The organism is Rhodobium orientis (assembly GCF_003258835.1).
In the GTDB taxonomy this organism is placed as follows: Bacteria; Pseudomonadota; Alphaproteobacteria; order Rhizobiales; family Rhodobiaceae; genus Rhodobium; species Rhodobium orientis.
In genome coordinates this window covers 1-55,924 of the sequence record NZ_NPEV01000036.1, presented here as the reverse complement: position 1 = coordinate 55,924, position 55,924 = coordinate 1, and the positions used below count along the sequence as shown (strand labels likewise).

Here is a 55,924-nt window from a genome sequence, read left to right as displayed (position 1 = left end):
GGAGACCTTACCGCCCGACCCCTTGAAGAGCTGCAGCACCTGCTGGCCGTCATGGAGCGCGACCAGGGTGTTGGCGACGCCGTTCTCGCGCGCGGTCTCGGCCGTCGCGGTCTCGAAGCCCGGCAGTTTCGCCTGCAGCTCCCGGCTCGAATAGGCGGGATCGGTGCCGAGCGGGCCGGCGGTCGTTGCCGTGAACTGCATGATCGGCGTCGGCAGCGGCGTGTCGTAGGCCGCACCGGTATAGGGGTTGGTTTCCGAAAAGGCGTTTTCCGGAACGTCGCCGCCGATCGGGCCGATGCCTTCCGGCGGGGTGGCGCCGCTGCAGGCGGCAAGGCTGAGGGCGAAGCTAAGGGAAAGGATGAACCGGCCGCGCACGCGAACCATTTGCTGAAGACTCCTGACTGCTGCGGCACCGGCCGCAAGGCCCCCGAAGGCCCTGACGCCTAGTCGGATAGGCGAGATCGGCGCCAAGGGCAAGCGTCGGCATCGCCGCCGGGTCGTGCCGTCGCGATCTCCGCCTGCGCGGCGAAAAACCGGGATCGCGGCGCGCGCGGCCGACAGCACTCGCGACGAGATGCTGCTAACAATTTGACAACATTGTGATATCGGCGAGGGAGGGACTTGCCACGTCGCGTTTTAATGGGGCACGCTTTGAGCCGAGTTGGTGGCAAGGGGAGCCTCGCATGCGCCCAACGGATCTGGAACGCCAGCTAAAGGGCTACGGCCTGACCACCGCCCACATCCTCTACCGGATGCCGGACTACCCGGCGCTGCTGCAGAGCTATGTCTGGCAGGACTACGACCTGGCGCCGGACTTCCCGGAGATGCATGGCTTCCTGGAGTTCTGGCGCACCAGCCTGGAGGGCGCGCTGCATTCCGTGCGCTATGCCCACAAGCGCCTGATCGCGCCGGGAAGCTGGCACTGCGTCGACGGCCAGATCGTCCTCAATTGAGTCGCGTCTGGTGCCGGGCGCGCCGCGCCGTTTGACCGCACATCTGCGTAAGGCCGTCGCAGCCGGTCCGGCGTAACCGGAACGTCATCGACCTGACACGGCTCCGTTACCGGGCTCTGGTTTCATCCCGCCGCCCCATAGATGCCACTTCAGGCCCAACACGCCACTTCAGGGATGAACCCCGATGACCAAGACCTGGAAGACCCTTCTGATGACCGCCGCGGCGGCGACGCTGGCCTCTGCTGCCCCCGCCAGCTTCGTTGGCGCCCAGCCGGTCGAACTCGGCCCGCGCCCCTTCTTCCTCATCGACCAGATGCAGGACGGCGCGCTGAAGGACAAGCTCGCCGCCTGCGCCGACAAGGAAATGGCCCCGAGCGCCTTTTCGATCGGCCACCGCGGCGCCGCCATGATGTTCCCCGAGCACACCCGCGAGTCCTACGTCGCCGCGGCCCGCATGGGCGCCGGCATCGTCGAATGCGACGTGACCTTCACCAAGGACAAGGAGCTCGTCTGCCGCCACGCCCAGAACGACCTCCACACCACCACCAACATCCTCGGCACCGACCTCGCCGCCAACTGCACCAAGCCGTTCGCTCCGGCCGAAGGCGAGACCGCAGCGAGCGCCGAATGCCGCACCAGCGACATCACGCTCGCCGAGTTCAAGAGCCTGAAGGGCAAGATGGACGCCGCCGACAAGACCGCGACGACGGCGGAAGCCTACATGGACGGCACCGCCAACTGGCGCACCGACCTCTATGCGGAATCCGCCGGCACGGTCATGACCCACGCGGAATCGATCGCGCTCTTCAAGGAACTCGGCGTCAAGTTCACGCCGGAGCTGAAGTCGCCCTCCGTGGAGATGCCGTTCGACGGGCTCTCGCAGGAAGACTACGCCCAGAAGATGATCGACGAGTACAAGGCGGCCGGCGTCGACCCGTCCGACGTCTTTGCCCAGTCCTTCAACCTCGACGACGTCCTCTACTGGATCAAGGCCGAGCCGGACTTCGGCAAGCAGGCGGTCTATCTGGTCGAATGGGGCGACGGCTTTAACGAGCAGGACGAAAAGACCTGGAAGGAAGACTTCAAGGCTCTGAAAGCTGAGGGCGTCAACTACCTCGCCCCCTCCATGAACATGCTGGTCACCGCCGACGGCAACAAAATCGCCGCCTCCGCCTACGCCAAGGCGGCCAAGGACGCCGGCCTCAAGATCATCACCTGGACCCTGGAGCGCTCCGGCCCCCTGAAGACCGGCGGCGGCTGGTACTACACGCCGATCAACGACATCACCAAGTCGGACGGCCGCATGTACGAGCTGCTGAACGTCCTCGACGAAGACGTCGGCATAGAAGGCATTTTTTCGGATTGGCCGGCGACGGTGACGTACTACGCGAATTGCATGGGGAAGTAGGCTGAGCCTTCATCTAGCAGGTTGAAACGACGGCGGGCGGCGCGAGTGTGCCGCCCGTCTTGCATTGGCACGAACGCATGGTGCTCTTGCTCTTCGCGAACTGTTCGCAACCGAACAAGAGCCGTTTCCGCGCCTTGATGTATTGCCGCTTTGTGGACGAAGCAGACTCCGCGCAATCATTGGCGTACAGTGTTATACAGCTTTGGGAAGAGCAGCGTGCGGGGAAAGGTTTAGAGATGCGTCCTGATGAATATTGGAAGAATTTCAATCTTGGTACAGAATTAGATATTGCCGGTAGATTTCTGTTCAATGGGCTGCAAGCATTCCATGAAATGAGAAACTTCGCAGCCGAGGAGGATGCCTTTGAGTTCCTCTATGGCGTCGCTGTAGGAATCGAACGATTGCTAAAAATCGCAGTTATCTTGACCGAACACGATAAGGTCAAGGATCAAAGTGAGTTTGAGCAGGGGCTCATCACCCACAGCCACCAAGAATTAGTCAAGCGTGTTAAAGAGAGACATGAATTCAATCTCGCTGGCGTGCACAACGAGTTCATTGGTATTCTTTCCAGATTCTACAAATCCCACCGTTACGGCCGTTACAACTTGGCATCGGTGTATGGTCCGGCGCGCGAGCGGGACGACCTCAATGCCTTTTTGGAAAAGCATCTGAGTATCAAGATCGACATTGAGGGCATGTTCACTGTCACGCCCAATGAGCGTCGCCACAAGAAGTTCATTGGTAACGTGATCTCGAAAATCGTGCTTCCGATTTTCAAGATCGTTAGGAGCGAGGCAGGTAGACTCAACCTCTATACATATGAAGTCGAATATGGCTCAAAAGCCTCGAAGATTTTTATCGGAGAAAAGTTCGATTTTGAGAACGAAGATATCCTGCAAGTCGAGTTGATCGCTTACTTCTCTTCCAGAGAGGCAGCTGGCCCCAACGTTAGATTCATACGTGACCTCATTAAGCCCCTGCCATTCGATCCGGCATTAGAAGCCGACTACATCGCAGCGTTGAGATCAGATCGTAAGAAGCAGGGAGTGCTCGACGAGTTGGAGGCGCACTACGAGGATGTCGAAGACTTCAAAGAAAGGCGCGAGATGCTGGAGGTAGCGACTTCTGACCACTTGAGTTACGGCGAAGTTGAAGAGGACAGTGAGGACGACCTTGGTCAATGGCGTTGAGAATGTCCTAAAAGGGCTCGGAGCTGCCATTGGTGCAGAGCCGCGTCACAACACCCGAACCCGCAAGGGTTCGCAAGGCCGACCGGCCGCCGGCGCTTATGCGCCGCCCCCGCGGAGCCGCGAGCGCAGCGAGCCTGGCGTGAGCGCTAACCCTTAAGCCTTATACCCCATCCGCACCCCGCCCCAGTGCCGGCCCGCAATGTGCACGGGCGCCGAGATATCCTTCATCAGCACGAATTTGCCGCCGCCCATGTCGCGGCGGTAGGTCTGGAGGAGGAATTTCTTGGTGTTCTGGCCGGCGGCAAGGCCGACGCGGTCGTTGAAGATGCGCCGGTTGCGGCAGTTGGCGGCGTTCCAGACGGGGTCGTCGCCCTGGGGCTTTGAGAACTTCTTGTTGTGGGTCGGCAGGTAGCCGTTGATGTCGATGGCGGCGCAAAAGACGATGTTCTTGTCCCGCTCCAGGATCGCCTCCTGCAGGTCCGGCAGGACGCGGTCGGTGAGGGGGGTGAAGGGCGCCATCACCTGCTCAGGGTCGGTGCCGGGGATCGGCTTGTAAGAATAGTCGAACAGCTCGGCCTCGCGGATCTGGCTGTTGGCGATCGCCTCCTCGAAGCGCCGGGTCACTTCGTCGGCCATCTCCAGGATGATCTTCACGAACTTGGTGTCGCCGGTCTCGATGCCGCTGGTGGCGGCAAGGCCGACCATCTTGTCGGTGGAATAGAGCGCACCGAACATCTCGCCGGCGCAGGTGCCGAGCTGTGAGACATTGGCGTCGAGCGCGGCGTGCATGGCATCGATCCGCTCGCCGAAATGGGAAAGCCGCTCCTCGTTGCCGGCAACGTTTTCCTCGATCGCGCGGGACGAGACCTCGATCTCCTCGATGGAGCGCTCGATCTCGGCCATGGAGGCGCCGAGCGACCCGGCGCTCTCGTTGACCTCGCCGGTGTATTCGATGGCCTGGTTGCCGAGCAGCACCAGCTTGTCGGCCTCGCTGTCGAGTTCCGACAGGGTCGAGGCGATCTGCTCGGTCGCCGAGCTGGTCTCACCGGCGAGCGCCTTGACCTCCGAGGCAACGACGGCAAAGCCCTTGCCGGCCTCGCCCGCCCGCGCCGCTTCGATGGTGGCGTTGAGGGCGAGGAGGTTGGTCTGGCGGGCGATGGCGTCGATGGCGTCGGCCACCTCGCGCACGCTGCCGAGCGCCGACTGCAGGCCCTGGAGCTGCTCGTTGATGTTGCCGACCGCGCCGATCAGGCCCTCGATGCGCGTGAGCGCCGTCTCCAGCGTCTGCCGCGAGCCGCTGACGGCCTCGCCGGCCGTCGCCGTTGCCGCGACGGTCTCGCTGCAGGACTGCGAGATGGACTCGTTGGTGGCGCGCACCTCGCTCGCCGCGGCGGAAAGCTCGTCGAAGGTGTCGGAAAGCTGGTGCGCCGACGAGCTGCTTTCCTCCACGACGCCGGTGGCATCGGCAATGACAAGGCCGAGCGCGCCGAGGTCGCGGGCGATCTCCGACAGCGCCTTGCGCATCTCGTTGACCGCCTCGGTCTCGGCGAGCGCGGCAACCGCCTCGGCGGCGTCTGGCTCGTCGGTCGCCTCGGGCGCAGGGGTGTCGGGGAAACGCTGTTTCAGCAGCTTCAGCATCAGGTACGCACCTTCCCATGACTAACTTGATTGGGTCTGTAGTCTTTTGCGGGATCGTCGCCGATGAAGATTAAGGTTTGGTGTGTTCGGACGTTGAAACTGCGCCAGAAGGCTTACTATTGCGAGTGACGTGATCCTGCTGATCGGGAAAATGCGCTCGGCCGGACCTTTGTGCGCCGGCGAAAGCTCGAAAGAGCATTGCTGCAAACGGGAAATACCGGCGCCGCGCGGCGCGGCACCGGTGTTCCGGTTCCGGGGAACGGGACCTGGCGGGAAGGGCCTACTCCGCCGCTTCCTTCTCGTAGCCGAGATTGACGTTGATCTTGTGGATGAGGTCGCTGGCGGCCTCCGCGATCACCGTGCCCGGCGGGAAGATGGCCGAGGCGCCGGCGGCATAGAGCGCCTCATAGTCCTGCGGCGGCACAACGCCGCCGACGACGATGAGGATGTCGGGCCGGCCGGCCTCGGCAAGCGCATCGCGCAGGGCCGGGACGAGGGTCAGGTGGCCGGCAGCGAGCGAGGAGACGCCGACCGCGTGGACGTCGTTCTCCACCGCCTGGCGCGCGGCCTCGTCGGGCGTTGCGAACAGCGGGCCGATATCGACGTCGAAGCCGAGGTCGGCGAACGCCGAGGCGATCACCTTCTGGCCGCGGTCGTGGCCGTCCTGGCCCATCTTGGCAACGAGGATGCGCGGCCGGCGGCCGTCATTGGCCTCGAACGCCTCGACCAGCTTCTGCACCGTGTTGACTGCGTCCGACATGGTTCCGACTTCCCGCTTGTAGACGCCCGAGATCGCCTTGATCTCCGCCGTGTGGCGGCCATAGACCTTCTCAAGGGCCTCGGTGATCTCGCCGACCGTCGCCTTGGCCCGCGCCGCCTTGACGGCCAGGTCGAGGAGGTTGCCGTCGTTCCGCTCGGCCGCCGTCGTCAGGTCGGAAAGGGCGCTTGCAAGGGCCGTGTCGTCGCGCTCGGCGCGCAGCCGTTGCAGCTTCTCGATCTGCGCCCCGCGCACCGCCGAATTATCGACCTTCAGGACCTCGATCTCGTCCTCGGTGTCGGGCTTGTAGCGGTTGACGCCGACGACGATCTGGTTGCCGGAATCGATCCGCGCCTGGGTCTTGGCCGCGGCCTCCTCGATGCGCAGCTTCGGCAGGCCCTTCTCGATGGCCTTGGCCATGCCGCCGAGGCCTTCCACCTCGTTGATGTGGGCGAGCGCGCGATTGGCAAGGTCGTGGGTCAGCCGCTCCACATAGTAGGAGCCGCCCCAGGGATCGATCACCCGGTTGTTGCCTGTTTCCTGGGCCAGGAAGAGCTGGGTGTTGCGGGCGATGCGGGCGGAAAAGTCCGTCGGCAGGGCGAGCGCCTCGTCGAGCGAGTTGGTGTGCAGCGACTGGGTATGCCCTTGCGTGGCCGCCATCGCTTCCACGGCCGTGCGCACCGCGTTGTTGTAGACGTCCTGGGCCGTCAGCGACCAGCCGGAGGTCTGCGAATGGGTCCTGAGCGAGCACGAGCGCGGATCCTGCGGGTCGAACGCCTCGCGCATGAGCTTGGCCCACAACAGCCGGCCGGCGCGCATCTTGGCGACTTCCATGAAGAAGTTCATGCCAATCGCCCAGAAGAAGGAAAGCCGCGGCGCGAACTTGTCGATGTCGAGCCCTGCCGCAACGCCGGCCCGGGCGTATTCGATGCCGTCGGCGAGCGTATAGGCGAGCTCCAGATCCGCCGTCGCTCCCGCCTCCTGCATGTGGTAGCCGGAGATCGAGATGGAGTTGTACCGCGGCATGTTCTGGGAGGTGTAGGCGAAGATGTCGGAGATGATCCGCATGGAGGGCAGCGGCGGATAGATATAGGTGTTGCGGACCATGAACTCCTTGAGGATGTCGTTCTGGATCGTGCCCGAGAGCTTTTCGGGCGAAACGCCCTGTTCTTCCGCGGCGACGATATAGAGCGCCATCACCGGCAGGACGGCGCCGTTCATGGTCATCGACACGCTCATATGGTCGAGCGGGATGCCCGAGAAGAGCGTGCGCATGTCGTAGATGGAATCGATGGCGACACCGGCCATGCCGACGTCGCCGGCGACCCGCGGATGGTCGGAATCGTAGCCGCGGTGGGTGGCCAGGTCGAAGGCGACGGAAAGGCCCTTCTGGCCGGCGGCAAGGTTGCGCCGGTAAAAGGCGTTGGAGTCCTCGGCGGTCGAAAAGCCCGCATATTGCCGGATCGTCCAGGGGCGTTGCACGTACATGGTCGGATAGGGCCCGCGCAGGAACGGCGGCAGCCCCGGCCAGGTATCGGCGAAGGAGATGTCGGCGACGTCGTCCGGGCCGTAGACGGGCTTGACCGGGATTTCCTCCGGCGTCTGCCAGGGATCGGGCCCGGCCCCGGCCGGCTCGGCGGCAAAGGAGAACGGCACTGCGGAAAAATCGGGAATTCGGCTCATGGCATTTCGGTCGCCGTTTGCGGCGGTCTCCAGTCCGGTGGGGTGTCGTGGTCGGGGTGCTGGAACGAGGTGATCCGGCGCTTCTGAGCTGCCGGAAGGGAGGTCTCCTCGCCGGGAAGGGCGGCAAGGCCGGCGAACCAGGAAAGCCGGCCCTCGATGCCGTACTGGTTCGCAGGCGGGACCTCTTCCGGGTTGTCGAGGCTGCCGATGGTAACGTCGATCCAGTCGCTGTTGACATAGTGGAAGGTCAGCGGCGTGCCGCAGTCGCGGCAGAAATGGCGCTCGGCTATGGTCGAGGAATAGAACGCCGCGGGCGAGCCGCGGGTCCACAGGAAGTCGCCCTTCCTCACCGGTGCCAGCGGCGCGAACGGCCCGCCCACCGCCTTCTGGCACATCCGGCAATGGCAGATATGGACGTCCTCGGGCGGCTCAAAGAGCGCGTAGCGTACCGCGCCGCACTGGCAGCCGCCGGTCAGCACCGGGGTCCTGTCCTCGCTCATTGCACCGTGCCTTTCGCCTCGAGCGCCCGGTAGGCGTCCTCGAGCTCCTGAACGATGTCCGAGCCGGCATAGACGAAGCTGTCGACGCCGGCATTGGTCAGGGCATCTTCCATCCCTTTCGCCTTGCCGGCAAGGCAGACCCGCGTCGCGCCGGCAAACTTCAGCGCGTCGGCCGCGGCCGGTCCGAGCTCGGCATAGAGCTCGTCGGAGGACGCAATGCAGGCGATCGCCGCGCCGCTCTCCTTGAACGCTGTCTCGATATCGGCCGGGTCGTCGAAGCCGTCATTGACGGTGGTTGCAAAGCCGCCGGCCTCAAAGACGTTCTTCACCCAGCCGGAACGCGTGGTGAAATCGGCGATCTTGCCGAGATTGGCCAGGAACACCTTCGGCCGCGATCCGGTCTCGGCCTCGATGGTGTCGGCGCGGTCGCGCAGCGCCTCGAAGGGTTCGGCAAGCCGCATCGGCTTCAGCGCCTCGATCTTCAGCGCGGAATCCTCGCCGGAGACCGGCAGCGGCAGGGCCGGTACCGCCAGCACCTTGACCTTCTTTTCCGATACGTTCGGGAATTCGCTGGTGCCGGTGATCGCCCGCTTGCGGGTCTCGATCGCCTTCCTGCGAACGGCGTTCGCCTCCCGGACCTGCTTTTGCGGGAGGCCGGCCGTCAGCGCCGCGACGATGCCGCCGGCCGCCTCGAACTCCTGGAACAGCGCCCAGGCCTTTTCGGCAAGCTCGCTCGTCAGCGTCTCGACATAGCCGGAACCGGCGCCGGGATCGGTCACCTTGTAGAGGTTGGATTCGTCGAGCAGGACGTTCTGCGTGTTGCGCGCGACCCGGCGGGCAAAACCGTCGGCAAGGCCGAGGGGCGCGGTGAAGGGCAGCACCGTGACGCTGTCCGCGCCGCCGACGCCGGCGGCAAAGGTGGCAACGGTCGCGCGCAGCATGTTCACCCAGGGGTCGCGCTCCGTCATCATCCGCCAGGAGGTCTCCGCATGGACCCGCATCGGCACCGTATCGAGGCCGCAGGCCGCGGTCACGTTGCGCCACAGCGCCCGCAGCGCCCGCAGCTTGGCGATGCCGAGGAACTGGTCGGCATCGGCGGCGACGGTGAAACCGATCGCGCCGGCGGCCCGGGCAAGGTCGACGCCGGAGGCTTCCAGCATCTTCAGATAGGCAACCCCGGTGGCGATGACGGCGGCAAGCTCCAGCGCTTCCGTTGCCCCGGCATTGTGGTAAGGCCGGCCGTCGGCGGCCAGGAACGGGCCGGCAAAGCCCTTGTCGCGCAGTGCCGAAATGGCGTTGGCGGTATGCGTCTGCACGGCGTCCCACGGCTCCGGCAATGCGCCGCTGAGGGCAAGGGCGCCGATCGGATCGAGGCCGAAATCGACGTCGAGTTCGCCGGGCGCGATGCCGAGCTTCTCGGCCGCCTGCGCCATCGCCAGGGCAAGCCGCGCGCCGTGCGGGCCGGGCGACAGCCTGAGGCGGATGCCGTGGAGATAGACGTCCTTGAAGACGGCGGCGAGGTCGTCGGCGGCAAGGGCTGTGAGCCCGTAGCCATAGGCATTGGGGCTGCTTGCCGCGACCAGTTCCAGGGCGTCGGCGCCGCCGGCGAGGTCGGCCAGCGCCAGCCGGTTGGCGTCGGTCGGCTCGGGATGGTCGATGCGCTGCATGACCTTCCAGCGTCCGCCCGCCGGGCGGGCCGCCTGCGCCGTGCCGTCCTTGAGCCTGCCGTAAAGCGGATCGATGGCGATCCCGTCCTCGGTCCTGGAGGAGAGCCTGTCCGGGGAGGCGCCCTTCAGCGCCTTTTCGACCGCGGTCCGCCAGGCCTCCTCGCTGAGGTCTCCGGTCGGCTGGAACAGGTCGGGCGCGAATGAGGTCATCGATACCAATTCCTTCTCGGCGGTCCCCCGAAAGGGGCGCTCAACTCCAACGGACGGCCCAGTCTGGCTTTGCGAGGTCATCTGGCCTTGTCAGGTTATTAGGAGAAGCGGCAAGGCCCCGCAAGTTAGGCAAAAGGCGGGCTGGCACCGTTACGAACCGCAAACCACGTTCCGATCCGGGCTCTTTTTTTGCCATTTTTCAATGACTATCAACTTTGAGGACGTGGCATATACGCAATCTGACTGACAGAATGTCGATATTGTAGCAACTTGCCGGCGAAAAGGGGCCGCTTCTGCAAGGAAGTGTGCCGGCTAAAAATGACAATGGACGATATCAAGCATCGGGTGGCGTCCATCCGGGACGCGACCGATCCAGCCGCTGTGTTTGGTGCCTTGGGCGACGCGGTTCGCGCGCTTGGAGGATCGCGGATGTTCCTCACCGGGCTGCCGATGCCCGGACGAACCCTGGAAATGCTGATCCTTTATTCCGATTGGCCGGGCCTTGCCGAGCCGTCGATGCCGCTTCCGCAGGTGCGGCCGGACGACCCGGCGCTGGAGCTGGCGCTGATCGCCCACTGGCCCTTCGTCATCGCCCCCGAGCAGGCCTGTTACGACGAGCTGAAGGGGAGCCGCTTCTGCGAGGCGGAATCTCCCGAAGGCGCTGTAATCGTTGCTCCTTTTCAGTCCCACAATCCCTATCAGGGGGTCCTGATCGCCGGCGGCCTCGACCACCGTCCGGGCGGTCCGGAACTTGGCGCCATGAATGATCTGACAATGGCTGCCTTTAGCCGGCTTCTGGGCATGGACGAAATGATGGCGGAGCGGGCCGGCGGCCTGTCGCCGCGCGAACGCCGCGTCGTGGAGCTGACGGCCTTCGGCAAGACCGCCAGCGAGATCGCCGAGATGCTGCAGATTTCCCACCGCACGGTGCATGCCCATCTGCAGAACGCATCGGGCAAGCTGGACGCCCGCAACAAGACCCAGACCGTGGTCGAGGCGATCCGCTACGGCCAGATTTCGCTCGCCGCATCGCTGGCCAAGGCACCGCCCAGAACCGGATTCCAGTACAGCTAGGGTCGCCCGCGGACGCGCCGGATCTCGCCCGGCGATGCGATATCCACCGACCCAATGGGTCAATTATGCATACTTTTGGTTGCAAGGCCCCGCGTGCGAGGCCGCGAATCGGTGTCGCGGCATGCGGGAAATGGCAAAAAAAGCCCGCGTCGGATTCGCTCCGGGCACGGCTCGGGCCGGAGCGGACGGCCGTCACAAGCGCACGCCGGCAAGGGGGACCGCGGCGCGGCCCCCGCTCGATCAGCCGTTCGATATCAGGAGTGAAACGCTCTAGTACGTCATCATCAGTACGTCATCATCGGATCGAGCGTCTTTGCTTCCTCGATCCATTTGGTGACGTTCTTTTCGCTCGGCAGCAGGCGCACAAGCTTCTTGGTTCCGTTCACCTCGGCCATCTTGGCGGTGAGGTTGGCGGCGTTGCGGTGCTTCAGTTCCTTCACCGTGTCGACGCCGGCCGCTTCCAGGAGTTCGGAATATTCTTCCGCAACGCCCTTGATGCGCATGAGGTCGGCCATGTTGGCCCATTTCAGGATCAGGGTCTCGTCGATGCCGCTGTCTTCGGCGAGCTGCTTGCGGCCTTTCGGATCCTTTGCGCGATCGAGCAGCTTGCCGGTGGTGCGAATGCCCACGGCCTTCAGCTTCTCGGCGAATTTCGGACCGATTCCCTCAATATCCAGAATTGGATAGGACGACATTGACCTGTAACCTCCACGCTGCTGTGTCACCCCGCCACCGCGGCGGGACCCCCGGGAACGGACCGCCTTCCGATCGACGTCTGTCCGTCCTGTCTCTGTATTCTCATGCACGCCGTTGTCCCGAGGCCGGCGACGGGCCAGGGGCGGCGCGCTCTAGATGGCGATCTGGCTGAGGCCAGGGATCGACGAGATCGCTGCGTCGACCTGTTGCGGATCGGTCTTTTCCTTGGCGAAACCGACGATCTCGTGGGCGGTTCCCTTGACCTGGTCGATGTCGAGCCCGGCGCTGGTGAGCTGGTTCAGCGCGGCCATCGCGCCCATGGCGCCGCCGAGGCCGCCGAGCATGTTGCCGAGGCCGCCGAACAGCCCGCTCTTCTGCTCTTCCTCCGGCGCGTGCTCGGCAAGGAACTGCCGCGAGCCCGGAATGGCATCGATCAGCGGCGCCACTTTCTCCGTGTCGCCATCTTTCTCGATAAATCGCAGGATAATGGCGACGGCCTGGCGGGCCGTTGCTTCGTCTATGCCGACTTTTGCGACGATGCGAGCGATCAGCTCGTCCATGGGCGGGCGCTCCTTGTCCGGCGAGTGGCCGACACTGTGACACCAGCAAACCGTCAAAAACAAGCGCTGCCGGGCGTTTTTGGCCGTGCCGTGTTACTGAAGCCACGTATACAATCCGGTTTCCATATTCCTTGTTCCATTTCGGGATCATCGGCTTTGTTGTCGCCCGGCGAACAGGCTCCTATAAGGGACGATCCCCATCGGAGACCTGCCAATGCTCAGCGACACCGCGGTCTATCTCGGAACCAGCGTCAAGCCGGAATACATCGCGCTCAGATACGCCAACCGCCACGGCCTCGTCACCGGCGCCACCGGCACCGGCAAGACCGTTTCTCTGCAGATCCTGGCGGAGGGGTTCTGCGCCGCCGGCGTGCCGGTCTTCTGCGCCGACATCAAGGGCGACCTCTCCGGCATCGCGGTCGCCGGCACGGAAAAGGACTTCCTGAAAAAGCGCGCCGAGACCATCGGCTTTGCGGACTACCGCTACGAGGCGTTCCCGACGGTGTTCTGGGACCTCTTCGGCGAAAAGGGCCATCCGATCCGCACCACGGTCTCCGAGATGGGTCCGCTCCTCCTGTCGCGCCTCCTGGAACTCACCGACGTGCAGGAGGGCGTTCTCAACATCGCCTTCGCGCTCGCCGACGACGAGCGGCTGCTGCTGCTCGATCTGAAGGATCTGCGCTCGCTGCTGACCCATCTCGACGAGCGCCGCAAGGAGATCTCGGTCCGTTACGGCCGCGTCTCGACCGCCTCGATCGGCGCCATCCAGCGCCGCCTCCTGGTGCTGGAAGAGCAGGGCGGCGAGGCCTTCTTCGGCGAGCCTGCGCTCAGCATCGCCGACCTCATGCGCACCGACGCCAACGGCAGGGGCACGATCAATGTGCTCGCCGCCGACCGGTTGATGGCGAGCCCGCGGCTCTACGCGACCTTCCTCCTGTGGCTGATGTCGGAGCTGTTCGAGGAACTGCCGGAGGTCGGCGACCCGGAAAAGCCGAAGCTCGTCTTCTTCTTCGACGAGGCCCATCTCCTCTTCGACGAGGCGCCGAAGGCGCTTCTCGACAAGGTCGAGCAGGTGGTGCGATTGATCCGCTCCAAGGGCGTCGGCGTCTATTTCGTCACCCAGAACCCGCTCGACGTCCCGGACGAGGTGCTCGGCCAGCTCGGCAACCGGGTCCAGCACGCCCTTCGCGCCTACACCCCGCGCGACCAGCGGGCCGTGCGCGCCGCGGCGGAAACCTTCCGGCCCAATCCCGAGCTGGATACGGAACGCGCGATCACCGAACTCGGCGTCGGCGAGGCGCTCGTCTCGACCCTTGCGGAAAAAGGCGTGCCCTCCATCGTCCAGCAGACGCTGATCCGCCCGCCGTCCTCGCGGCTCGGGCCGATCACCGATGCCGAGCGCGAAGAGCTGATCGCAAGGAGCCCGCTCCTTGGCCGCTACGACGAGGCCATCGACCGCAACTCGGCCTATGAGGTCCTGCAGCGCAAGGCCGAGGAAAAGGCGCGCCAGGAAGAGGAGCAGCGGCGCCAGGAGGAAGAGGACCGCGAACTGGAACGCATCCGCCGGGAATACGGCTCGGCCAAGCGCACGCGCTCGACACGCACCCGCCGCACCGCGCAGCCAGATTCCCTGACCGAGAGGGCCGTCAAGTCGGTCGTCGACGGCGTCACGGACGCGCTTCGAAAACGCGTCGACCGCTTGCCGGATACGATCGGCCGCGACATCTTCCGCGGTATCCTCGGCAGCCTGAAGCGCGGCTTCTGACGTGCCGCCTGCCGCAGTTATTTGAACCCGTCGACCGACGCTCCCCGCCGGCCGTATCACTCCGGAGCCCCGTTTCCATGTCGCTGAATGCCGTCCTTTCCCGCATCGATGCCAATCTCAATGACAGCCTGGAGCGGCTTTTCGAGCTGATCCGGATCAAGTCGATTTCCACCGATGCCGCCTTTGACGCCGACTGCCGCGCCGCCGCCGACTGGTGCGCCGCCCAGTTGAGCGCCATCGGCATCGCCGCCGAGCCCCGCAAGACCATCGGCAAGCCGATGGTCGTCGGCCACCGCAAGGACGCCGGCGCCAGGGGCCCGCACGTCCTCTTCTACGGCCACTACGACGTCCAGCCGGTCGACCCGGTCGAACTCTGGAACACCGATCCCTTCGAGCCGCAGCTCGTTGCCCGCGACGACGGCTCAAGGATGATCGTTGCCCGGGGGTCTGCCGACGACAAGGGCCAGCTCATGACCTTCGTGGAGGCCGCACGCGCCTGGATCGAGGAGACCGGCTCGCTGCCGGTCCCGGTCACCGTGCTCCTGGAAGGCGAGGAGGAGTCCGGCAGCAAGTCCGTCGGGCCGTTCCTTGCCGAGAACACCGAGGAGCTGAAGGCCGACCTCGCCCTCATCTGCGACACCTCCATGTGGGACCGGGAAACGCCGGCGATCTCCACCATGCTGCGCGGCCTCACCAGCGACGAGGTCACCGTCAAGGCGGCGAACATGGACCTCCATTCCGGCATGTTCGGCTCCGCCGCCCGCAACCCGATCCATGTGCTGGCGAAAATCCTCGCCGGTCTCCACGACGATGCCGGCCGTGTGACCCTGCCGGGCTTTTACGACGGCGTCCCGGACCTCCCCGACGATATCAAGGCGATGTGGGACGACCTCGGCTTCGACGGCGAGGCTTTCCTGGCGGAGATCGGCCTGTCGGTTCCTGCCGGCGAGACGGGGCGCACGGTGCTGGAGCAGATCTGGTCGCGGCCGACCTGCGAGGTCAACGGCATCACCGGCGGCTACACTGGCGACGGCTTCAAGACCGTGATCCCGGCCGAGGCCTCGGCCAAGGTCTCGTTCCGCCTCGTCGGCGACCAGGACCCGCAGGCGATCCGCGCCGCCTTCCGCAAATATGTGGAGGAGAGCCTGCCGGCGGACTGCTCGGCCGAATTCCACGCGCACGGCTCCGGCGCGGCGCTCACCATTCCCTTCGACGACCCGTTCCTTGCCAAGGGCCGCAAGGTCCTGGAGGAGGAATGGAACAAGCCCGCGGCCCTGATCGCCATGGGCGGCTCGATCCCGATCGCAACGGATTTCCAGAAGACGCTCGGAATGCAGTCGCTGATGATCGGCTTCGGCCTCGACGACGACCGCATCCATTCGCCGAACGAGAAATACGAGCTGACGAGCTTCCACAAGGGCATCCGCTCCTGGGCCCGGCTCATCGGCGAGCTTGCCGAGACGGCATAAGCGGAAGAGGATTCAGCCGAGGTGGGGCAGGCCCGAAAGGTCCTTGAGGACGACGGCCGGCGGCAGGTCCGAATATTCGTCCGGCACGCCGGCCCGGTTGATCCACACGGTCCGGAACCCGAAGGCGGTTGCGCCGGCGACGTCCCAGCGGTTCGACGACTGGAACGAGACGGCTTCCGGGTACACCCGGAACTGCGTGGTCACCATCTCGTAGATGCGCGGGTCGGTCTTGTAGGCACGGAGTTCGTCGACGGAGATGACGGCGTCGAGATAGTCGGCAATGCAGGCCGAGCGGACGGCGGAGTCCAGCATCTCCGGCGAACCGTTGGACAGGATCGCCAAGCGGCAGCCGGCCTCCTTCAGGCCCTTCAGCACCTCCGGCACTTCCGGATAAGCGTCGAGCTCGCGATAGGCATCGAGCAGCATCGGCTTGACGGAGGTATCGGCGCTCGGCACGGCCCGGAAGGCGAAGTCGAGTGCCTGCTCCGTCAAGCTCCAGAAGTCCTGGTAGCGGTCCATCAGCGAGCGGACCCAGGAATATTCGAGCTGCTTGGCGCGCCAGATCTCCGACAGCTTCTGACCGTCCGGGCCGACCGCCTCGGCGTGCCGGCGCACCGCCGCATGGACGTCGAAGAGCGTCCCATAGGCATCGAAGACAAAGACGGAATGCGACATGGCGGACGGTCCTGCGGTTGGGCGGTAGCGCGCGTTTGTGACGGGCGCCAAGGGAACCGGGCCGGACCGCCGCCGTCAAGCGTCTTTCGGCGGCGGCAGTTGCAACATTCCGGCATCGTCCATCGGGAAGTCGGGCACGAAGGCGATCTCAAGGAAATGGCCGCCCGGGATGCGGACATAGGACGAATAGCCGCCCCAGAACACGCGCTGCGGCGGCTTCACCGGCCGCGCGCCGGCAGAAACCGCCCGCGCATAGGCCGCGTCGACCTCCGCCTCGCTGCGCCCGTTCCAGGCGATGGTGACGCCGTCGCGCCCGGCCGGGCCGATCTCCGAGCCCACATCCTCGGCAAGGGCCGTGCGGCCGAACAGCGCCAGCACGGTGCCGGGCAGGGCAAAGAAGACGATCTCCGGGCTCTCGAACCCTGAGGGTTGCCAGCCGAGCCCGTCGGCAAAGAACCGCTTCGTCGCGCCAACGTCGTCGACGCCGAGCGTGATCATGTTGAGGCGCTGTTCCACGGTTTCCTCCGCCCGGCTGTTTGCTGCCGTCGCGATTGCACCAATAAGAACATAGCAGGAACAGATGCGCAAGCCGCGACCGAATGCTTTTTTGCCGCCGCGGGTGTTGACGGCGTCCCCGCCGCAGCGTTCGATCACACCGGCATATCGGAGGACACGACATGGCGGATTGGTCGCAAACCTGGACCTGGATCGACGGCGGCTGGATCGAGGGCAACCCGCCCATCATCGGGCCGCGCACCCATGCCGCCTGGCTCGGCTCGACCGTCTTCGACGGCGCCCGCGTGTTCGAGGGCGTTGCGCCCGACCTCGACCGCCATTGCGCCCGCCTCAACGACTCCGCCGTCGCCCTCGGGCTGAAACCGGTCAAGGAGGTCGGCGAGATGGTGGAGCTGACGCACGAGGGCGCCGCGAAATTCGCCCCCGATGCCGCGATCTATGTGCGCCCGACCTATTGGGCCGAGCGAGGCGGGCCGTTCGTCGTCGCCGCCGATCCGGAGTCCACCCGCTTCTGCCTCTGCTTGTTCGAGGTGCCGATGCCGCCGCAGGGCAAGACCACGACGGTCACGAAAACGCGCTTCCGCCGCCCGACCATCGAGACCATGCCGGTCAACGCCAAGGCCGCCTGCCTCTATCCCAACAATGCCCGCATGCTGAACGAGGCCCATGCCAAGGGCTTCGACAACGCACTGGCGCTCGACATGCTCGGCAACGTCGCCGAGCTTGCCACCGCCAACGTTTTCATGGTCCGGGACGGCACCGCGTTGACGCCGGTCCCGAATGGCACCTTCCTCAACGGCATCACCCGCCAGCGCATCATCGCCCTCCTTCGCGGAGCCGGCATCACCGTCGCCGAGACGACGCTGACCTATGACGATTTCCTCGGCGCCGACGAAATCTTCTCGACAGGGAACATTTCCAAGGTCGTGCCCGTTTCGCGTATCGATGAGAGGGAATTGCAGCCCGGACCGATCGCCAAGATGGCCCGTGACCTCTACTGGGATTTCGCCCACGCGGGCGGATGATCGAGAGGCGGCGGGCCGACCGCGGCGAAGGGCAAAATACTCCGTGTTAATCCGATCCGGAGATTGCCTTAGGCCCTGATGCGACCTATTTACACAGGTGTCCCTTTCTAGCCGGCGTTTCGCCGGCATTTGACTTCTTTACACCGATTCAAGGAGGCCCAAATGGCTTTTGAACTGGCCGATCTGCCTTACGCCTACGACGCGCTGGCGCCCTACATGTCCGCCGAAACGCTCGAATACCACCACGACAAGCACCACCAGACCTATGTCACCAAGGGCAACGACCTGGTGAAGGGCACCGAGTTCGAGGGCAAGAGCATCGAAGAGGTCGTCACGGGCTCCTTCGGCAAGGATGCCGGCATCTTCAACAACGTCGCCCAGCACTACAACCACACCCATTTCTGGAAGTGGATGAAGGCCGGCGGCGGCGGCAAGAGCCTGCCGGAGAAGCTCGCCAAGGCGATCGAGTCCGATCTTGGCGGCTACGACAAGTTCCGCGAGGACTTCATCGCCGCAGGCGCTGCCCAGTTCGGCTCCGGCTGGGCTTGGGTCGCCGTCAAGGACGGCAAGCTTGAGATCATGAAGACGCCGAACGGCGAGAACCCGCTGGTGCACGGCGGCACGCCGATCCTCGGCTGCGATGTCTGGGAGCATTCCTATTACATCGACTACCGCAACAAGCGCCCGGACTACCTCGCCGCCTTCGTCGACAGTCTCATCAACTGGGAATATGTCGAGGAGCTCTACGAGGCCGCGAGCTGACGGCGTCGATAGCTAAAACCATTCAATACGAAAAACGGCGGAGCGATCCGCCGTTTTTTATGCCCGGTCTTGCGAAAACAGCGCGATCAGTCGCGATAGCCCGGCGTGCAGCTTTGCAGCCGGATGACGCCGTTGACCTCGCCCTGCCAGATGGCGAGCCAGGCGCGGCATTCGGTGTGGCTGGCAAAGCAGGCGACGTCGGAGAGCTGGCGCGCCGGCTCGTCGGCGAGGGTTCCGGCAAAACGGCCGGTCCAGACCCGGTCGGCGCCGTATTTCGGCACCGCGATGCGGCAGTCATAGGCCGTGCCGTAGGCGTAGGGCGGCGCCTCGAAGGGCTGCAGCGGAATATCGCCGTCGAAGGAAAAGAGCCCGAAGGCAAGGCCGAAGCCGGCAAGGACGGTGTGAATCATGGACGCCTCTTGGAGTTTGGCCAAGGGTAACGTGGTTCAAGGCGAGACGGAACCACGCCCTGGTGGCGGTTTTGCGGCGGCGCGGATCGCCGGTGCGATGATGGGCTATTGCGCTCGGGCCCGTCCGGGTGCCAAAGATCGGCCATGAGCGAAGCAATGCAACCGGCTGGCGACTGGGTCGCCGCCTTTCCGGCACTGGTGCAACTGGACGCGCCGGCCCGGGCCGCCCTTTCGGCTGCCGGCCAGCGCATGACGCTGCCGCCGGGCGCAGAAGTCTTCGCGCCGGGCGATCCCTGCCGCGCATGGCTGCTGGTGGAATCGGGCTCGGTGCGCGTCCAGATGACGTCGGACACCGGCCGCGAGGTGGTGCTCTACCGGGTCGGCCCGACGGAAAGCTGCATCCTGACGACCGCCTGCCTGCTCGGCGAAGAACTCTATTCGGCGACCGGCATCGTCGAGACGGAAACGGTCGGCATTGCCGTTGGCGTCGGTGCCTTCCGGCGGCTCCTGGAAGACTCCGCCGGCTTTCGCGACCTCGTCTTTGCCGGCTTCGGCCGCCGCTTCACCGACATCCTGATGCGGCTGGAAGACGTCGCCTTCCATCGCCTCGACATCCGCCTTGCCCGCTTGCTCCTTGCGCGCGCCGCGGATGGATCCGTCGACGCCACCCACCAGGACATCGCTGTGGAGTTGGGCTCGGTCCGGGAGGTGGTCAGCCGCCAGCTCAAGACCCTTGAGCGCGACGGCCTCATTCAACTCGATCGCGGCCGCATCGAGATCCGCGATCCCGCGGGCCTTCAGCGCATTGCCGCAGCCGGCTGATATCGGCCAGTTACTCCCCATTTCTTCGTTTGGTGACAAAGTCACGGAAGGCGACCGTGCGTTGCGTTAACGTGCCTTCAGCGTTTCACCGGCCGCGCCGTTGGCGACGGCCACAACAACGGAGACTTTCCATGGGTTCCCTCATCAATATGGGGTCTGTCGACCGCATCCTGCGCCTCATCGTCGGCGTGCTGCTCGTCCTCTTTGCCCTTTACGGCCCGGCGGACATCGCCTGGAAGTGGGTCGGCTGGATCGGCGTCGTGCCGATCGTCACCGCCATCATCGGCTGGTGCCCGGCCTACACCCTGTTCGGTCTGCGCACCAAGAAGAGCGCCTAGCCTCAACGGACAAGCGCTCCTCGCGCGTAACCGGGGGAAGGACCGGCGGTGCCATCCGCGGGCAAGTCGCCGGTCCTTTTCTCGGCAAATGCCGGTCACGCGGTATCCTGGAAGTCGGAGAGCTTGCGAAAGCGCTCTTCGACTTTTGCCATTTTTTGCGCTTTTTTCGATGCCCGCCGGCGTTCGCGGTTGAGCCGCCAGGCCTTGCCCATGGCGCGCCGGCGCCGCCGTTCCGCGATCCGAAGGCGCAGCCAGCGCCGCTTCAGGGCCGTCGCGCCGCGGCCGAGATCGACCATTTCCGCCTGATAGGTCTCGCCGAGCGCGGTGCGGAAATCGGTGATCCCGTCCTTCGCGACCTCCAGGAAGTGGCGCACGATCGACATCCAGAGCGGACTGACGAGCAGCGACAACGCGATCACCGTGACGGAGAACCGGTAGCCGTCCACGTTGATGACTCCGCTCGAGGCGCCGATGGCGGCGAGGACAAATGAGAACTCGCCGATCTGCGCCATCATCAGCCCGGCCGGAAAGGCGCGCTCCCATGGCTCACCCACGGCATGCAGCAGCAGGACGTTGACAAGGGACTTGGCGGTCAGGATGCCGAGGACGAACAAAAGGATCGGCCACAGATTGGCCCAGACATAGTTGAGGTCGATCAGGAGCCCGATCGACAGGAAGAACACCACCACCAGAACGCTCTGGATCGGATGGGTGACGGCGATCGCTTCTGAGCGCAGGGTCGAGTTGGCCACCAGCAGCCCGGCAACGAAGGCGCCGAACGCCGCCGACATGCCGAACAGGGCCGAGATCGCGCCGGCGGCAAAGCACAGCGCGATTGCGGCGACCGCCACCACGTCGCTGCGCCCCTGCACCGCCTTGGAAAAGGGCAGGGTGATTTTCTTGCGCCGCGACAGGAAGCGCAGCACCAGCACCAGGACGCCGAGCGCCAATGCCAGCTTCGCCGCCACCCAGCCGAAATTGGTCTCCGCCCCGCCGCCCATGGAGCCGATCAGGATGATCATCGGCACCACGGCGATGTCCTGGGCGATCAGCACGCCGACGGTGATGCGCCCGGTCATCGACCGCATCTCGCCGAAGGATTCCAGCATGGTGATGGTGACCGCGGTCGAGGAGATCGAGACGATGAAGCCGAGCAGGAGGCTCTGCTGCAGCGGCCAGTCGAACACCGCGCCGAAGCCGAAGGTGATGCCGAGCGAGACCGCGATCTGGCCGATGACGGTGAGGACGGCCGGTCGCAGCACCAGCATGAAGGCCCTGAGGCTCAGTTCCATGCCGATCAGGAAGAGCAGCAGCACGACGCCCAGCTCGGCAAGCACCAGCACCGATTCCGTCGCCCGGACGAGACCGAGCCCGGTCGGGCCGAGGACGACGCCGCCGAGGATATAGCCGACGATGGGCGGCTGCTTCAGGTAGAGGAAGATGATCCCGACGATCGTCGAAACCGCAAGAACGATGGCGATACCTGTGAGTTCGGCGACGTGACCTTCCAATCGGCCCTCCGGGGATGATGCGCTGGCGTCAGAATCAAAAAGCTAGCGCATCTCCCGGAAAGTTACGAGACGGTGGCGAGGCGCCGACCGGTTCTGCGGCTCAGCTTGCCGGTTCATGCGAGGGCTGGCAGGCCTTCAGGTCGGCAAGCACCGCCGCCATCATCCGGAAATAAAGGCCCGGACCGGCGGCCTCGCCGAACGCCTCGACCTTTTTTGCTGCCGCCGGACAGTTCGGCGCGGCGAGGTTGAATCGCCAGGTGAGGTAGAGAACGTCGGAGGCGGGTACGTGCAGCGGCACGCCCTCCGGCGAGCCCAGCGCCGAGCGCATGGAAGCCTCCAGTTCCTTCAGCCGTTCTTTCAGCAGGATCTCGTTATCGAGGATGCGGTTCGCGTCGTCCGGATAGACGCGCACCAGATTGGAGGCGATGCGGCCGACGGCGGTCCTGGCAAGGCGCGGGTCGAGCCAGAAGCGCATGTCGTGGCGCCCGCTCGGCCGGTCGGCATTGTCCGGCAGCGAAATGCTCATCAACGGTGTCGTCGCCCCCAGCGTCAGGCTCTTCAGGCTGACGGACGGATCGAGGGTCCTGAGGCCGGCAAGCGCGGTCTCGTATTCCCGTCCGGCCCAGACCACCATCTCGGCCCCGTCGATGGCGGCCATGGCGTCAGCGGACGGAACGGGCGCGGCAAGGTCCTTGCGCGAGGCGAATAAGAGGCCGGGGCTGTCGACGCCTTCCAGCAGCGTTGCGACGAGCGAATGGAGCGGCGGGGTGGAGACGACGACCTTCTCGCCGGCCTCGGCGATGCCGAAACCGGAAAAGAGGGTGAGAAGGAAGGCGGCCAGGGGGCGGCCGGTCGAGAACAGGCGGTGCATGGAAATATCCTCATATGACACGGGTTCCCTCGGGCGCGATGGCGCAAGGGCTGCGGTTCGTTGTTCTGGAAAAAGCCGTGTCAGGCGAGGGGAGGGCCGCGGGTGGTGCCGGCGCGCCGCCAAGGCGTCGCCAGCCGGAAGTCGGACACTTCTGGAACGACGGCAGCGACGACGACCGTTGCCGGGCTATCGAGGACGGGAGCGGCGGCCGCGACGGCGCCTCCGACTGCGGCGGTGCCGCACAAAAGGCAGGACGCGCCGTCATTGCTGCGCGGTACCGGCTTGCCGTCGGCGCCGAGCGTGACGATGCCGTCCGCGGTGCAGATCTGCAGGAAGCCGAGGGGCGTTCCGTCCGGTCCGCCGATGGCAGCCGCAACGGCCATGGCCGAGGCGTGCTCCGCCGCAAAGGCGGCCTGCAGCAGCATCGCCCACAGGGCGAGCCACGCCGACAGGCGCCTGCGCTTCAGAATGCGGCCGTGTCGCTGAAACAAGAGCCCCGCCCCCCGGTGCCGGCGTTCTTTAGACGCCTTCCGGAGTGGCAGGATAGGCGGTTTTCCGCCGTGGTCAAGCAGGTGCTAATCTATCTTGCCGGTGACCTTCAGCGCGAAGGCGTAGTTGAGGGCGACCTCTTCCAGCCGGGCAAAGCGCCCGCTGGCGCCGCCATGGCCGGCCTCCATGTTGGTCTTGAGGAGGAGGAGGTTGCCGTCGGTCTTGGTTGCGCGCAGCCGCGCTACCCACTTCGCCGGCTCCCAATAGGTGACCCGCGGGTCGGTGAGACCGCCGACGGCAAGGATCGGCGGATAGGCCTTGGCCTCCACATTGTCGTAGGGGCTGTAGGATCGGATCGTCTCGAACGCCTTCTTGTCGCGGATCGGATCGCCCCATTCCGGCCATTCCGGCGGCGTCAGCGGCAGGGTGTCGTCGAGGATGGTGTTGAGGACGTCGACGAAGGGCACCTCGGCAAGGATACCGGCAAAGAGGTCGGGTGCCATGTTCGTCACCGCGCCCATCAGGAGCCCGCCGGCCGAGCCGCCATGGCCGACGATTTTGCCCTTCGAGGTGATCTTTTCGGCAACGAGGAACCTTCCGGCCGCGATGTAGTCGGTGAAGGTGTTGGTCTTGTGCTCGCGCCGGCCGAGCCTGTACCAGCGATAGCCCTTGTCCTTGCCGCCGCGGATATGGGCGATGGCATAGACGAAGCCGCGGTCGACCAGCGACAGGGCAGTCGTGCTGAAGGAGGCTGGGATCGAGATGCCGTAGGAGCCGTAGCCGTAGAGCAGGCACGGGGGCGAGCCGTCGAGCGGCGTGTCCTTGCGATAAAGGAGGGTGACCGGCACGGTCTCGCCGTCGCTCGCCGGCGCCATCAGCCGGCGCGTGACATAGGCGTCCGGGTCGTGGCCGCTCGGCACTTCCTGCTCCTTGCGAAGCGTCCGCTCGCGGCTTTCCATGTCGTAGTCGTAGACCCGCGACGGCGTCGTCATCGACGAATAGGAGAATCGGAGGCTGGTCGTGTCGAATTCGAAGCTGCCGGCGAGCCCCAGCGAATAGGCCTCTTCGTCGAACGCGATCTCGTGTTCCGCCCCGTCCGAAAGCCGGCGGATGATGATGCGCGGCAGGCCGTTGGCGCGTTCAAGGCGGACCAGATGGCCCTTGTAGGGCGTCACCGACAGGATCAGCCGGCCTTCCTCATAGGGCACGAGGTCCTGCCAGTTTTCCCGGCCCGGGGCGGTGACCGGGGCGGTGACGATCTTGAAGTCCTCCGCGCCGTCGCAATTGGTCAGGATGAAAAGCGTGTCGCCGCCATGGTCGAGGTTGTATTCGTGGTCGACCTCGCGGGCCGCCACCATCACCGGAGCGCTTTCGGGGCGATCGGCATCGATCAGCCGGATCTCCGAGGTCTGGTGGTCGCTGGCGTTGATGACGATGAAGCGGTCCGACTGGGTCTTTTCCAGATCCATGTAGAAGCCAGTATCCTTTTCCTCGTAAACGAGGACATCGTCTGCCGGATCGGTGCCGACCACATGGCGGAACACCTTGCTCGGCCGGTGGTTGGCGTCCAGCCGGATGTAGAAGAGGGTCCTGCCGTCATTGGCCCAGACCGCCGAGCCGCCGGTATCTTCCATGACGTCGGCAAGGTCGGTTCCCGTCTCGGCCGTCCGGACCTTCAGGGTGTAATATTCCGAGCCGTTGCCGTCGAACGCCCAGGCGAGAAGCTTGTGGTCCGGGCTGTGGCTGACACCGCCGAGGTGGAAATAGGCGGCGCCTTCCGCCTCCCTGTTGCCGTCGAGCAGCGTCGTCTCGGCACCGCCGTCCCGGGGCGTGCGCACATAGATCGGGTGCTCGGCCGCCTCGACATATTTCACCGCATAGGCAAACGGTCCGTCCGGCGCCGGCACGGAGGAATCGTCCTCTTTGATGCGCCCCTTCATCTCGGCAAAGAGCGTCTTCTGCAGCGCCTCCGTGTCGGCCATCATTTCGGCCGTATAGGCGTTTTCCGCCTCCAGATAGGCGCGGATGTCGCCGGCCAGCACCGACGGATCGCGCATCACGTCCTGCCAGTTGTCGGCCCGCAGCCAGCCATAGTCGTCGGTGAGGGCAACGTCGTGGACGGTCGTCGTGACGGGACGCTTTTCGGCAATGGGCGGCTGCATGGGAGGGACCTGGATGTGTTGGAGCGAGGGACGGGAGGGTTCGGCCACGAAGGCCTCAGGCGATCTACTCCTCCGCGTCCCCCGTGTCGAGCTTCAGGGCCGTGCCGTTCATGCAGTAGCGCTGGCCGGTCGGCTCCGGCCCGTCGGGAAAGACGTGTCCGAGATGGGCATCGCAACTGGCGCAGCGCACCTCGGTGCGGCGCATGAACAGGGCACGGTCTTCGTGCTCGCTGACGGCGCCGTCGGCGACCGGCGCAAAAAAGCTCGGCCAGCCGGTGCCGGAATCGTATTTCGTCTCAGAGGAAAACAGTGGTGCGCCGCAGCACACACAGGCATAGACGCCGTCGCGCTTTTCGTCGTGATAGGGGTGGCTGAAGGCCCGTTCGGTGCCGTGCTTGCGGGTGACGCGGTATTCTTCCGGGCTGAGTTCCGCCTTCCAGTCGGCGTCGGATTTCGTGACCTTGGGCGGTGCGGATGCGGTGCTCATGGAGGGAACCTCGTTCGGCTGCTTGGACGCTTTCTGAAATAGGGTCGAAGCTGCGTTGCAGCAACCGGCCGCGTATACGTTGAAGATTCGGCTGAACAACCGCCAATCGGCAGATCGTGTGCCTTGCCCTTCACCTAATCGCAAGATATGTCACAGATATTCGCCCCTCGCGAATCGGCAGCGTTTTCGCCGCTATTCGTTCTTCCTCCTTCGGGCCGTTTCCGGGATCGCGCATGGGACTGAGTGAACACGACCTGTTTCTTCTGGCAGTCCTATCGCCGTTTGCGGCGGCGGCGGTGGCCCCATTCGTGACGCGTGTTCTCGGCCACCGGGCCGGCTGGTTGCTGGCGCTGGTGCCGCTTGGCATCTTCGCGCTGATCGCCTCCCATATCGGCGAGGTCGCCCACGGCGGCAACACGGTCGTCGCCTATGACTGGGTGCCGAGCTACGGCATCAAGCTTTCCTACTACCTCGACGGCCTGTCGTCGCTGTTCGCCATGCTGGTCTCCGGCATTGGCGTCTTCATCGTCATCTATTCCGGCGGATATCTGAAGGGCCACCGCTATCTCGGTCGATTCCTCGCCTTCATGCTGTTGTTCATGGGCTCGATGCTCGGCGTCGTCCTCGCCGACAACCTCATCACGCTGTTCATCTATTGGGAACTGACGTCGATCACGTCGTTCCTGCTGATCGGCTTCGACAACAACCGCGAGGCCTCGCGCCGCGCCGCCCTGCAGGCGCTGCTGGTGACCGGCGCCGGCGGCCTGTCGCTCTTGGCCGCGTTCCTGCTGATTTCCTCCACCACCGGCATTACCGAGATGTCGGTGCTGAACGCCTCAGGCGATATCCTGCGCGACAGCGCGCTCTACCTGCCGATCTTCATCCTGGTGCTCGGCGGCGCCTTCACCAAGTCGGCCCAGTTCCCGATGCATTTTTGGTTGCCGAACGCCATGGAAGCGCCGACGCCGGTCTCCGCCTACCTGCACTCCGCGACCATGGTGAAGGCGGGCGTCTATCTGCTGATGCGCATGCATCCCTCCCTCGGCGGCACCGAGCTGTGGACCACCGTGCTGCCGATCTTCGGCGGCGTGACGCTGATTGCCGGCACGTTGCTGGCCGTGCGCCAGACCGACCTGAAGCTGATGCTGGCCTATACGACGGTCGCATCGCTCGGTCTCCTCGTCATGCTAACCGGCACCAGCATCGATGCCGCCATCACCGGCGCGGTGCTCTATCTCTTTGCCCATTCGCTCTTCAAGGGCGGCCTGTTCATGGTCGCCGGCACCATCGACCACGAGGCCGGCACCCGCGACATCACCCGGCTCGGCGGCCTCGGCCGGGCGATGCCGATAACGTTCTTCGCCGCCGCCCTTGCCGGGCTGTCCATGTCCGGCCTGCCGCCCTTCATCGGCTTCATCGCCAAGGAAGTGCTCTATGACGGTACCTTCGGCGCCACCACCGACAACTGGGCCGTCACCGCAACCGCGGTCGCCGGCAACGCCCTGATGCTGGTGATCGCCGCCGCCGTCGCCTTAAAGCCATTCACGGGCGAGAAGGTGGAAACGCCGAAACACGCCCATGAGGGCCCGGCTTCGCTCTGGCTCGGCCCGCTCACGCTTTCGCTGATCGGCCTTGGCACCGCGCTTTTCGCCCACACCACCGGCGAATACCTCATCGGGCCGATGGCGGCGGCCATTTCCGGCGGCACGGCCGAGGTCGAGCTGCACCTGATCCCGGCCCATTTCGGCGCGCCGGTTGTCCTGTCCATGGTCACCGTCGCCCTCGGCATCGCCGTCTTCCTGATGCTCGATACCGCCCGCGGCATCGTCGCCGGCGTCCTGAGGGCGATCGGCTGGGGCCCGGACCGCGGCTTCGACCAGGTCGTGCGCCTGATCATCCGCATGGCCATCGTGATCACGCGGGTGATCCAGCCGGGTCGCATGCAGACCTACATGCTCGTCGTCTTCCTGTTTACCGCGCTCGCCCTGTTCGTGCCGCTCTTTGCCTATGGCGAGATGCCGGAATGGCCGGAATGGCCGGCCTTGTCCGGCTCCAACTTCTACGAATGGGCGATCATCGCCATCGCCGTCCTCGGTGTCGGTGCCGTGCTGATCGCCAGCACCCGCCTCAACGCCATCGTCTCGCTGGGCATCCAGGGCTTTGCCGTGGCGCTGATCTTCATGCTGTTCGGCGCGCCGGACCTGTCCTTCACGCAGTTCATGGTGGAGACGCTGTCGGTCGTCATTCTCGCCCTCGTCATGACCCGCCTCGACCTCGGCAATCACGGCCACCGGCCGCTGCCGGCGATGATCCGCGACGGCACGGTCGCCGTTGCCGTCGGCGTCGGCCTCGGCCTCTTGCTGCTGTCGGTCACCCAATGGCCGTTCGACGCGCGCCTGTCGGAGTTCTTCACCGCCAACAGCCGGGCCATCGCCCACGGCCGCAACATCGTCAACGTCATCATCGTCGACTTCCGCGGTCTTGATACGCTCGGCGAGATCGCCGTCGTCATGACCACGGGCCTTGCTATCCTGGCGTTGATCCGCATCCGCACCCGCAAGGTCGAGCAGTATGACGGCACCAAGCGGGAGGTGCGCATCGCCCGCACCTATAGCGGCGAGAGATGGGGAGGGGACGTGTCGTGAGGACCGTTATCTTTCGCACGATCGCGCCGTTCCTGGCGGCGATCATGGTGCTGTTCTCGATCTTCGTGCTGCTGCGCGGTCACAACGAGCCGGGTGGCGGCTTCATCGGCGGCCTCATCGCGGCTTCCGCCTTTGCCATCTACGGCATCGCCTCCGGCGTCGCGCCGGTGCGCCGGGCGATCTACTTCCATCCCATGGGCATTGCCGGCTTCGGCCTCTTCATCGCCGCCGTCGCCGGCCTGCCGTCCATGCTCAAGGGCGTGCCATTCCTCACCGGCATGTGGACGGCCATCGAGGTGTTCGAGGTCAAGGTCGACCTGTCGACGCCGATGCTGTTCGACATCGGCGTCTACTTCGTCGTCGTCGGCGCCATCACCTCGATCGCGCTCGCCCTGGAAGAACGGGAGTTCGATTGATGGAACCCGTTCTCTGCGTGCTCATCACGGTGCTGTTTTCGGCCAGCTTCTACCTGATGCTGTCGACCCACATCATCCGGGTTCTGCTCGGCGTGGCGCTGTTGTCGAACGGGGTCAACCTTCTGATCTTCACCGCCGGGCGGCTCTTGCGCGAAGTGCCGCCGATCATCGCCGAAGGTCAGATGGTGCCGACCATGGCGACCGCCAATCCTCTGCCGCAGGCGCTGATCCTGACGGCGATCGTGATTTCCTTTTCCTTCTTCGCCTTCCTGCTCGTGCTCGGCTTTCGCGCCTATCAGGCGCTCGGCACCGACGACGTGAACGAGATGCGCGTCGCCGAACCGGAGCGGGAACCCGAACCGCCGATGGGATACTGACATGGCCGCCGAAAGCCACGCCGTAGACCTGTCCCATGCCATGTTCACCCAGCCGGTGGCGTTCGCCGACTGGCTGGTGATCGCACCGGTGGTCACCACCATCATCGGCGGCGCCATCTGCCTGATGACCCGTAAGCAGACCACCCTGCAGCCCTGGATCGGCACCTTCGTGATGGCGCTCCTGGTCGCCATCGACGCCGCGCTCCTGCTGCGTGTCGTCAACAACGGTCCCGTCACCATGGTGATGGGCAACTGGCTGCCGCCCTTCGGCATCGCCTTCACGGTCGATGCCTTCGGCGCTCTGATGGCGCTGGTCGGCGCGGTGATCGCGCTGACGGGCTCGGTCTATGCCCTTGTCGACGTGCGCACCCTGTCCCGGCGCTACGGCTTCTATCCGCTCCTGATGCTGCTGATGACCGGCGTTTCCGGCGCCTTCCTCACCGGCGACATCTTCAATCTCTATGTCTGGTTCGAGGTGACGCTGATCTCGTCCTTCGGCCTGCTGATCCTCGGCTCCTCCAGGCCGCAGCTCGACGGCGCCGTCAAATACGCCTTCCTCAACCTGATCGCGACGACGCTGTTCCTCGTTGCCGTCGGCTATCTCTACGGCGTCCTCGGCACCCTCAACATGGCCGATATCGTGCGCTCGGTGCGCGAGCTGCCCGATGCCGCGCCGATCGGTACCATCGCCGCCCTGTTCCTCCTGGCCTTTGCCATGAAGGCGGCGGCGTTCCCGATCAATTTCTGGCTGCCGGCCTCCTACCACACGCCGCGCATCGTCGTCGGCGCGGTCTTTGCAGGCCTCCTGACCAAGGTCGGTGTCTATTCGCTGATCCGCATCCTCGTCATGCTGATGCCGGAAAACCGGGCGGCGATGTCCGATATCATTGTCTGGCTGGCGATCGGTACCATGCTGTCGGGTGTGCTCGGCGCGCTCGCCCAGAACGATATCCGCCGCATGCTCGGCTATCTCGTGGTCTCCGGCATCGGTTCCATGCTCGTCGGCCTGGCGCTTGGAACCGCGGACGCGGTCGGCGGTGCGCTGCTCTATGCCATCCATTCCATGCTGGTGATGACCGCGCTCTACTATCTGGCCGGCATCATGCGGCGCACCGGCGGCGCCTTCGACCTTGCCGGCCTCGGCGGCCTTTACGGGGCCAATCCGCTGCTCGCGGGCCTGTTCCTGGTGCTCGGCCTTGCCGTTTCCGGGCTACCGCCGTTCTCCGGCTTCTGGCCCAAGGTGGTGCTGGTCGAGGCCTCGCTGAAGGCCGGCGAGGGCCTGCTTGCCGCCGCCATCCTGTTGACCGGGTTCCTGACCACCCTTGCCGTCGGCCGGGTCTGGCTGTTTGCCTTCTGGCGTGGCGGCCCGCTCGGCACCCCGGACGGCGCGGAGCACCTGCCGACGGCGCGGGTGCCCCATGAGACGCGGCTTGCCGCCTATCTGCCCGTCTTCTTCCTCGTTGCGCTTATCGTCTGGCTCGGCGTCTGGCCGGAGCCGGTCTTCGCCGTTGCCAACCAGAGCGCGCTCGGTATGGTCGATCCGAGCGCCTATCTCGACTCCGTCTTCGGAGGCTCCGAATGATCGCGCTCTACCTCATCAACATCCTTCTGGCCATCATGTGGGCCGCCGTCGGCGGCAGCTTCACGCTGGTCAACATCCTGTTCGGCTTCGCGCTCGGCTCGCTCGCGCTTCTCATCATCCGCGAGCAGGCCGGCACCGTCGCCTACGTCAAGCGCTCCTACAAGGTCGTCGCCCTGGCGCTCCTGTTCCTCTACGAGCTGGTGCTGTCCGCCCTCAAGGTCGCCCGTGTGGTGCTGTCGCCGAAGATGCGGCTCAGCCCCGGCATTTTCGCCTATCCGCTGACCATTGACCGGGATTTCGAGATCACGCTGCTCGCCAACCTGATCACGCTGACGCCCGGCACCCTCAGCGTCGACGTCTCCGACGACCGCAAGGTGCTCTACGTCCACGCCCTCGACATCCCCGACGTCGACGCCGCCATCGCCGATATCCGCAACGGGTTCGAGCGCAAGATCATGGAGGCTTTCCGATGATGTCGTCGTCCGCCGCCTTCCTGCAATGGTGCGTGTTGCTATCGCTGGCAGTGCTGGCCGTGTCCTTCGTCCTGATCGTTGTTCGGATCATCATCGGGCCGACGCTGCCGGATCGGATCCTCGCCCTCGACATGCTGGTCGCCGTCGGCATCGGCTTCATTGCCGTCATCGGGGTGAAGACGTCCTACTATCTCTACCTCGACATTGCGATCGCACTCGGCCTCGTCGGGTTCCTCGCCACCGTTGCCTTTGCAAGGTTCGTCCTCAACCGCGGGCGGATGGAGCTCGCCCAGGAGGAATCGGCCCGTTCCGCGGAGGATCCGGCATGAGCGACGTCCAGAACATTGCCGTCGGTCTTATTCTTCTGACCGGCTCGTTCTTTGCCTTCGTTGCCTCGATCGGCCTGTTGCGGCTGCGCGACATCTATATGCGCATGCATGCCGCCAGCAAGGCGGGCACCCTCGGCTCCGGCCTGATGATGGTCGGGCTTGCCGTCTATGCCGCCGAGATCGACGTCATCTCCCGGGCGCTTGCCGGCGTGGTGTTCTTCCTGCTGACGACCCCGGTCTCGACGCATTTGCTTGCCCGCGCCGCCTATCTGGTCGGCCACAAACCGGCCGAGGAAACGCGAATCGACGACTATGCCGACGCGGTGAAGTTCGACCGCGACAGCTGACTCTCCGATTCGCCGTCTCTGAGTCGCTTTTTGCTGCGCGATAAACCACTAGTAGTGGTCTTCAGGTTTTTACCTGCCAGCGCAATATGATTAATGGTATCCGAACTCTATCTAAAAAACGCAATTAATGGATAGGTTGAGCGTTAGTCTTTTCCGGCTCTTGTTTTTTGGAGAAAATGATTTATACCTCTTTTTCATCCAATGTCGGATATTTGAAAACTTCACACCAGTGCCGGGCCTCCCACGAGAACTTGGCGGTAAGTTTATCCGGCGTTCTAGCGGGGAATTTCGAGGTAAATTGGCGCATTTCTGCGCCTGAATGGGTGAAAAGATGAACGAAGAAGCGATGGACTCCAATTTGATCGATCTCACAGCGGACATCGTGTCCGCCTATGTGAGTAATAACGCCGTTGCCTCGGCCGATTTGCCCGGCCTGATCTCCGAGGTGTATTCGGCCCTGCAGAAAACCACCGGTGAGGCCGCCGAGCCGGAGCCGGAGCCGTTGAAGCCGGCCGTCCCCTACAAGAAGTCGGTGACGCCCGATTACATCATCTGCCTGGAAGACGGCAAGAAGTTCAAGTCGCTGAAGCGCCATCTGCGGACGCACTACGATATGACGCCGGAAGAATACCGCGAGAAGTGGAATCTGCCGCCGGATTATCCGATGGTCGCTCCGAACTATGCTGCCGCCCGCTCGGCCCTTGCCAAGAAGATGGGTCTCGGCCAGCAGCGTCGGCGCTCCAAGTAAGTCCGACCGGATACCGATCCGGTCTTTGAAATGCCGCGGCCGCGATGGCGGGCCGCGGCATTTTCTGTTGTGCCTTCGCTCGCCGGGTGAAGGCCTTTGCGCGTGTGCGACGTGGTTATCCTCGCTTTGACGCGGTGCACACAAAAAGAATTGCACGTAATACTTGTATTGCTTGTTGTGTGTCGGACCGGCGAATGCGCAAAATACCCTCTAAAAAACAATATATTGCGACAAGCGTAGATTGCCGGCATCAGGTCTTTTCCCGAGCGCTTCCACGAAAGACAACTTGAGATAAACCCATCGACAGCGGGGAAAGTTATCCCCGAGCGGTCTGTCCGGCCCCATCCTGTCCGAGGCATTTATTCCTAATTGCGTGCCGTAGGAGCGTGTTTTCGGAAGGACGGACCCCCATGATTCATCCCTGCCCACCTGCCGTGGCTTCGTGCCCACCCTTTCCCCTGCGCCGGGATTTCGGCACCGCCGAGGCCTGCCGTTTTCTGGAGCTCACGGTGGCCATGGCCTTTCGCATGCCGGTCGAGGAGCTGCGGGCCCGCACGCGCCGGCGCGCCCCCGTCGCCTTCGCCCGCCAGGTCGCCATGTATGTCGCCCATGTCCGCCTCGGCCTGTCGTTGACCGAAGTGGGCCGCCAGTTCGGCCGCGACCGCACCACCGCCGCCCACGCCTGCCGGGTGATCGAGGACCAGCGCGAGGACCCGCGTCTCGACCGGCTCCTCGATGGCATCGAGCAGGCCGTCGGATCGTGGAAGGACATGATCGCCGCCAATTTCTGGGAAGCGGCGTAAGGGGAGGGCGCCATGGCTCGGCTCCGCACGTCCGGCGGCAATGGCAGCGGCCGGACGAAGCTTTTGAAACGCATCGCCGGCGGCGGCTGCGTTCTCTCGGAGACAGATGGCCCCGACGGCCAGGGATCGAAAACGCTGGATCCGGACATCTGGCGGCCGCTGGTCAGCGACGGTCTCGTCGTTCGCGGCAGCGACGGCGCCGCAGCGCTGACCGATGCCGGCAGGGCGGCGCTCAAGCGGGCGCTCAGCGGTGCCGACGGATTCGGCAACCAGCACCGGTCGCTGCGCACGGCAACCATCTTGGAAGAAGACGGCCGCCGGCTCCGGGTCACCGTCAACGACACCGAAAGCCCGCTCGCCTGGCTCGCCCGCCGCCGCGGACGCGACGGCAAGCCCTATCTGAGCGAGGCCCAGGTCGCCGCCGGGGAGCGGTTGCGCGCCGATTTCGAGCGCGGCCGCATGGCGCCGCGGGTGACCGCGAACTGGAGCGCCATGGACCTTCCCGCCGACAGGCGCAGCGGCGAACGCGGCGGCATTGCGGACCTGACGGACGCCGCCCTTGCCGCCCGCGGGCGGGTGGCGAAGGCCCTCGATGCCGTCGGCCCGGAACTCTCCGGCATCCTTATCGACGTCTGCTGTTTTCTCAAAGGGCTGGAGGAGGTGGAACGGGCGCGCAGTTGGCCGGCCCGCGCCGGCAAGGTCATCCTCGCCATCGCGCTCTCCCGCCTCGATGCCCACTACGCGCGGGGCGCCTCGGCCCGGCACCAAAAACCGGTGCCGCGGCAGCACGCCATCCTGATTGCGGAAGAATAAGCCGCTGTTCGCCCGTCAGACGGCGGCCGCGGCCGCGTCCTTGCGGATGCGGGCGATCATGGCGTTGAGGCCGTTGGCCCGCTGCGGGGTCAGGTGGTCGCTGAGGCCGATGCGCTGGAACGTCGCCGCCGGATCGGCACCCAGAATCTCCGGCGCGGTCTGGCCTGAAAGCTGCGCGAACAGGATGGCGATCAGCCCGCGCACGATATGGGCGTCGCTGTCGCCGCGGAAGATGAGTCGCGGCGCACCGTCGCCATTCTCAAGATGGGTGGCGAGCCAGACCTGGCTGGTGCAGCCATGCACCTTGTTGGCCTCGGTGCGCTCGTCCTCCGGCAGCGGCTCCAACTCCTTGCCGAGTTCGATCACGTATCGATAGCGATCTTCCCAGTCGTCGAGGAGTTCGAAGTTTTCGACAATGTCGTCGATCTGCATGGCGCTGCCGCTGGCTGGAGGTATCCGGTCGCCCGCAGATATAGGGCATCGCCGGCGCCGTTGGAACCCGCCGCGGCAGCGCGGCCGGAGCGGAAAAAAAGCGCCGCAAGCGCGGACGGCTTGCGGCGCAGGGATGATCGATCGCGGACGGAAACGGCGATCGATGGCAGCTCGTCAGGGAGAAATCTCTCTCGGGGGGCCGGCGCCCTTGCCGCCACGCGGTCCCGGCGGGTGCCGGGCGGCGACGAAGGTGCCGGCTGGTCTTGGGAGCGGTTTGCCCGTTCCTCCCCCCTTGAAATCTGTCGTTCAGGCCGAGGGTTCGGCCTTCGCGGTGCGCCAGGCCGGCTGGCGATCGGACGCGGTCAGCGTATCGCCGGCGGCCGCATCGGGCGCGGCGTTCGCGTCGGGCGCTTCGCCGAGATTTCCGTCCAGATACTCGTAGACCATCCTGGCGCCGGCCTTCGCCTTCTGCCCGACATGCTTGATGGCCGCGCCGCCGGTGGCGCAGGCCGCTTCATTGCGGTCGCAGAAATGCGAGAAGTCGTCGATCACCGAAGAGGCGGCGCCGATCGCCTGGAAGGTGCTGATCTGCGGCTGTTGGCCGGCATCGTCGGTTTCCACGTCGATCGGGAGAATCACCAGAAGTAAGGTGAGCCAGAAAGCGGTGCGGATCAAAAACATGGGGTCTGCCCTTTCCCTGTTTTGAAAACTCGTTCCGGCTTGTTTTTGTTCTGCCGGATACACTCGCACCCTAGCAATGACGTATAAAACTTGAATTGAATGCGCGGCCTACATTTGAGCGAAATACGAGATAAACTTGAGAAGTATTTGAGTAAAATTTTCGCATAGGTTTTTACGGTCTGTTTACCATGCGGAAAATCGCAGGAATCCGCGGTTCTTGCGCATCGGCGCGGTTCCGGCCTCGGAACGACCATGGTTTGGCGCACGTAAAAACCACCGTGAAACGGCCGGGCGCGGCGGAAAGCATCGATTAACCACGTCGCGCAAAACCCCCTCTCGCGGGTGCGATCCCGGCTTGATTTGCGCGTTTGAACGGGTGTGTCGGGCGTTCATTTCAACGTTCCTTAAGGCCCCGCTGGCAGCATCGGAATCGAATTCAAGAGGAGCGGCGCGCTTTTCCGTGCGTTGAGTACCGAGTTGTCGCACACCGACGTTTTTGCCTCTCTGTCCCGGTTTGCCGACGGCCTCGTTCATCCGAGCGTGGCTGAAGACCCGATCCATGCCGCGCGTCACAAGACGTTCATCTCCGCCAACCTGATCGGCGGCGTCGCGGCCTTGGCGCTTCTGCCGCTCTATATTGCGCTCTGGGGCAGGACCGACGTCTATGTCGTGGCCGCTTTCGCCTGGATCGCCGCCCAGGCGCCGGTCGCCCTTTATCTGTCGCGCACCGGACGCTTCGAAAGCGCCCACCTGCTCCTTGCCGTTGCCTTTTCGGCGCTGGTCGGCACCATCGCCGGCGTCACCGGCGGCGTCGGTTCCGTCTTTCTGTTCTGGCTGCTGCTGGTGCCGGGCGAGGCCGCACTGTCGGGATCGCGCAGGGTGGTCGCCGTTGCCGCGGCCATTGCAGCCGCGACCCTTGCCACCGTCATCGGGCTCGATGCCGCGTCCGTCCTGCCGGCGCCCCACGCAACCGGTATTTCCGACTGGGCGCTCAATGTCGTCGGCCTCGTCGGCGGCATCGGCTACGGCGCTCTGATCGCGCTGCGCGCCCAGTTCTACCAGCGCCACACCGAAAACATGGCCGTCCTGCGCGACAACCGCTATCGGCTGGTCGCCGAGAACATGAGCGACATTGTCAGCCTGCACACCCAGGACGGCGACGTCGTCTTCATCACGCCTGCGGTGCGCCGCGTGCTCGGCCTCGATACCAGGAGCGCGCTCGGCCGCGGCTTCTTCGACCATGTCCATGTCGCCGACCGGCCGGCCTTTCTGAAGGCGATCTCCGACGTCATCGCCCATCGCGGGGCCCAGTCGATCGAGTTCCGCGCCTCGCGCAAGGGCGCCGATGGCGGCGCGGCGGGCTATGTCTGGATGGAGATGCGCTGCCAGGCGCTTACCGAGCCCGATCCGATCACCGGCGCGGCCGAGATCCTTGCCGTGACCCGCGACATCAGCCGGCGCAAGCGCCAGGAAGACGAGCTCAAGCAGGCGCGCGAAGCGGCCGAGGCGGCAAGCCACGCCAAGACCCGGTTCCTTGCCAATATCAGCCACGAGCTGCGCACCCCGCTGAACGCGATTATCGGCTTTTCAGAGATCCTCTCGCAGCCGGAAGTGCGCGAGAACTTCGACGCCGACCAGCACGTCCAGTACGCCCAGCTCATCCACGATTCCGGCCACCACCTCCTGCAGGTCGTCAACGACATCCTCGACATGTCGAAGATCGAATCGGGCAATTTCGAAATCGTCGCCGAACCCTTCGACGTCGGCAGCCTGATCGAAAACTGCCGTCAGCTCATCGGGCCGGCCGCCACCGAAAAGCAGGTCAGCCTCAGCAGCGCGACGGGCGAAAACCTGCCGGAACTGGTTGCCGACCGCCGGGCCTGCAAGCAGATCCTGCTGAACCTCTTGTCCAACGCGGTCAAGTTCAGCGATCCGGGCGACGAGGTACGCATTGGCGCACGGCGCGAAGGCACCCGCATCGTGCTCTTCGTCCATGACGACGGCATCGGCATTGCGGAGGCGGACATCGTTAAGCTGGGCAATCCCTTCTTCCAGGCCGATTCCGGCTACGACCGGCGCCACGAGGGCACCGGCCTCGGCCTGTCGGTGGTCAAGGGTCTGATTTCGCTGCATGGCGGCAGCATCGACATCCGAAGCGTTCTCGGCGAGGGAACCAAGGTCGAGGTGCGCTTGCCGATCAACTGCGAGGCCGCGGCCGAGCCGCTGCCTGCCCGCAACATTGCAGCACCGCGCGCGGCGATTGCGCCTCCGCCGGTGGAAAAGCTCAGCGCCTGAACGGGGGAGAGACATGGCGCGACAGGAAGACACGATCGATCGACGTTTGCCGGGGAGCTGGCCGCTGAGGATGCTTGCCCGCGCCGCCAACGATCCGTTGACGGCCGGCGGCCTTGTCATCATCGCACTGACGGCCGGGACGATCGTCTCCAATGCGCTCCTGCTGCAGGAGGGGCGCCATCCGGCACCGCTGTTCTATACCCGCTCCGGCGCCGAGCCGGCAGCGGCCGAGACCGGCTCGATCCGGCTGGTGCCAACCGATGCCGTACGCCCGGCGCCGCGCCCTGAAGCGGCCGGCGAGACCATGCCGCCCGAGCGCTCCGACCTCGTTGCCGACATCCAGAAGGCGCTTGCCGAGCGCGGCCTTTACGACGGCCCGATCGACGGCCTTGCCGGCACGATGACCCACGGCGCGATCCGGGCCTTTGAGGAGAAGCGCGGCCTCAGCCCGACCGGCGAGCCGAGCCCGCGCGTCCTTGCCGCCCTGCAGCTTTCCGGCATGACGGCCAAGAAGGTGCAGGTCACGACCATCAAGGCCCCGCCCGTGCCGCGCGCCGCACCGGTGCCGGAGGCCGGCCGCACGCCGACCGCGACCCCGACGCCGCCGGCCGCGATCGGCGACGTCCGCATCGCCAAGGCGCAAAAGGCCCTCAACAATCTCGGCTATGGGCCGATCGACGTCGACGGCCTGATGGGCTCGGCGACGGCCGGCGCGATCCGCCGCTTCGAGCTTGACCGCGGCCTGCCGATCACCGGCACCATCGGCGACAAGCTGTTCCTGGAACTGATCGCCATCGGCGCTATCCCCGCCGGGTAATCGCGGCGTATTCTCCCGGCCATGAGAGTGACATCGTCCCTGTGGGTCGGCGCCTATGTGCGCCGCTGCTTTGCCGCCGGCGCCATGGCTGCCATCTGCCGCCGCGGCGCCGAGGCGGCCGGCGCCATCTACCTGAAGATCAACCGGCTTGACGGCTCCTTCGACCTCTACGGGCCGGCGCCGCAGGCCTCGTTCGATGAGGACAAGCCCCGCGACCGCCGTTTCGAGGCGCTGAGGACCGGCGTGGCGGAGCCGGAGGTCGACGGCCTCCTGGCGCGCGAATCGGACTTCGATCCGGATATCTGGGTCGTGGAGGTGGAAGACCGCGCGGGCCGGGCGTTTCTGGACGCGTGATAAGGACGCGTGGCGCTGCCGGGGCGGTCGCCGAATCTGCGAAATCCTGGACGGAAATCAGTCGTCGCCGTTGCCGGCCTTCAAGGGCGGGGTGCCGGGCTTCGGCATCTTGTCGGCGAGCCGCAGCAGGATGCGCGGCTGGCCGGGGCGGCGCTGGGCCGTCGGGGCCGACAGGGTCGCGACTCGCTTGGCCGGCCCGCCGCCGCGCCAGCGTGCGATCAGGAGGTTGGCGATCTCCGGCGTCAGCGTGCGATGGTAGAGCGTCAGCTCGGTAAACCTTTCCACCGACGTTCCGGTCGCCTCGACGGCGTGGAGATAGGTGTTGAAGGCCGGCTTTTCCGGAACGCCGATGGCGACCAGCGCCACGGCCAGCGCCTCGCCGTCGGCGTCGTCGAGGATGCGGGCGGCGAGGTCGCCGCGGATCTGCAGCCGCTCGGTGAGTTCGCCGATAAGCTCCCGCCGGTCTTTGGCGTAGGCGGCTGCCATAAACCGGGCACCGGCCTCGGCCGCCGCCTTGTCGGCGTCCGCCTTGTTGCCGTTCTGCGCCGACTGGCCGCCGGACTTCCGCTTTACCTGCTGGCCCATGGCCGCATTGGTGGCGGCCGTGATCGCCGCCTTGCGCTCGGCCTGGGTGAGGTCGAAGAAATGGTCGGCGAGATCTTCGAATGTCGTGAAGCGCAGGGGCGGCTGATCTTCGGCCTGGTGTTCCGTCACTGCGCCTTCGGTGCCAGAGTCCTCTTCCACAACCTCCTCCTCAGATGCCGCGGCCGGTGCATCGGTACGGTCGGAGTGCTTTTCCGCCGGCTCGGCCGCAATGAATTCCTCGGTCTCGCCGACAACAGCCGCTTGCGGCGCGACCGGGTCGAGAAGGTTACGGATCGCCTCCGGCAGGTCTTGGCGGTCCGCGAGAGCCGCGGCTGAGGCGCCGCCTTTTTCTGCGATTTCGGCAAGCTCCGCCTCGCCGAGCGCAGGGGAGTTGACGATGACCGCCCGGGCGATCTCCGGCTCGTCGAGCGCCAGCGCCCGCATCAGGTCGCGCGGCGCGTCCCGGCAGGGCGCCAGCCGCTCGGCCACGTAGCGCCGCGTCTCGGCCGGGCATTCGGCGAGCAGATGGATGCAGAGTTCGCCCAGTTGCCGGACCTCGCCCTCGCTGTGGGTGTCGAGCGCGGCGAACAGGTCGACGGCGATGCGCAGCAGCGCGGCGGCGCGTTCCGAATCCTTCGCGCTGACGAGCAGGTCGAAACCGTCGGGGGGAGGGGTCATGGCGCTGGGCTCATTTGGCTTGAAAATGTATCAAATCGCGGTGGCGCCGATGGTCGGTCAAAAGCGTTAGCAACCTGTTAACCTTGCCGGGTGATTAATGCCCCAAGCGCTTCGCGTCCCGTCCGCCGGGCCCGGAAAAGGCCGGCTCGGGCGAGAAACGCTGCATACGGACCGATCGTGGACATTTCGTTCGGGTCCCCCAACCGGTTCCCGGGCGAAACAACCGCCAAGGAGGTCGGAATGGGCACGATCCTGCAGTTTGTGGCATCGCCGCAGTACCGGCACCGGCCGCCGAGGACGGTTCCGGGCGAGAGCGGGAGCGTCTTGATCTTTCCGGGCGTGCGTATCGAACGCTGGGAGAAGAAAACATCGGCCCCCTGCCGCAAATGCGCGGCAAAGCCGAAGACGGACGCCGATCCCGCGACGTGGCGCTGAGCCGCGGCCGCCAGTTCCGAAAGTACGACAAGGAGTTCCCGGTGCCGCAGGTGTTGGCCCCGCGCGGCAGGACGTGTGCCGTTCTCGCCGTCGCGATCGTAGCGATCGCACTTGCCGGCTGCGCCCGGCCGAAAGGTGATTTCGGCCGGGCCGAACGCACGGTCGTACACGACCAGATGATGCCCGCCGTCGGCAAGGTGATGGCGCGCGGCCGCGAGGAACCGGTCTCCGATTTCAACTACACCGACGACGAGCGCGAATTCCGCGACCGCACCTGGTCCATCGTCCGCCCGATGCACGCCCGCGACTGGCTCGCGGCCAACAAGGCCGAACTGCAGCGCACCCGCATCGTCGGCGAGGTCGACCACACGCTCGATCCGGAAACCTATTACAAGCTCCTGCGCTCCGACCGCTACCGGTCGAGCGAGGCCCGCTACGAACGCGTGATCCTCGACATCCGGTCCGACCAGGACCTGCTCGATCCGTTCTACGCGCTGTTGCTGAAGGTCCAGGCCGCCGACGCCGAACGCATCCGCGTCGCCCGCGCCTCGATGTCGGCGACGCCGAAGGAGCGCCACGACGCCCGCGCGCGGGTTGCCGAGAACCGGCAGCTCCAGGAGTGGGCCTGCCGATCCCTGCGCTTCCGGCTGATTGCCTATCGCAACGCCATCGACCGGCTGGAGATCGAGACCCCGTCGAAGCGCCTGTTCGAGGCCAACACCGCCTGGCGCCGCCTTGCCAGCGCGGTCAATGCCTGCGCCACCGCCGGCACGGCCTCGGCCCAGCGCGTCGCCGCCAAGGAGCGTCCGTCGCGCTTTGCCACCGGCGGCTGGGGCACGATGTCGAAGCCGCAACAGAAATAGGGGCTGGGTAGCGCTTGCCTCCGTCGGATCACTGTTGCCAAAGCCTGCGATTTTCTTGACGACTGATCTGGATTGCTTCGCTGCGCTCGCAATGACGTTTCCTCAATATTCTCAACGTCATTGCGAGGAGGCCGACAGGCCGGCGCGGCAATCCAGGCGGCGTGGCACGGCGTTTCTGCCGTCCGTATTTCCCATCGACCGTACATTCGACCCCGGTAGACGAAGCACCCGTCAGAACGGCCGGATCTCGCAGCGCGCCGCATCGAGGCCGGCATGGATTTCCGGCGTCAGCGTCGTATCGCCGTTGAAGACGTGCAGCAGCGCGAAGCCCTGCATGTCGTCGGTCTCGATGATCAGGATGTCCTGAAGCTCTTCCGGCGGGTTCTCGCGGATGATCGCGAGCTGGTCCGGCGTCAGCACCAGCATGTCGAGATCCTTGGTCGCGACGGCCCGGTCGTTGATCGAAAAGATGTTTTCGCCGCGCCGGTTGTAGAGCGCCACCGACCAGTAGGTGTCGGGCAGGGTGGCGCGCATGCGCACGGCCCCCGCCTCCAGCGAATAGCGGCAGACCGCGTGCTCCATCATCGGATCGAGCATCGGGATATGCACAGCATCGTCGTCGGTATCGGCCCTGATCCGCAGGAACCGGTCGAGCGGCGCGATGTCGGCGATCCGGCTCCAGGTGTCCTGCGGCGCGAATGCCGGCACCTGCAGGACGCTGACGATGTGGATGATGCCGGCGAGCATGACGCCGCCGACGGCGAACAGCAGGGCGCGGATCATATGCAGGCCCCCCGTTCGATCGTCGGCATTTCCAGCTCGATCATTGTCGAGCCGCTGGTCACCGGCGTGTCGTAGAGCCTCAGCACCATGCGCAGCCGCTCGGTATCGCGGATCGGGAACCAGTTGCCGCTCTTGGCCGAGGTCGAGACGACGATCCGGAACGAGCCGTCGGCCTCGCGCAGGATATCCTTGCTGTGAAAGCCGACGCGGCCGCGCGGGTTGGCGGCCGAGCGCCAGCCGTCTTCCAGGATCGACAGCGTCCACAGCCGCGCCGGCGGCGTGTTGCCGGCGATCACGTAGTCGCATTTGCCGGTCAGAAGGTTGCCGGCGCTGTCCCGCTCGGCGATCAGCGCCAGGCCCTCGCCGCTGCCGAGCGCGACCTCGCCGGTGCGCGCGAAGGCTGCGGCGGAGTAGGGGTCTGCCTCGGGCGTTCCGGCATTGGGCGAGGCGATCCAGCCGCTGATGGCGACGGAATCCACCAGATGGCCGTTTTCCACGGCCAGATAGGCCGAGCCGAGGCCGAGGCCGACGCCAAGGACGATGGCGCCGAAGAGTTCGAGCACGAACCGCACCGGGCGGATCCGGAACGAAGGCAGGGACGGCATCTTCAGCTTCACGGCTGCCAACGCTCCGCGAAAAGGATCGGTAACGGCATGCCCATCGGCCCGCGTCTCATTGCGTCTGTCTCGTTGCCGCGGCGCCGTCCTCATGGCCGGCGACCACGGTCATGCCGGGTCCCGTCACCCGCATCGGCTTCAACACCGCCTGCCGGCTGTCGGCGCGGGTGATGTTTTCCCGCATCAGCCGCTCGATCTCGGCCAGCACCTCGCGCGACTTCTGCGGCAGGCTGAAATTGCGCAAGGTCCCTTCGCCGGACCCGTCGCCGCCACTGGCGACCAGCGCCGGATCCTGGCCCGGCTCGTCGGCGTTGTCGCCGAAGCCCGGCATCGCCTTCAGCTTCACATTGGCGTGGGCGACCTTCATGAAGGCGTTCCAGGTCATCGCCGGCAGGCTGCCGCCGGTCAGTCGCCGCGTCGAGGTGTAGTCGTCATTGCCGAACCAGACCGAGGCGACGTAGTTACCGGTGAAGCCGATGAACCAGGCATCGCGATAGGCCTGGGTGGTGCCGGTCTTGCCGCCGGCAAGGATGCCCTCCAGCCGGGCCCGCCGGCCAGTGCCGCGCTCCACGACCTGGGTCAGGATCTCGGCGAGTTCATGCACCTTGTCGGGCGGCATCACCTGTTCGCGCCGCGGCCCGTCGCGCTCGCGCTCCCAGACGACGTCGCCGCTGGAATTGAGGATCGTCTGGATCGCGTAAGGGGTGGCCTTGCGCCCGCCATTGGCGATCACCGCATAGGCCCCGGCCATGTCGATGGCGGTCACTTCGGAGGTGCCGATCGGCAACGAGGCGTCGTTGCGCAGTTCGGAGCGGATGCCCATGCGCTTGGCGGTCTCAATGATGTTCTTGCGGCCGATCTTCAGCGACAGGCGCACCGGAATAGTGTTGATCGAGCGCACCAGCGCGTTGGTCAGCGTCACCGGTCCGGAATAGGAGCGGCCGTAATTGCGCGGCGACCAGTGGCCGATGGTGATCGGCCCGTCGCGCACGACGCTCTTCGGCGAAAAGCCGTGCATGAAGGCTGTCATGTAGACGAACGGCTTGAACGAGGAGCCCGGCTGGCGCAGGGCGTCCGTCGCCCGGTTGAACTGGCTGGAATCGTAGTCGCGACCGCCGACGATGGCCCTCAGCGCCCCGTCCGGCTCAACCACCACCATCGCCGCCTGCTTGACGCCATAGGGCCGGCCGTACTGGCGCAGCGACGATTCCACCGCCTCGTCGGCCGTCTTCTGCAGGTCGACGTCCAGCGTCGATTTCACGGTCAGCACGTGATCCGGCCCCGGCGCGATGCGCTTGATCTCGTCGAACACGAAATCCAGGAAATAGTCCGGCAGTTCCTGCTTGGAGCGGTCGACGACGCTGGCCGGATTGCGGCGGGCGCCGATGACCTGGCCTTCCGTCATGAAGCCGGCCTCGACCATGTTGGACAGCACCTCGTTGGCGCGGGCGCGCGCCGCCGGCAGGTCGATATGCGGCGCATAGCGGGTCGGCGCCTTGAACAGGCCCGCCAGCATGGCCGCTTCCGGAAGGCTGATGTCCTTGACCGACTTGTTGAAATAGAATTTGGACGCGGCCCCGACGCCGAACGCGCCGCCGCCCATATAGGCGCGGTCGAGATAGAGCTTCAGGATATCGCGCTTGGTCAGGTTCGCCTCCAGCCACATGGCCAGGAACGCTTCCTTGATCTTGCGCTGCAGGGTCCGCTCGTTGGACAGGAACAGGTTCTTGGCGAGCTGCTGGGTGATCGACGAGCCGCCCTGGACGACGGTGCGCGCCCTGACGTTTTCCAGAAGTGCCCGGAAGGTGCCGATGACGTCGATGCCGAAATGGTCGAAGAACCGCCGGTCCTCGGTCGCCAGCGCCGCCTTTACCAGATAGTCGGGCAGCTCTTCCAGCGGCACCGAATCGTCGAGCAGCATGCCGCGCTTGCCGACCTCCTTGCCGTAGCGGTCGAGAATGGTGATCGAATAATCGGCGGTCGCCCGCCAGTCCTCGCGCGTCTCCTCGAACGCCGGCAGGGCGAAGGCGAGCATGACGACGGCGCCGGCCATGCCGAGCGTGAAGACCTCGGACAAAAGCTCGTTGGCGCCCCGGGCCGGACCGCGCAGGCGGAACCGGCGCATGAAGCGCGCGTAGCCGGAAAAGGTGCGCGACAGCCAGTCGCCGATCCGCCACACCGTCGTGTCGATGAAGGCGTCGGCGGCGAGCAACCGCGCAGAAAAGCGCTTGCGCGGACGTTTCGCGGGGTCGTTGTCTGGTTCGGACACGATGCTGTTCCGTTTTCGTGCGCCAATTCCTGAACCTGGCCGATGGCCGAACAGGGTCGACTGGACTATGTAACCGTCTTGTCGCCGCGAGCAAAGACCGTGCCGTGACGGTTTCGGAGCCGTGCCTCGGGTGAAAGAAAAAGCGATTGGAGCGTTAAGGTCAATGGCCGTATCCGATGTTTCTGCTGCCGAGATTCCGTTTTGGGAGGCAAAGGCGCTGGAGGAGATGAGCCGGGCCGAGTGGGAATCGCTGTGCGACGGCTGTGGCCGCTGCTGCCTCAACAAGCTGGAGGATTACGACACCGGCGAGATCGCCTGGACCGACGTCGCCTGCACCCTGCTCGACGACAAGACCTGCCGCTGCCGGGACTACGAGAATCGCACCAAGGTGATCCCCGACTGCGTGCCGCTCGATGCCGCGACCGTCCGGACCATCGCCTGGCTACCCCCGACCTGCGCCTATCGGCTCATTGCGGAGGACCGGGACCTCTACTGGTGGCACCCGCTTCTCTCCGGCGACCCGGATACCGTCAAGCTCGCCGGCATCTCCGTCGAAGGCAAGGTGATCTCGGAGGACGAAATCCCCGTCGAGGACTACGAAGACCGCGTCGTCACCTGGCCGGAAGAGGAGGGGTAGGGGACGCGTAGCGCCCAGCCGCTTGCCGCCGGCATTCCCCTGCCAGACGGCCAAAAACGCCGAAAATACCGGTTATTTCCCAGCGTCTTCGCCCGTCCTTGACGCCCGCATCGGAGCCCGGCTGAGGTCGTTGACGGCATCGACGGCCTTCTTCAGCAGCCGCAAAAACTCACCCGCCTCGTCCTCGCTCAATCCCCTCAGCATGACGGTCTGCGCCGCCTCCACCGCCGGCGCGATTTGCTTCAGCACCGCGTCCCCCTCCGCCGTGACGTGCAGTTCATGTGCCCGCCGGTCCTTGGCGCTCGCCCGGCGCTCCAAAAACCCCTTATACACCAGCCGGTCGACCACCCCGGTGATCGTCGTGCGGTCATAGGCGATCAGCCCGGCCAGCGTCTTCTGGTCGATGCCGGGCGCGGATTGGGCAGCGGCGAGCGCCGCGAACTGCACCGGCGTCAGGTCGGATCCGGCCGCCCCCACCTCGGCCTGGAACACGGCGACGGCCACCTGCTGGAACCGGCGCACCAGATGTCCCGGCATTTCATCGACGTCTCTCACCGTTTCTCTCCGATCTCGCGCATCAGCTTAGAATCGTTTTGACAAGCATACTGATAATCAGCATACTGAGTAAATATTTCGCCGCCGGATCGGTTTCGCGCCCGGCGGCCCGATCGACAAACCGACCGGGGATATCCCGGCGACAGCAAAAACCATCGGGCGGGGATAACCCCAAGGTCCGGGAAAGTTCTGGAGGAGACCACCATGCAATTCCATCTCAACGGGTTCAAAGCCGGCGATCCGACCGTTTCCGCGCCCGCCAAGGGCGCCCTTGAAGGCGATGACGTCGCCGCCGCCGCGACCGATGCCTCGCCGGCCGTTCCGGAAGAGGTCGACGTCCTCGTCGTCGGCTCCGGCCCCGCGGGTCTCGCGCTCGCCGCCCAGCTCTCCCGCTTCCCCGACATTAGGACCTCGCTCGTCGAACAGAAAGCCGCCCCGATGGAGCTCGGCCAGGCCGACGGCGTCGGCTGCCGCACCGTCGAGATGTTCCAGGCCTTCGGCTTTGCCGAAAAGATGCTGAAGGAGGCCTATTGGGTCAACGAGACCACCTTCTGGAAGCCGGACGGCGCGAGCGGCAACGCCATTTCCCGCAGCGACCGCATCCAGGACGTGGAGGACGGCCTGTCCGAATTCCCCCATGTGGTCCTCAACCAGGCCCGCATCCACGATTTCTATCTGGAGGTCATGAAGAACTCGGCGAACCGGATGGAGCCCTACTATTCGCGCCGCCTCGTGGATCTCACCGTCGACCCCGACGGCGGCGACTTCCCCGTCACCGTCCAGCTCGAGCGCCTCGACGGCGGCCATGAGGGGCGCATCGAGACCGTCCGCGCCCGCTACGTCGTCGGCTGCGACGGCGCCCGCTCGGCGGTTCGCAAGTCGCTCGGCCGCGAGCTGAAGGGCGATGCCGCCAACCAGGCCTGGGGCGTCATGGATGTGCTGGCCGTCACCGACTTCCCCGACATCCGCATGAAGTCGCTGGTCCAGTCGGCCGAAGAGGGCAGCATCCTGATCATCCCGCGCGAGGGCGGCTACCTGGTCCGCATCTATGTGGAGCTGGACGAACTGAACGAAAACGAGCGCGTCGCCAACCGCAACCTCACCGTCGACCACCTGATTGCCGCGGCAAACCGGATCCTCCGCCCCTATACCCTCGACGTGAAGGAAGTCGCGTGGTGGTCCGTCTACGAGATCGGCCACCGCACCACCGACAAGTTCGATGACGTAAAGGAGGGCGAGGACCGGCTGCCCCATGTTTTCATCGCGGGCGACGCCTGCCACACCCACAGCCCGAAGGCCGGCCAGGGCATGAACGTCTCCATGCAGGACACCTTCAACCTCGCCTGGAAGCTGGCGGCGGTGCTTCAGGGCCGCATGGCGCCAACAATCCTCCACACCTATTCGGCCGAGCGAAAGGCCATCGCCCAGGACCTCATCGACTTCGACAGCGCCTGGGCCCGCATGCTGAGCGCGCCGCTGAAGTCGCCGGAAAATCCGGACGGCGTCGACCCGGCCGAGATCCAGAAATATTTCCAGAAGGGCGGCCGCTACACCGCCGGCGTCGCAACAAAATACAAGCCCTCGGTACTGACCGGCGAGGCAACTCACCAGCATCTCGCCACCGGCTTCGATATCGGCATGCGCTTCCACTCCGCCCCGGTCATTCGCCTCGCCGACGCCAAGCCCATGCATCTCGGCCACGTCATCGAAGCCGACGGCCGCTGGCGCCTCTTCGCCTTCGCCGACGCCGGCGACCCGGCCGCCGACGGCTCAAAAATCCGCGCCCTCTGCGATTTCCTGCAAAAGAACCCTGCCTCCCCGGTCGTCAAATACACCCCAAAGGGCGCCGACATCGACGCCGCCATCGACGTCCGCGCCATCTTCCAAGAGGGGTTCAGGGAGCTGGCCGTCGACGCCATGCCGTCCTTCCTGAAGCCGACCAAGGGCCGCTACGGGCTGATCGACTACGAAAAGATGTTTTGTCCGGACCTGAAGAGCGGCACCGACATCTTCGACATGCGCGGCATCGACCGCACGGAAGGCGCCCTCGTCATCGTGCGACCGGACCAGTACGTGGCACATGTGCTGCCGCTGGATGGGGTTGAGGAACTGGCGGCGTTTTTTGATGGGGTTTTGTTGGGAAATTAAAGCGTTTTCCCAAAGTGGCGAGAGATTTCTGGGGCAAGAAATCGCATCAAAAATGAATCTAAATCATGTTGCGTGTTTCAGGAAAACGCAACATGATTTATAGCTTTGGCGCCCACATTCCAGTATTAAGCATAGGAAAAACAGAAATTTAAATAAGAAATAGAATATCACAGTCTTAATTAAGTCGAGCTGGGTTGCGAGCTTAAATACTATTACAGTCCGGACAAGAAACGAATTCATTTTGACGTACGATACGATTATATAGCGGGTCGCAAATCAATTTGGGGTGATAATGGGTGACGATCATGGATGATGGAATGTCCTGATGTAGGCAAAACGAAAAATTCTTTTCAGGAATCCAGCTGGGGCGATTTACCTTGATGCGGGTCCATTCCTGTAAGAGCGCTTCAAATAGATGTTTAACTACCTCAAAATTTATAAGGTTTAGTGGGAGATCTACAACAAAAATTGTTGGATAGCCTCGATTGCGTAGTGTTGAATGGGCGCGAGGGCCCAAAAGGCCAACTAACCACTCGCTTCCGTAAATTAAATAATGCCCAGCCGAACTAATCATAAATCGATCATCGAGAACGACAAATACATTTCCTTGATCTTGGTCTCTAAAAATATACTCGATTATTTCTTTTTCGATGGACGGCCGAAGGGATGTAAGTGTTTCGTCATCATAGACAAGGCGCCGCGCCTGTTCCTCCAGTGCGCGTGGATTATTCATCATGATACCATCTTCATGATACGTCCTTGGCGCAACTGGCCGGCATCCATGGAAGGTGCGTATCGTACTCGCGTGAACCGCCTCAGCGAAATCTTGGACGACGAATTCAATATCTTTATTCAACACAGATTGAGTAATGCCAAGCCATTCGGAGTCATCCCAGCAAATTTCTTGATATCCAAATCTTTGAAGATAACGGATGCCGCGCTCGTTTAGATGGGGGCGAATCCAACGAGAGAGCAACGGCACCCAGGTGTTGGGCCGTTTCCATTCAATAGTCTTACCATTCCATATTTTGCTCATGATTCTGTGCTCAGTAAAATTTGTGGAGTGCTCCGAATATTTTGGCTACGAATCGAAGTTGTTCATCAAAAAGCCAACGTGCGGTATCAAGTGAGTTGCGATCCCTAGATGTTCTCGTGCAATCGCGATGTGGGCGCTGGAAAGCAAGTTGCTATAATAGTCAAAATGTTGATGGCGAGCGCTCCTCAAAAGATTTATTCATTCGAACAGGAAAAAATTCCTTGACAGCGTGACGCTCCTTCGCTAGGGTTGTGCCATCGTCCGACAGTTTCGGCTGCGGCGGTTTTCCGGAAAATCCAGACAGGAACGCGGTGCCGGCCCTTGCCAGCGCGGCGCTCGCTTGCGCCATGCGCGGCATCGACGGCATACCGTGCGGTGAGGGGCAATGGACCCCGGGTCTGCGCTTCGCTCCGCCCGGGGTGACGGCGGAGGGCGTGGCGGGCCGGGGACGTCCAATCGCGAGCGGATTTGCGGTGCGGACGCTCGTGAGGGCGGTGTGGCGCTTGTTCTCGTGCGATGGAGCAGGTGAGGGGCTTCTAGGAATAAATGCGGGCGACCCGCTCCGTTGAGGCCCGGATGCCCTGCGGCGCTTGCGGCCCGTGCGCGCGCCGCGCGCCCTTCACTCTCCCGTCACCCCGGGCGGAGCGAAGCGGAGACCCGGGGCCCATTGCCCGCCTCGACACGGTATGCCGTCGCGGGTTGGTCGCGGCGGTCGCCAATGACGTGCGTGGCATCGACGGCATACCGGGCGGTGAGGGGCATTGGCCCCCGGCCCACGAACCACTATGCGGCTGGGGTGACGGCTGAGTGTTGTGCCGGCGGGAGCGGCGCAATCGAGAAATGGTTCGAGGATCATGCGCTCTGCTCGCCACTCACTCTGCATCATCACCGGGCGTGACCCGGTGATCCATGAGGCGGCGCGGCCCTGTTGTGCGGTTCGGCCCCCGACCTGGGGTCCGCGTCGCGGGACCCGCTGACAGAGGAGGGCTTTGAGGCGCGGCATGGATTGCCGTGTCAAGCACGGCAATGACGCGGAGAGAGAGGCGGCGCGGAGTGGGCGCATTTTAGAGGCCAGCCGCCGGCAGTCGAGCTCGCCGGAACCCAGCATGGATTGCCGCGTCGGCCTGCCCAGGCTCGCGTCACGCGCCGCTCCCCGTCCTTTGGACCCTCGCAATGACGTTGAAAGTCCTCAGGAATCTCCGCCGTCATTGCGAGCGGAGCGAAGCAATCCAGAAAGCCGCGCCTCGGCAGACTGCGGCCCCTCCGGCCAGACGACAGACAAAACCAAAAAGGGCGGGTCGCGGAAACGCGGCCCTTTTTTGATGACCGACACGCCCGAGAAAGACCCGCCCGGCTCCCCGCAAGGCGCCGACCCGCCCGACACCGACGCCCTGCGTCACCAGGCGCGAAAGCTCTACGAGGCGGGCACCCTCTCCATCGCGGAGACCTGCGGCACCTTAAAAATCTCCCGCAGCCGGCTCTACCGCTGGGTCAAGGCCGGCAACTGGAAGCGGCGCTATGACGAGCCGCGGCGGGCGGGAGCGAAGGTGGAGGCGGGCGACCAGGAGCGCCGCATCGCCGCCCTTTACCGCGCCTATGAGCGCGAGGTGGAGGAGATCGAGCGCCGCTTCGCCGAACCGTCCACGACCCGCACAACCGGCAAGGCCGACGACGCCTCGGCCCGGAAAATTGCCGCCCTGGTCCAGACCCTTGCCAAGCTGAACGAGCTCGATGCCGCCACAAAATCCGCCTCCGGCTCCGACGACGCCTCCGGCGACATCGAGGGCCTTCGCAAGGAGCTTGCGCGCCGATTGGCTCGCATGCGCAGGGCGGGGACGGAGTGACGCCCGCGCCGCCGAGCTGCTGGCCGGGCTCGCCCCGGTGCTTTTGGAGCTCTTCAACCACGACTGGGATTTCTGGGCCCGCGACGACCAGCTCGCCCCCGAAGGCGACTGGTTGACCTGGCTGATCCTCGGCGGCAGGGGCTCCGGCAAGACGCGGGCCGGCTCCGAATGGGTTCGGACCCTGGCGCTCGGCACGCCCGAAAAGCCGGGGCCGCAGGCGGGCCGGATCGCCCTTGTCGGCGACACATTTGCAGACGTTCGCGAGGTCATGATCGAGGGCGATTCCGGGCTCTTGGCGGTGCATGGCAATGCCGAGCGGCCCGAATGGTTCCCCTCGCGGCGCCGGCTGGAATGGCCGAACGGGGTCATCGCCCACGCCTTTTCCTCCGACGATCCGGAGGCGCTGCGCGGACCGCAATTCGATGCGGCCTGGTCCGACGAACTCGCCAAGTGGCGCTATGCCGAAAGGGCCTGGGACATGCTGCAATTCGCGCTGCGGCTCGGCGAGCGGCCGCGCCAGGTGGTAACGACGACGCCGCGGCCGATCCCGCTGGTCAAGCAGCTTTTGGCCTCGCCCGGAACCGTTGTCTCCCGGGCGGCAACGCGGGAAAACCTTGCCAATCTGGCGCCGGGATTTCTGGAGCGCGTCGTCGGCCGCTACAAGGGCTCGCGCCTCGGCCGCCAGGAGCTCGACGGCGAGCTGATCGAGGATCGGCCGGACGCCCTCTGGCGCCGGGAGATGTTCGATGCGGGCCGGGTCGAGCGCCCGCCGGATCTCGGCCGCATCGTCGTCGCCATCGACCCGCCGGCCTCCTCCGGCGCTCGCGCCGACGCCTGCGGCATCGTCGTTGCCGGGCGGGCCGCGGATGGCGCCGCCTACGTGCTGCAGGACGCCAGCGAGCAGGGCCTGAGGCCGGCGCAATGGGCCTCGCGGGCGATCGAGCTGTTCCACCGCTTTGCCGCCGACAGCCTCGTTGCCGAGGTCAACCAGGGCGGCGAGATGGTGACCCAGGTGCTGCGCGAGGTCGATGCGACGATCCCGGTGCTGGCGGTCCGCGCCACGAGGGGCAAGTGGATCCGCGCCGAACCGGTCGCCGCGCTCTACGAGCAGGGCAGGGTGCGCCATGTCGGCGCGCTGCCGAAGCTTGAGGACGAGATGTGCGACTTCGGCGTGGAGGGGAGGGCGAAAGGCCGCTCGCCCGACCGGGTCGATGCCCTCGTCTGGGCGTTGACGGCCTTGATGCTCGATACGTCCGGCGCCCCGCGCCTCCGGTCCTTCTGACTTTCGAATAATCCGATAAAGGGACTCTCCCGATGGCCCTCTTTTCCCGCCTGCGCCCGAAAAACAAGGGCGCGGACGCTGCCGCCGTATCTCCTCAGGTGCGTGAGGCGAAGGCCTCCCGCACCGGCCCGCTGATCGCACTGTCGAGCGCCGGCCGCCCGGTCTGGACGCCCCGTGACTACGCCGCCCTTGCCCGCGAGGGCTTCTCGCGCAACGCCGTCGTCTACCGGTCGGTCCGCATGATCGCCGAGGCCGCCGGCTCGGTCTCCTGGCTCTTGCATGACGGCGCCCGCGAGTTCGACGCCCATCCGCTCCTCGACCTCTTGACCCGCCCCAACCCCCGCCAGTCCGGCAACGCCTTCCTGGAAGAGGTCATCGGCGCGCTGATGATCGCCGGCAACGCCTATGTGGAGGCCGTCGGCCTCGACGGCGACGTCCGCGAGCTGCATGCGTTGCGGCCCGACCGCATGAAGGTCGTGCCGGGAACCGACGGCTGGCCATCAGCCTATGAGTACACCGTCGCGGGCCGCACCGTGCGCTTCGACCAGGTGGGGTCGACGCCGCCGATCCTGCACCTTAGCCTGCACAATCCGACGAACGATCACTACGGCTTTCCGCCGATCGAGGCGGCCCAGGTCGCCATCGACATCCACAACGCGGCCGGAAGCTGGGCGAAGGCGCTGCTGGACAATTCAGCCCGTCCCTCCGGCGCGCTCGTCTACCAGGCCCGCGAGGGCGGCAACCTGACGGAAGAGCAATTCGAGCGCCTGAAGAAGGAGTTGGAGGAGGGCTTTGCCGGGGCGGGCAACGCCGGAAAGCCGCTGCTCCTGGAAGGCGGGCTCGACTGGAAGCAGATGGGCCTTTCCCCCCAGGACATGGACTTCATCGAGGCCAAGAACCTCGCAGCCCGCGAGATCGCGCTCGCCTTCGGCGTGCCGCCCATGCTGCTCGGAATTCCCGGCGACAACACCTACGCCAACTACCGCGAGGCGAGCCGCGCCTTCTGGCGCCAGACCGTGCTGCCGCTGGTGCGCCGCACCGCGTCCTCCCTCAGCGCCTGGCTCGCCCCGACCTTCGGCGAGCGGCTGAAGCTCTCGGCCGATCTCGACGCCATCGAGGCCCTGTCGGGCGAGCGCGAGGCATTGTGGCGGCGGGTCTCGGCCGCCGATTTCCTCACCGACGACGAAAAGCGCGAGGCCCTCGGCTATGGCGCCCGCAAGGCGGACTAAACGAATTTCCGACCTTTCGTAGAACGGATAGAAAAATGACGAGCGCGGATCCTTTCGGGCGCGAGGTAAAGTTCGCCCGCGCCGACCTGACCTCGGTGGAAGCCGACGGCAGCTTTTCCGGCTATGCCAGCCTCTTCGGCCTCATCGACCTCAACCGCGACCTCGTCGAGCCGGGCGCCTTTGCCGCGAGCCTTCGGGCGCGCGGGGCCGCCGGCATCAAGATGCTCTACCAGCACGACCCGGCCGAGCCGATCGGCGTGTGGACCGAGGTCGCCGAGGACGGCACGGGCCTTTTCGTGCGCGGCCAGCTCATGACGTCCGTCGCCCGCGGCGCGGAAGTGCTGGAGCTGATGCGCGCCGGCGCCCTCGATGGCCTCTCCATCGGCTTTCGCACGGTCAAGGGCCGCAGCGAGGCGCGCACCGGCATCCGCCGGCTGATCGAAATCGACCTTTGGGAGATCTCCGTCGTCACCTTCCCGATGCTGCCCGGCGCCCGCGTCGCATCGGTGAAGACGGCGACCGGAACCCACCCCACACGACGCGAACTGGAACGCTGGCTCACGCAGGACGCTGGGCTGACGCGAAAGGCCGCCCGCGCCCTCCTTTCCGGGGGCTACCGGGCGCTCACCGGCACGCCGGACGCTGCCGACACCGCCGAAGACCGGCTCCGGAGCGCGCTGCTCCGGGCGACCAGACATCTGAAATCCGCGAGGTAAACGACAAATGCCGACCCCCACCGTTCCGGCGACGGCGCGCCCGTCCGCCCCCACTTCCGCCCTCGAAATGGCCGAGGCCTTCGAGGACTTCATGACCGCCTTCGAGGCCTTCAAGGAGACCAACGACCGCCGCCTTGCCGATCTGGAGCGCCAGCGCGGCTCGGACCCGCTGACCGAGGAAAAGCTCGACCGGCTGAACCGCTCGCTCGACGACCAGAAGCGGCTGATCGACGGCTATCTGATCAAGTCCCAGCGCCCGCGCCTCGGCTTTGAGCGCGGCCGCACCAGCGTCGCCGGCCTGGAGCACAAGGCCGCGTTCGACGCCTATGTGCGCTCCGGCCGCGACGACGGCCTGCACCGGCTGGAGGAAAAGGCGCTCTCCGTCGGCTCCGACCCGGACGGCGGCTATCTGGTGCCCGACGAGACGGAAACGGAGATCATGCGCCGCCTTGCCGAGGTCTCGCCGATCCGCGCCATCGCCGATGTGCGCCAGGTCTCGTCCTCCGTCTACAAGAAGCCGTTTTCGATCTCCGGTCCGGCCGTCGGCTGGGTCGGCGAGACGACGGATCGCACGCCGACCGCGGCGCCGACGCTGGACGAGCTCAGCTTTCCCACCATGGAGCTCTACGCCATGCCGGCGGCGACCGCGACGCTCCTCGACGACACCGCCGTCAACATCGACGAGTGGCTGGCGGCCGAGGTCGAGACGGCCTTCGCCGAGCAGGAAGGCAGCGCCTTCGTCGCCGGCGACGGCAACGCCAAGCCGCGCGGCTTCCTCGACTACGACACCATCGCCGAATCCAGTTGGGCCTGGAAGAAGCTCGGCTACGTGGCGACCGGCATCGACGGCGCCTTCCCGGCCGACACCCCGTCGGACATCCTTATCGATCTCGTCTACACGCTGAAGGCGGGCTACCGCCAGAACGCGCGCTGGGTCATGAACCGCAGCACGCAAGGCGAGCTGCGCAAGCTGAAGGACGCCGACGACAACTACATCTGGCAGCCGCCTGCGACGGCCGATGCCCAGGCGATGCTGATGAATTTCCCGGTCGTCGAAGCCGAAGACATGCCGGACATCGACAGCGATACGATGGCCATCGCCTTCGGCGACTTCCGCCGCGGCTACCTGATCGTCGACCGCCTCGGCGTCCGCGTCCTCCGCGATCCCTATTCGGCCAAGCCCTACGTGCTCTTCTACACCACCAAGCGCGTCGGCGGCGGGGTGCAGGACTTCGACGCCATCAAGCTCTTGAAGTTCGGAGAGAGTTAAGGGGAGCGCTCACGGCCGAGCGCTCGCTTTCGCTCGCTGGCCTCCGCGGGGGCGGCGCACGAGCGCCGGCGGCCGTTCGGCCTTGCGAAGCCTTCGGCTTCGATTGGAGCTCCTTCTCCACGGCAAACTCAGCCGTCACCCCGGGTCGAGTGTATGTCCCGGGGAGATGGCTTACAGCGTTCGGGGAGATGGTTGACACTTTTGGCATGGATAGGCGGAGGAGGCCG

56 protein-coding genes (1 of these 56 cut by a window edge) are annotated in these 55,924 nt (G+C 65.3%); 32 read left to right on the top strand and 24 right to left on the bottom strand.

The features are described from left to right. A protein-coding gene (locus tag CH339_RS15785; protein ID WP_244668891.1) for a DUF1131 family protein crosses the window boundary here: on the bottom strand, positions 1-384 show its 5' portion. The gene continues 267 nt to the left of window position 1, outside the view; 384 of the gene's 651 nt are visible here — the first part of the coding sequence; its start codon is at positions 382-384; the stop codon falls past the left edge of the window. Between the two features lie 299 nt (positions 385-683). Here CH339_RS15785 and CH339_RS15780 point away from each other — a divergent pair, with 299 nt between their 5' ends. From CH339_RS15780 to CH339_RS15770, 3 genes are all read left to right on the top strand, one after another. Further along, complete coding sequence (locus tag CH339_RS15780; RefSeq protein WP_111435328.1) at positions 684-953, top strand: usg protein; 270 nt, start codon at positions 684-686, stop codon at positions 951-953. Positions 954-1,137: 184 nt separating this feature from the next. Continuing rightward, positions 1,138-2,361 carry a glycerophosphodiester phosphodiesterase family protein gene (locus CH339_RS15775; protein ID WP_111435327.1) on the top strand — a complete coding sequence of 408 codons (1,224 nt, stop codon included), beginning with the start codon at positions 1,138-1,140 and terminating at the stop codon, positions 2,359-2,361. Positions 2,362-2,438: 77 nt separating this feature from the next. Then, entirely contained in the window at positions 2,439-3,551 is a 1,113-nt protein-coding gene (locus tag CH339_RS15770; RefSeq protein WP_111435326.1) for a hypothetical protein, read from the top strand. Between the two features lie 153 nt (positions 3,552-3,704). Here the strand turns inward: CH339_RS15770 and CH339_RS15765 are convergent, their stop codons facing one another. From CH339_RS15765 to CH339_RS15750, 4 genes are all read right to left on the bottom strand, one after another. After that, entirely contained in the window at positions 3,705-5,189 is a 1,485-nt protein-coding gene (locus tag CH339_RS15765; protein ID WP_111435325.1) for a methyl-accepting chemotaxis protein, read from the bottom strand. A 280-nt stretch (positions 5,190-5,469) separates the two neighbouring features. Continuing rightward, positions 5,470-7,629, bottom strand: a complete 2,160-nt coding sequence (gene scpA / locus CH339_RS15760) for a methylmalonyl-CoA mutase (protein WP_111435324.1) — start codon at positions 7,627-7,629, stop codon at positions 5,470-5,472. Next, positions 7,626-8,129, bottom strand: coding sequence for a GFA family protein (locus tag CH339_RS15755; RefSeq protein WP_111435323.1), 504 nt, complete (start codon positions 8,127-8,129; stop codon positions 7,626-7,628). Before CH339_RS15755 ends, scpA begins: the two co-directional genes overlap by 4 nt. Beyond that, a complete protein-coding gene (locus CH339_RS15750; protein WP_111435322.1) occupies positions 8,126-10,006 on the bottom strand; it encodes a methylmalonyl-CoA mutase subunit beta in 1,881 nt (626 codons plus the stop codon). Before CH339_RS15750 ends, CH339_RS15755 begins: the two co-directional genes overlap by 4 nt. A gap of 429 nt (positions 10,007-10,435) precedes the next feature. On the opposite strand from CH339_RS15750, the gene CH339_RS15745 reads away from it, so the two are divergent. Then, complete coding sequence (locus CH339_RS15745; protein ID WP_170138544.1) at positions 10,436-11,080, top strand: response regulator transcription factor; 645 nt, start codon at positions 10,436-10,438, stop codon at positions 11,078-11,080. Positions 11,081-11,364: 284 nt separating this feature from the next. Here the strand turns inward: CH339_RS15745 and CH339_RS15740 are convergent, their stop codons facing one another. Together CH339_RS15740 and CH339_RS15735 are read right to left on the bottom strand one after the other, a co-directional pair. Continuing rightward, the gene (locus CH339_RS15740) at positions 11,365-11,775 is read right to left on the bottom strand and encodes a DUF4332 domain-containing protein (protein ID WP_111435320.1); all 411 of its coding nucleotides are present in this window, start codon (positions 11,773-11,775) and stop codon (positions 11,365-11,367) included. Between the two features lie 153 nt (positions 11,776-11,928). Then, complete coding sequence (locus CH339_RS15735; protein WP_111435319.1) at positions 11,929-12,336, bottom strand: DUF2780 domain-containing protein; 408 nt, start codon at positions 12,334-12,336, stop codon at positions 11,929-11,931. A 214-nt stretch (positions 12,337-12,550) separates the two neighbouring features. Between CH339_RS15735 and CH339_RS15730 the strand changes: the two genes are divergently transcribed. Together CH339_RS15730 and CH339_RS15725 are read left to right on the top strand one after the other, a co-directional pair. Then, complete coding sequence (locus tag CH339_RS15730; protein WP_111435318.1) at positions 12,551-14,101, top strand: helicase HerA-like domain-containing protein; 1,551 nt, start codon at positions 12,551-12,553, stop codon at positions 14,099-14,101. A 77-nt stretch (positions 14,102-14,178) separates the two neighbouring features. Then, complete coding sequence (locus tag CH339_RS15725; RefSeq protein ID WP_111435317.1) at positions 14,179-15,570, top strand: M20/M25/M40 family metallo-hydrolase; 1,392 nt, start codon at positions 14,179-14,181, stop codon at positions 15,568-15,570. A 12-nt stretch (positions 15,571-15,582) separates the two neighbouring features. On the opposite strand, the gene CH339_RS15720 is transcribed toward CH339_RS15725, so the two are convergent. Next, complete coding sequence (locus CH339_RS15720) at positions 15,583-16,245, bottom strand: haloacid dehalogenase type II (protein WP_111435316.1); 663 nt, start codon at positions 16,243-16,245, stop codon at positions 15,583-15,585. A gap of 75 nt (positions 16,246-16,320) precedes the next feature. After that, on the bottom strand, positions 16,321-16,761 hold the full coding sequence (locus CH339_RS15715; protein WP_111435334.1) for a VOC family protein: 441 nt from the start codon (positions 16,759-16,761) through the stop codon (positions 16,321-16,323). Between the two features lie 161 nt (positions 16,762-16,922). Between CH339_RS15715 and CH339_RS15710 the strand changes: the two genes are divergently transcribed. Beyond that, positions 16,923-17,786: a branched-chain amino acid aminotransferase gene (locus CH339_RS15710; protein ID WP_111435315.1), complete on the top strand. Its 864-nt coding sequence runs from the start codon at positions 16,923-16,925 to the stop codon at positions 17,784-17,786. Between the two features lie 162 nt (positions 17,787-17,948). Next, positions 17,949-18,548 carry a superoxide dismutase gene (locus tag CH339_RS15705; RefSeq protein ID WP_111435314.1) on the top strand — a complete coding sequence of 200 codons (600 nt, stop codon included), beginning with the start codon at positions 17,949-17,951 and terminating at the stop codon, positions 18,546-18,548. Between the two features lie 86 nt (positions 18,549-18,634). Here CH339_RS15705 and CH339_RS15700 read toward each other — a convergent pair whose 3' ends face one another. After that, positions 18,635-18,958, bottom strand: a complete 324-nt coding sequence (locus tag CH339_RS15700) for a hypothetical protein (RefSeq protein ID WP_146610205.1) — start codon at positions 18,956-18,958, stop codon at positions 18,635-18,637. 144 nt (positions 18,959-19,102) lie between these two features. Between CH339_RS15700 and CH339_RS15695 the strand changes: the two genes are divergently transcribed. After that, the gene (locus CH339_RS15695; RefSeq protein WP_111435312.1) at positions 19,103-19,780 is read left to right on the top strand and encodes a Crp/Fnr family transcriptional regulator; all 678 of its coding nucleotides are present in this window, start codon (positions 19,103-19,105) and stop codon (positions 19,778-19,780) included. A gap of 131 nt (positions 19,781-19,911) precedes the next feature. Beyond that, complete coding sequence (locus CH339_RS15690) at positions 19,912-20,118, top strand: YgaP family membrane protein (RefSeq protein WP_111435311.1); 207 nt, start codon at positions 19,912-19,914, stop codon at positions 20,116-20,118. Between the two features lie 95 nt (positions 20,119-20,213). Here the strand turns inward: CH339_RS15690 and CH339_RS15685 are convergent, their stop codons facing one another. The 5 genes from CH339_RS15685 to msrB all read right to left on the bottom strand — a co-directional run bounded on the left by CH339_RS15685 (position 20,214) and on the right by msrB (position 25,638). Then, positions 20,214-21,629, bottom strand: coding sequence for a cation:proton antiporter (locus CH339_RS15685; protein WP_111435310.1), 1,416 nt, complete (start codon positions 21,627-21,629; stop codon positions 20,214-20,216). Positions 21,630-21,729: 100 nt separating this feature from the next. Continuing rightward, positions 21,730-22,500, bottom strand: coding sequence for a metal ABC transporter solute-binding protein, Zn/Mn family (locus CH339_RS15680; RefSeq protein WP_111435309.1), 771 nt, complete (start codon positions 22,498-22,500; stop codon positions 21,730-21,732). An 80-nt stretch (positions 22,501-22,580) separates the two neighbouring features. After that, a complete protein-coding gene (locus CH339_RS15675) occupies positions 22,581-22,991 on the bottom strand; it encodes a DUF2946 family protein (protein WP_111435308.1) in 411 nt (136 codons plus the stop codon). Between the two features lie 84 nt (positions 22,992-23,075). Beyond that, on the bottom strand, positions 23,076-25,151 hold the full coding sequence (locus CH339_RS15670) for a S9 family peptidase (RefSeq protein WP_111435307.1): 2,076 nt from the start codon (positions 25,149-25,151) through the stop codon (positions 23,076-23,078). 64 nt (positions 25,152-25,215) lie between these two features. Further along, positions 25,216-25,638: a peptide-methionine (R)-S-oxide reductase MsrB gene (gene msrB / locus CH339_RS15665; protein WP_111435306.1), complete on the bottom strand. Its 423-nt coding sequence runs from the start codon at positions 25,636-25,638 to the stop codon at positions 25,216-25,218. Positions 25,639-25,871: 233 nt separating this feature from the next. Here msrB and CH339_RS15660 point away from each other — a divergent pair, with 233 nt between their 5' ends. The 10 genes from CH339_RS15660 (at position 25,872) to CH339_RS15615 (ending at position 34,171) form a co-directional block, all read left to right on the top strand. Continuing rightward, the gene (locus CH339_RS15660) at positions 25,872-28,283 is read left to right on the top strand and encodes a putative monovalent cation/H+ antiporter subunit A (RefSeq protein WP_111435305.1); all 2,412 of its coding nucleotides are present in this window, start codon (positions 25,872-25,874) and stop codon (positions 28,281-28,283) included. Then, complete coding sequence (locus tag CH339_RS15655) at positions 28,280-28,699, top strand: Na+/H+ antiporter subunit B (RefSeq protein WP_111435304.1); 420 nt, start codon at positions 28,280-28,282, stop codon at positions 28,697-28,699. Before CH339_RS15660 ends, CH339_RS15655 begins: the two co-directional genes overlap by 4 nt. After that, entirely contained in the window at positions 28,699-29,076 is a 378-nt protein-coding gene (locus tag CH339_RS15650; RefSeq protein ID WP_111435303.1) for a Na+/H+ antiporter subunit C, read from the top strand. The genes CH339_RS15655 and CH339_RS15650 overlap by 1 nt, the downstream gene beginning before the upstream one ends. 1 nt (position 29,077) lies before the next feature. Continuing rightward, positions 29,078-30,658, top strand: a complete 1,581-nt coding sequence (locus tag CH339_RS15645) for a Na+/H+ antiporter subunit D (protein ID WP_111435302.1) — start codon at positions 29,078-29,080, stop codon at positions 30,656-30,658. After that, positions 30,655-31,131: a Na+/H+ antiporter subunit E gene (locus CH339_RS15640; protein ID WP_111435301.1), complete on the top strand. Its 477-nt coding sequence runs from the start codon at positions 30,655-30,657 to the stop codon at positions 31,129-31,131. Before CH339_RS15645 ends, CH339_RS15640 begins: the two co-directional genes overlap by 4 nt. After that, positions 31,131-31,460 (top strand): cation:proton antiporter, encoded by a 330-nt coding sequence (locus CH339_RS15635; protein ID WP_111435333.1) that lies wholly within the window; start codon positions 31,131-31,133, stop codon positions 31,458-31,460. Before CH339_RS15640 ends, CH339_RS15635 begins: the two co-directional genes overlap by 1 nt. Then, complete coding sequence (gene mnhG / locus CH339_RS15630; RefSeq protein WP_111435300.1) at positions 31,457-31,807, top strand: monovalent cation/H(+) antiporter subunit G; 351 nt, start codon at positions 31,457-31,459, stop codon at positions 31,805-31,807. The genes CH339_RS15635 and mnhG overlap by 4 nt, the downstream gene beginning before the upstream one ends. A gap of 331 nt (positions 31,808-32,138) precedes the next feature. Next, entirely contained in the window at positions 32,139-32,555 is a 417-nt protein-coding gene (locus tag CH339_RS15625; protein ID WP_111435332.1) for a Ros/MucR family transcriptional regulator, read from the top strand. Positions 32,556-33,070: 515 nt separating this feature from the next. Further along, positions 33,071-33,358 carry a helix-turn-helix domain-containing protein gene (locus CH339_RS15620; protein WP_111435299.1) on the top strand — a complete coding sequence of 96 codons (288 nt, stop codon included), beginning with the start codon at positions 33,071-33,073 and terminating at the stop codon, positions 33,356-33,358. A gap of 12 nt (positions 33,359-33,370) precedes the next feature. Next, positions 33,371-34,171 carry a DUF6456 domain-containing protein gene (locus tag CH339_RS15615; RefSeq protein ID WP_111435298.1) on the top strand — a complete coding sequence of 267 codons (801 nt, stop codon included), beginning with the start codon at positions 33,371-33,373 and terminating at the stop codon, positions 34,169-34,171. A gap of 15 nt (positions 34,172-34,186) precedes the next feature. Here the strand turns inward: CH339_RS15615 and CH339_RS15610 are convergent, their stop codons facing one another. Beyond that, on the bottom strand, positions 34,187-34,603 hold the full coding sequence (locus CH339_RS15610) for a SufE family protein (RefSeq protein ID WP_111435297.1): 417 nt from the start codon (positions 34,601-34,603) through the stop codon (positions 34,187-34,189). A gap of 306 nt (positions 34,604-34,909) precedes the next feature. After that, a complete protein-coding gene (locus tag CH339_RS15605; RefSeq protein ID WP_146610204.1) occupies positions 34,910-35,347 on the bottom strand; it encodes a DUF5330 domain-containing protein in 438 nt (145 codons plus the stop codon). A 477-nt stretch (positions 35,348-35,824) separates the two neighbouring features. Here CH339_RS15605 and CH339_RS15600 point away from each other — a divergent pair, with 477 nt between their 5' ends. Genes CH339_RS15600 through CH339_RS15590 form a run of 3 tightly spaced genes read left to right on the top strand, consistent with a single transcriptional unit; the run spans position 35,825 to position 38,750 of the window. After that, positions 35,825-37,579, top strand: a complete 1,755-nt coding sequence (locus CH339_RS15600; RefSeq protein WP_146610203.1) for a sensor histidine kinase — start codon at positions 35,825-35,827, stop codon at positions 37,577-37,579. Between the two features lie 13 nt (positions 37,580-37,592). Continuing rightward, entirely contained in the window at positions 37,593-38,396 is an 804-nt protein-coding gene (locus CH339_RS15595) for a peptidoglycan-binding domain-containing protein (RefSeq protein WP_170138543.1), read from the top strand. Between the two features lie 21 nt (positions 38,397-38,417). After that, a complete protein-coding gene (locus CH339_RS15590; RefSeq protein WP_111435293.1) occupies positions 38,418-38,750 on the top strand; it encodes a DUF1491 family protein in 333 nt (110 codons plus the stop codon). A gap of 57 nt (positions 38,751-38,807) precedes the next feature. On the opposite strand, the gene CH339_RS15585 is transcribed toward CH339_RS15590, so the two are convergent. After that, positions 38,808-40,013 carry a hypothetical protein gene (locus tag CH339_RS15585; RefSeq protein ID WP_111435292.1) on the bottom strand — a complete coding sequence of 402 codons (1,206 nt, stop codon included), beginning with the start codon at positions 40,011-40,013 and terminating at the stop codon, positions 38,808-38,810. A gap of 240 nt (positions 40,014-40,253) precedes the next feature. Between CH339_RS15585 and CH339_RS24395 the strand changes: the two genes are divergently transcribed. Both CH339_RS24395 and CH339_RS15580 read left to right on the top strand, forming a co-directional pair. Continuing rightward, complete coding sequence (locus CH339_RS24395) at positions 40,254-40,448, top strand: hypothetical protein (RefSeq protein WP_146610202.1); 195 nt, start codon at positions 40,254-40,256, stop codon at positions 40,446-40,448. Next, a complete protein-coding gene (locus tag CH339_RS15580) occupies positions 40,439-41,311 on the top strand; it encodes a hypothetical protein (RefSeq protein ID WP_146610201.1) in 873 nt (290 codons plus the stop codon). The genes CH339_RS24395 and CH339_RS15580 overlap by 10 nt, the downstream gene beginning before the upstream one ends. 231 nt (positions 41,312-41,542) lie before the next feature. On the opposite strand, the gene CH339_RS15575 is transcribed toward CH339_RS15580, so the two are convergent. The 3 genes from CH339_RS15575 to CH339_RS15565 are packed head-to-tail and all read right to left on the bottom strand — an operon-like array spanning position 41,543 to position 44,983. After that, a complete protein-coding gene (locus CH339_RS15575) occupies positions 41,543-42,094 on the bottom strand; it encodes a DUF1254 domain-containing protein (protein WP_111435290.1) in 552 nt (183 codons plus the stop codon). Next, positions 42,091-42,711 (bottom strand): DUF1214 domain-containing protein, encoded by a 621-nt coding sequence (locus CH339_RS15570; RefSeq protein ID WP_170138542.1) that lies wholly within the window; start codon positions 42,709-42,711, stop codon positions 42,091-42,093. Before CH339_RS15570 ends, CH339_RS15575 begins: the two co-directional genes overlap by 4 nt. Before the next feature lie 55 nt (positions 42,712-42,766). Further along, positions 42,767-44,983, bottom strand: a complete 2,217-nt coding sequence (locus tag CH339_RS15565; protein WP_420825913.1) for a transglycosylase domain-containing protein — start codon at positions 44,981-44,983, stop codon at positions 42,767-42,769. Between the two features lie 160 nt (positions 44,984-45,143). Between CH339_RS15565 and CH339_RS15560 the strand changes: the two genes are divergently transcribed. Next, entirely contained in the window at positions 45,144-45,617 is a 474-nt protein-coding gene (locus tag CH339_RS15560) for a YcgN family cysteine cluster protein (protein WP_111435330.1), read from the top strand. A gap of 72 nt (positions 45,618-45,689) precedes the next feature. Here CH339_RS15560 and CH339_RS15555 read toward each other — a convergent pair whose 3' ends face one another. Then, complete coding sequence (locus tag CH339_RS15555) at positions 45,690-46,172, bottom strand: MarR family winged helix-turn-helix transcriptional regulator (RefSeq protein ID WP_111435288.1); 483 nt, start codon at positions 46,170-46,172, stop codon at positions 45,690-45,692. A gap of 204 nt (positions 46,173-46,376) precedes the next feature. Between CH339_RS15555 and CH339_RS15550 the strand changes: the two genes are divergently transcribed. After that, entirely contained in the window at positions 46,377-48,320 is a 1,944-nt protein-coding gene (locus CH339_RS15550; protein WP_111435287.1) for an FAD-binding monooxygenase, read from the top strand. Positions 48,321-48,522: 202 nt separating this feature from the next. On the opposite strand, the gene CH339_RS24390 is transcribed toward CH339_RS15550, so the two are convergent. Both CH339_RS24390 and CH339_RS24385 read right to left on the bottom strand, forming a co-directional pair. Next, complete coding sequence (locus CH339_RS24390) at positions 48,523-49,356, bottom strand: hypothetical protein (protein WP_146610200.1); 834 nt, start codon at positions 49,354-49,356, stop codon at positions 48,523-48,525. A 160-nt stretch (positions 49,357-49,516) separates the two neighbouring features. Continuing rightward, the gene (locus CH339_RS24385) at positions 49,517-49,714 is read right to left on the bottom strand and encodes a hypothetical protein (RefSeq protein ID WP_146610199.1); all 198 of its coding nucleotides are present in this window, start codon (positions 49,712-49,714) and stop codon (positions 49,517-49,519) included. 964 nt (positions 49,715-50,678) lie between these two features. Between CH339_RS24385 and CH339_RS15540 the strand changes: the two genes are divergently transcribed. Genes CH339_RS15540 through CH339_RS15520 form a run of 5 tightly spaced genes read left to right on the top strand, consistent with a single transcriptional unit; the run spans position 50,679 to position 55,697 of the window. Then, entirely contained in the window at positions 50,679-51,200 is a 522-nt protein-coding gene (locus tag CH339_RS15540) for a hypothetical protein (protein ID WP_111435285.1), read from the top strand. Between the two features lie 37 nt (positions 51,201-51,237). Further along, on the top strand, positions 51,238-52,482 hold the full coding sequence (locus CH339_RS15535; RefSeq protein ID WP_420825912.1) for a DNA-packaging protein: 1,245 nt from the start codon (positions 51,238-51,240) through the stop codon (positions 52,480-52,482). 32 nt (positions 52,483-52,514) lie between these two features. Continuing rightward, entirely contained in the window at positions 52,515-53,711 is a 1,197-nt protein-coding gene (locus CH339_RS15530) for a phage portal protein (RefSeq protein ID WP_111435283.1), read from the top strand. A 35-nt stretch (positions 53,712-53,746) separates the two neighbouring features. After that, positions 53,747-54,427 (top strand): HK97 family phage prohead protease, encoded by a 681-nt coding sequence (locus CH339_RS15525; RefSeq protein WP_111435282.1) that lies wholly within the window; start codon positions 53,747-53,749, stop codon positions 54,425-54,427. Positions 54,428-54,434: 7 nt separating this feature from the next. Continuing rightward, positions 54,435-55,697, top strand: coding sequence for a phage major capsid protein (locus CH339_RS15520; RefSeq protein WP_111435281.1), 1,263 nt, complete (start codon positions 54,435-54,437; stop codon positions 55,695-55,697). Positions 55,698-55,924: the final 227 nt, after the last annotated feature.

What these genes read in the sequence shown, in the direction of transcription:
- CH339_RS15780 (WP_111435328.1), top strand. Translation starts at nt 684, where the DNA reads ATGCGCCCAACGGATCTGGAACGCCAGCTAAAGGGCTACGGCCTGACC.
- CH339_RS15775 (WP_111435327.1), top strand. Translation starts at nt 1,138, where the DNA reads ATGACCAAGACCTGGAAGACCCTTCTGATGACCGCCGCGGCGGCGACG.
- CH339_RS15770 (WP_111435326.1), top strand. Translation starts at nt 2,439, where the DNA reads ATGGTGCTCTTGCTCTTCGCGAACTGTTCGCAACCGAACAAGAGCCGT.
- CH339_RS15765 (WP_111435325.1), bottom strand. Translation starts at nt 5,189, where the DNA reads ATGCTGAAGCTGCTGAAACAGCGTTTCCCCGACACCCCTGCGCCCGAG.
- scpA (WP_111435324.1), bottom strand. Translation starts at nt 7,629, where the DNA reads ATGAGCCGAATTCCCGATTTTTCCGCAGTGCCGTTCTCCTTTGCCGCC.
- CH339_RS15755 (WP_111435323.1), bottom strand. Translation starts at nt 8,129, where the DNA reads ATGAGCGAGGACAGGACCCCGGTGCTGACCGGCGGCTGCCAGTGCGGC.
- CH339_RS15750 (WP_111435322.1), bottom strand. Translation starts at nt 10,006, where the DNA reads ATGACCTCATTCGCGCCCGACCTGTTCCAGCCGACCGGAGACCTCAGC.
- CH339_RS15745 (WP_170138544.1), top strand. Translation starts at nt 10,436, where the DNA reads ATGTTCCTCACCGGGCTGCCGATGCCCGGACGAACCCTGGAAATGCTG.
- CH339_RS15740 (WP_111435320.1), bottom strand. Translation starts at nt 11,775, where the DNA reads ATGTCGTCCTATCCAATTCTGGATATTGAGGGAATCGGTCCGAAATTC.
- CH339_RS15735 (WP_111435319.1), bottom strand. Translation starts at nt 12,336, where the DNA reads ATGGACGAGCTGATCGCTCGCATCGTCGCAAAAGTCGGCATAGACGAA.
- CH339_RS15730 (WP_111435318.1), top strand. Translation starts at nt 12,551, where the DNA reads ATGCTCAGCGACACCGCGGTCTATCTCGGAACCAGCGTCAAGCCGGAA.
- CH339_RS15725 (WP_111435317.1), top strand. Translation starts at nt 14,179, where the DNA reads ATGTCGCTGAATGCCGTCCTTTCCCGCATCGATGCCAATCTCAATGAC.
- CH339_RS15720 (WP_111435316.1), bottom strand. Translation starts at nt 16,245, where the DNA reads ATGTCGCATTCCGTCTTTGTCTTCGATGCCTATGGGACGCTCTTCGAC.
- CH339_RS15710 (WP_111435315.1), top strand. Translation starts at nt 16,923, where the DNA reads ATGGCGGATTGGTCGCAAACCTGGACCTGGATCGACGGCGGCTGGATC.
- CH339_RS15705 (WP_111435314.1), top strand. Translation starts at nt 17,949, where the DNA reads ATGGCTTTTGAACTGGCCGATCTGCCTTACGCCTACGACGCGCTGGCG.
- CH339_RS15700 (WP_146610205.1), bottom strand. Translation starts at nt 18,958, where the DNA reads ATGATTCACACCGTCCTTGCCGGCTTCGGCCTTGCCTTCGGGCTCTTT.
- CH339_RS15695 (WP_111435312.1), top strand. Translation starts at nt 19,103, where the DNA reads ATGAGCGAAGCAATGCAACCGGCTGGCGACTGGGTCGCCGCCTTTCCG.
- CH339_RS15690 (WP_111435311.1), top strand. Translation starts at nt 19,912, where the DNA reads ATGGGTTCCCTCATCAATATGGGGTCTGTCGACCGCATCCTGCGCCTC.
- CH339_RS15680 (WP_111435309.1), bottom strand. Translation starts at nt 22,500, where the DNA reads ATGCACCGCCTGTTCTCGACCGGCCGCCCCCTGGCCGCCTTCCTTCTC.
- CH339_RS15670 (WP_111435307.1), bottom strand. Translation starts at nt 25,151, where the DNA reads ATGCAGCCGCCCATTGCCGAAAAGCGTCCCGTCACGACGACCGTCCAC.
- msrB (WP_111435306.1), bottom strand. Translation starts at nt 25,638, where the DNA reads ATGAGCACCGCATCCGCACCGCCCAAGGTCACGAAATCCGACGCCGAC.
- CH339_RS15660 (WP_111435305.1), top strand. Translation starts at nt 25,872, where the DNA reads ATGGGACTGAGTGAACACGACCTGTTTCTTCTGGCAGTCCTATCGCCG.
- CH339_RS15650 (WP_111435303.1), top strand. Translation starts at nt 28,699, where the DNA reads ATGGAACCCGTTCTCTGCGTGCTCATCACGGTGCTGTTTTCGGCCAGC.
- CH339_RS15645 (WP_111435302.1), top strand. Translation starts at nt 29,078, where the DNA reads ATGGCCGCCGAAAGCCACGCCGTAGACCTGTCCCATGCCATGTTCACC.
- CH339_RS15640 (WP_111435301.1), top strand. Translation starts at nt 30,655, where the DNA reads ATGATCGCGCTCTACCTCATCAACATCCTTCTGGCCATCATGTGGGCC.
- CH339_RS15635 (WP_111435333.1), top strand. Translation starts at nt 31,131, where the DNA reads ATGTCGTCGTCCGCCGCCTTCCTGCAATGGTGCGTGTTGCTATCGCTG.
- mnhG (WP_111435300.1), top strand. Translation starts at nt 31,457, where the DNA reads ATGAGCGACGTCCAGAACATTGCCGTCGGTCTTATTCTTCTGACCGGC.
- CH339_RS15625 (WP_111435332.1), top strand. Translation starts at nt 32,139, where the DNA reads ATGAACGAAGAAGCGATGGACTCCAATTTGATCGATCTCACAGCGGAC.
- CH339_RS15620 (WP_111435299.1), top strand. Translation starts at nt 33,071, where the DNA reads ATGGCCTTTCGCATGCCGGTCGAGGAGCTGCGGGCCCGCACGCGCCGG.
- CH339_RS15615 (WP_111435298.1), top strand. Translation starts at nt 33,371, where the DNA reads ATGGCTCGGCTCCGCACGTCCGGCGGCAATGGCAGCGGCCGGACGAAG.
- CH339_RS15610 (WP_111435297.1), bottom strand. Translation starts at nt 34,603, where the DNA reads ATGCAGATCGACGACATTGTCGAAAACTTCGAACTCCTCGACGACTGG.
- CH339_RS15595 (WP_170138543.1), top strand. Translation starts at nt 37,593, where the DNA reads ATGGCGCGACAGGAAGACACGATCGATCGACGTTTGCCGGGGAGCTGG.
- CH339_RS15590 (WP_111435293.1), top strand. Translation starts at nt 38,418, where the DNA reads ATGAGAGTGACATCGTCCCTGTGGGTCGGCGCCTATGTGCGCCGCTGC.
- CH339_RS15585 (WP_111435292.1), bottom strand. Translation starts at nt 40,013, where the DNA reads ATGACCCCTCCCCCCGACGGTTTCGACCTGCTCGTCAGCGCGAAGGAT.
- CH339_RS24395 (WP_146610202.1), top strand. Translation starts at nt 40,254, where the DNA reads ATGGGCACGATCCTGCAGTTTGTGGCATCGCCGCAGTACCGGCACCGG.
- CH339_RS15575 (WP_111435290.1), bottom strand. Translation starts at nt 42,094, where the DNA reads ATGATCCGCGCCCTGCTGTTCGCCGTCGGCGGCGTCATGCTCGCCGGC.
- CH339_RS15560 (WP_111435330.1), top strand. Translation starts at nt 45,144, where the DNA reads ATGGCCGTATCCGATGTTTCTGCTGCCGAGATTCCGTTTTGGGAGGCA.
- CH339_RS15550 (WP_111435287.1), top strand. Translation starts at nt 46,377, where the DNA reads ATGCAATTCCATCTCAACGGGTTCAAAGCCGGCGATCCGACCGTTTCC.
- CH339_RS24390 (WP_146610200.1), bottom strand. Translation starts at nt 49,356, where the DNA reads ATGAGCAAAATATGGAATGGTAAGACTATTGAATGGAAACGGCCCAAC.
- CH339_RS24385 (WP_146610199.1), bottom strand. Translation starts at nt 49,714, where the DNA reads ATGCCGCGCATGGCGCAAGCGAGCGCCGCGCTGGCAAGGGCCGGCACC.
- CH339_RS15540 (WP_111435285.1), top strand. Translation starts at nt 50,679, where the DNA reads ATGACCGACACGCCCGAGAAAGACCCGCCCGGCTCCCCGCAAGGCGCC.
- CH339_RS15530 (WP_111435283.1), top strand. Translation starts at nt 52,515, where the DNA reads ATGGCCCTCTTTTCCCGCCTGCGCCCGAAAAACAAGGGCGCGGACGCT.
- CH339_RS15525 (WP_111435282.1), top strand. Translation starts at nt 53,747, where the DNA reads ATGACGAGCGCGGATCCTTTCGGGCGCGAGGTAAAGTTCGCCCGCGCC.
- CH339_RS15520 (WP_111435281.1), top strand. Translation starts at nt 54,435, where the DNA reads ATGCCGACCCCCACCGTTCCGGCGACGGCGCGCCCGTCCGCCCCCACT.